This is a genomic window from Massilia sp. BSC265 (assembly GCF_000740675.1).
Classification (GTDB): Bacteria; Pseudomonadota; Gammaproteobacteria; order Burkholderiales; family Burkholderiaceae_D; genus Telluria.
The window spans coordinates 57,672-114,345 of record NZ_JPXI01000039.1 but is presented as its reverse complement, the minus strand read 5'-3'; the positions used below and the strand labels follow the sequence as shown (position 1 = coordinate 114,345).

The 56,674-nt window shown below is 63.0% G+C and carries 52 protein-coding genes and 1 tRNA gene (2 of these 53 only partly in view); 25 read left to right on the top strand and 28 right to left on the bottom strand.

Features of this window, described 5'->3' with window-relative positions:
- The 4 genes from rnr to MA09_RS19380 form a co-directional block, all read left to right on the top strand.
- Positions 1-919 carry the end of a ribonuclease R gene (gene rnr, locus MA09_RS19395; protein ID WP_036252176.1) on the top strand. The gene continues 1,667 nt to the left of window position 1, outside the view, so only the last 919 of its 2,586 coding nucleotides appear in the window; its start codon lies off the left edge, out of view; it ends in the stop codon at positions 917-919.
- Positions 920-922: 3 nt separating this feature from the next.
- Positions 923-1,666, top strand: a complete 744-nt coding sequence (rlmB, locus tag MA09_RS19390; protein WP_036252175.1) for a 23S rRNA (guanosine(2251)-2'-O)-methyltransferase RlmB — start codon at positions 923-925, stop codon at positions 1,664-1,666.
- 153 nt (positions 1,667-1,819) lie between these two features.
- Complete coding sequence (cysE, locus tag MA09_RS19385) at positions 1,820-2,569, top strand: serine O-acetyltransferase (protein WP_036252173.1); 750 nt, start codon at positions 1,820-1,822, stop codon at positions 2,567-2,569.
- An 8-nt stretch (positions 2,570-2,577) separates the two neighbouring features.
- Positions 2,578-3,276 (top strand): YceH family protein, encoded by a 699-nt coding sequence (locus MA09_RS19380; protein ID WP_036252171.1) that lies wholly within the window; start codon positions 2,578-2,580, stop codon positions 3,274-3,276.
- Here the strand turns inward: MA09_RS19380 and MA09_RS19375 are convergent.
- The 4 genes from MA09_RS19375 to MA09_RS19360 are packed head-to-tail and all read right to left on the bottom strand — an operon-like array spanning position 3,236 to position 6,294.
- Complete coding sequence (locus tag MA09_RS19375; RefSeq protein WP_036252170.1) at positions 3,236-4,069, bottom strand: hypothetical protein; 834 nt, start codon at positions 4,067-4,069, stop codon at positions 3,236-3,238. The genes MA09_RS19380 and MA09_RS19375 overlap by 41 nt on opposite strands.
- A 4-nt stretch (positions 4,070-4,073) precedes the next feature.
- Positions 4,074-5,039, bottom strand: coding sequence for a hypothetical protein (locus MA09_RS19370; protein WP_036252167.1), 966 nt, complete (start codon positions 5,037-5,039; stop codon positions 4,074-4,076).
- Positions 5,036-5,908: an ABC transporter ATP-binding protein gene (locus MA09_RS19365; protein WP_036252165.1), complete on the bottom strand. Its 873-nt coding sequence runs from the start codon at positions 5,906-5,908 to the stop codon at positions 5,036-5,038. Before MA09_RS19365 ends, MA09_RS19370 begins: the two co-directional genes overlap by 4 nt.
- Entirely contained in the window at positions 5,905-6,294 is a 390-nt protein-coding gene (locus tag MA09_RS19360) for a GntR family transcriptional regulator (RefSeq protein ID WP_036252163.1), read from the bottom strand. The genes MA09_RS19365 and MA09_RS19360 overlap by 4 nt, the downstream gene beginning before the upstream one ends.
- Before the next feature lie 202 nt (positions 6,295-6,496).
- On the opposite strand from MA09_RS19360, the gene MA09_RS19355 reads away from it, so the two are divergent.
- Positions 6,497-6,889: a type II TA system antitoxin MqsA family protein gene (locus tag MA09_RS19355; protein ID WP_081897697.1), complete on the top strand. Its 393-nt coding sequence runs from the start codon at positions 6,497-6,499 to the stop codon at positions 6,887-6,889.
- A 35-nt stretch (positions 6,890-6,924) separates the two neighbouring features.
- On the opposite strand, the gene MA09_RS19350 is transcribed toward MA09_RS19355, so the two are convergent.
- The 3 genes from MA09_RS19350 to MA09_RS19340 all read right to left on the bottom strand — a co-directional run bounded on the left by MA09_RS19350 (position 6,925) and on the right by MA09_RS19340 (position 8,935).
- The gene (locus tag MA09_RS19350) at positions 6,925-7,680 is read right to left on the bottom strand and encodes a UDP-2,3-diacylglucosamine diphosphatase (protein WP_036252161.1); all 756 of its coding nucleotides are present in this window, start codon (positions 7,678-7,680) and stop codon (positions 6,925-6,927) included.
- Positions 7,681-7,720: 40 nt separating this feature from the next.
- Positions 7,721-8,212, bottom strand: coding sequence for a peptidylprolyl isomerase (locus MA09_RS19345; protein ID WP_036252159.1), 492 nt, complete (start codon positions 8,210-8,212; stop codon positions 7,721-7,723).
- A 63-nt stretch (positions 8,213-8,275) separates the two neighbouring features.
- Entirely contained in the window at positions 8,276-8,935 is a 660-nt protein-coding gene (locus tag MA09_RS19340; protein WP_036252156.1) for a peptidylprolyl isomerase, read from the bottom strand.
- 245 nt (positions 8,936-9,180) lie between these two features.
- Between MA09_RS19340 and cysS the strand changes: the two genes are divergently transcribed.
- From cysS to MA09_RS19305, 7 genes are all read left to right on the top strand, one after another.
- A complete protein-coding gene (gene cysS / locus MA09_RS19335; RefSeq protein ID WP_036252154.1) occupies positions 9,181-10,566 on the top strand; it encodes a cysteine--tRNA ligase in 1,386 nt (461 codons plus the stop codon).
- The gene (locus MA09_RS19330) at positions 10,566-11,246 is read left to right on the top strand and encodes a DNA-3-methyladenine glycosylase (RefSeq protein WP_051933610.1); all 681 of its coding nucleotides are present in this window, start codon (positions 10,566-10,568) and stop codon (positions 11,244-11,246) included. Before cysS ends, MA09_RS19330 begins: the two co-directional genes overlap by 1 nt.
- 131 nt (positions 11,247-11,377) lie before the next feature.
- The gene (locus MA09_RS19325; protein ID WP_036252152.1) at positions 11,378-12,355 is read left to right on the top strand and encodes an acetyl-CoA carboxylase carboxyltransferase subunit alpha; all 978 of its coding nucleotides are present in this window, start codon (positions 11,378-11,380) and stop codon (positions 12,353-12,355) included.
- Entirely contained in the window at positions 12,352-13,761 is a 1,410-nt protein-coding gene (gene tilS, locus MA09_RS19320) for a tRNA lysidine(34) synthetase TilS (RefSeq protein ID WP_036252150.1), read from the top strand. Before MA09_RS19325 ends, tilS begins: the two co-directional genes overlap by 4 nt.
- A gap of 148 nt (positions 13,762-13,909) precedes the next feature.
- Positions 13,910-15,157 (top strand): aspartate kinase, encoded by a 1,248-nt coding sequence (locus MA09_RS19315; protein WP_036252147.1) that lies wholly within the window; start codon positions 13,910-13,912, stop codon positions 15,155-15,157.
- A gap of 100 nt (positions 15,158-15,257) precedes the next feature.
- Positions 15,258-15,350 (top strand) — tRNA-Ser (locus MA09_RS19310).
- A 715-nt stretch (positions 15,351-16,065) separates the two neighbouring features.
- Positions 16,066-16,686 (top strand): TetR/AcrR family transcriptional regulator, encoded by a 621-nt coding sequence (locus tag MA09_RS19305; protein ID WP_229440785.1) that lies wholly within the window; start codon positions 16,066-16,068, stop codon positions 16,684-16,686.
- 69 nt (positions 16,687-16,755) lie between these two features.
- Here MA09_RS19305 and fahA read toward each other — a convergent pair whose 3' ends face one another.
- Both fahA and hmgA read right to left on the bottom strand, forming a co-directional pair.
- Positions 16,756-18,078, bottom strand: coding sequence for a fumarylacetoacetase (fahA, locus tag MA09_RS19300; protein ID WP_036252142.1), 1,323 nt, complete (start codon positions 18,076-18,078; stop codon positions 16,756-16,758).
- Positions 18,075-19,376, bottom strand: coding sequence for a homogentisate 1,2-dioxygenase (hmgA, locus tag MA09_RS19295; protein WP_051933642.1), 1,302 nt, complete (start codon positions 19,374-19,376; stop codon positions 18,075-18,077). Before hmgA ends, fahA begins: the two co-directional genes overlap by 4 nt.
- A 121-nt stretch (positions 19,377-19,497) precedes the next feature.
- Here hmgA and MA09_RS19290 point away from each other — a divergent pair, with 121 nt between their 5' ends.
- The gene (locus MA09_RS19290) at positions 19,498-20,400 is read left to right on the top strand and encodes a LysR family transcriptional regulator (RefSeq protein WP_036252137.1); all 903 of its coding nucleotides are present in this window, start codon (positions 19,498-19,500) and stop codon (positions 20,398-20,400) included.
- 361 nt (positions 20,401-20,761) lie between these two features.
- On the opposite strand, the gene MA09_RS19285 is transcribed toward MA09_RS19290, so the two are convergent.
- Positions 20,762-21,136, bottom strand: coding sequence for a hypothetical protein (locus MA09_RS19285; protein WP_036252135.1), 375 nt, complete (start codon positions 21,134-21,136; stop codon positions 20,762-20,764).
- Positions 21,137-21,244: 108 nt separating this feature from the next.
- On the opposite strand from MA09_RS19285, the gene MA09_RS19280 reads away from it, so the two are divergent.
- Positions 21,245-22,231 (top strand): LysR family transcriptional regulator, encoded by a 987-nt coding sequence (locus MA09_RS19280; RefSeq protein ID WP_036252133.1) that lies wholly within the window; start codon positions 21,245-21,247, stop codon positions 22,229-22,231.
- On the opposite strand, the gene MA09_RS19275 is transcribed toward MA09_RS19280, so the two are convergent.
- The 13 genes from MA09_RS19275 to MA09_RS19215 form a co-directional block, all read right to left on the bottom strand.
- Positions 22,194-23,096 (bottom strand): LysR family transcriptional regulator, encoded by a 903-nt coding sequence (locus MA09_RS19275; RefSeq protein ID WP_036252131.1) that lies wholly within the window; start codon positions 23,094-23,096, stop codon positions 22,194-22,196. The genes MA09_RS19280 and MA09_RS19275 overlap by 38 nt on opposite strands.
- Positions 23,097-23,203: 107 nt before the next feature.
- Complete coding sequence (locus MA09_RS19270; protein ID WP_081897696.1) at positions 23,204-24,535, bottom strand: DUF3138 family protein; 1,332 nt, start codon at positions 24,533-24,535, stop codon at positions 23,204-23,206.
- Positions 24,535-25,494 (bottom strand): ABC transporter permease, encoded by a 960-nt coding sequence (locus MA09_RS19265; RefSeq protein ID WP_081897695.1) that lies wholly within the window; start codon positions 25,492-25,494, stop codon positions 24,535-24,537. Before MA09_RS19265 ends, MA09_RS19270 begins: the two co-directional genes overlap by 1 nt.
- Positions 25,491-26,393: an ABC transporter permease subunit gene (locus MA09_RS19260; RefSeq protein ID WP_036252128.1), complete on the bottom strand. Its 903-nt coding sequence runs from the start codon at positions 26,391-26,393 to the stop codon at positions 25,491-25,493. The genes MA09_RS19265 and MA09_RS19260 overlap by 4 nt, the downstream gene beginning before the upstream one ends.
- A gap of 10 nt (positions 26,394-26,403) precedes the next feature.
- Entirely contained in the window at positions 26,404-27,525 is a 1,122-nt protein-coding gene (locus MA09_RS19255; RefSeq protein ID WP_036252127.1) for an ABC transporter ATP-binding protein, read from the bottom strand.
- A gap of 82 nt (positions 27,526-27,607) precedes the next feature.
- Positions 27,608-28,729, bottom strand: a complete 1,122-nt coding sequence (locus MA09_RS19250) for a polyamine ABC transporter substrate-binding protein (protein WP_036252125.1) — start codon at positions 28,727-28,729, stop codon at positions 27,608-27,610.
- A gap of 129 nt (positions 28,730-28,858) precedes the next feature.
- Positions 28,859-29,197, bottom strand: a complete 339-nt coding sequence (locus MA09_RS19245; RefSeq protein WP_036252122.1) for a cupin domain-containing protein — start codon at positions 29,195-29,197, stop codon at positions 28,859-28,861.
- A gap of 48 nt (positions 29,198-29,245) precedes the next feature.
- Positions 29,246-30,760, bottom strand: a complete 1,515-nt coding sequence (locus MA09_RS19240) for an aldehyde dehydrogenase family protein (RefSeq protein ID WP_081897694.1) — start codon at positions 30,758-30,760, stop codon at positions 29,246-29,248.
- Between the two features lie 108 nt (positions 30,761-30,868).
- Complete coding sequence (speB, locus tag MA09_RS19235; RefSeq protein ID WP_036252121.1) at positions 30,869-31,822, bottom strand: agmatinase; 954 nt, start codon at positions 31,820-31,822, stop codon at positions 30,869-30,871.
- A 134-nt stretch (positions 31,823-31,956) separates the two neighbouring features.
- Complete coding sequence (locus MA09_RS19230; RefSeq protein ID WP_036252119.1) at positions 31,957-33,348, bottom strand: FAD-binding oxidoreductase; 1,392 nt, start codon at positions 33,346-33,348, stop codon at positions 31,957-31,959.
- 120 nt (positions 33,349-33,468) lie between these two features.
- Positions 33,469-34,755 carry a Glu/Leu/Phe/Val dehydrogenase gene (locus MA09_RS19225; RefSeq protein WP_036252116.1) on the bottom strand — a complete coding sequence of 429 codons (1,287 nt, stop codon included), beginning with the start codon at positions 34,753-34,755 and terminating at the stop codon, positions 33,469-33,471.
- 111 nt (positions 34,756-34,866) lie between these two features.
- Positions 34,867-36,321: an NADP-dependent succinate-semialdehyde dehydrogenase gene (gabD, locus tag MA09_RS19220; protein WP_036252113.1), complete on the bottom strand. Its 1,455-nt coding sequence runs from the start codon at positions 36,319-36,321 to the stop codon at positions 34,867-34,869.
- Positions 36,322-36,343: 22 nt separating this feature from the next.
- A complete protein-coding gene (locus tag MA09_RS19215) occupies positions 36,344-37,609 on the bottom strand; it encodes a 4-aminobutyrate--2-oxoglutarate transaminase (RefSeq protein WP_036252111.1) in 1,266 nt (421 codons plus the stop codon).
- A 129-nt stretch (positions 37,610-37,738) separates the two neighbouring features.
- Here MA09_RS19215 and MA09_RS19210 point away from each other — a divergent pair, with 129 nt between their 5' ends.
- On the top strand, positions 37,739-39,226 hold the full coding sequence (locus MA09_RS19210) for a PLP-dependent aminotransferase family protein (protein WP_036252109.1): 1,488 nt from the start codon (positions 37,739-37,741) through the stop codon (positions 39,224-39,226).
- Positions 39,227-39,462: 236 nt separating this feature from the next.
- Here the strand turns inward: MA09_RS19210 and MA09_RS19205 are convergent, their stop codons facing one another.
- Positions 39,463-40,398, bottom strand: a complete 936-nt coding sequence (locus MA09_RS19205; RefSeq protein WP_036252106.1) for a LysR family transcriptional regulator — start codon at positions 40,396-40,398, stop codon at positions 39,463-39,465.
- A 106-nt stretch (positions 40,399-40,504) separates the two neighbouring features.
- Between MA09_RS19205 and MA09_RS19200 the strand changes: the two genes are divergently transcribed.
- From MA09_RS19200 to MA09_RS19190, 3 genes are all read left to right on the top strand, one after another.
- A complete protein-coding gene (locus MA09_RS19200; RefSeq protein ID WP_036252105.1) occupies positions 40,505-41,467 on the top strand; it encodes an MBL fold metallo-hydrolase in 963 nt (320 codons plus the stop codon).
- A gap of 76 nt (positions 41,468-41,543) precedes the next feature.
- Positions 41,544-43,250: an FAD-dependent oxidoreductase gene (locus MA09_RS19195; RefSeq protein ID WP_051933608.1), complete on the top strand. Its 1,707-nt coding sequence runs from the start codon at positions 41,544-41,546 to the stop codon at positions 43,248-43,250.
- On the top strand, positions 43,247-43,459 hold the full coding sequence (locus tag MA09_RS19190; RefSeq protein WP_036252103.1) for a DUF2783 domain-containing protein: 213 nt from the start codon (positions 43,247-43,249) through the stop codon (positions 43,457-43,459). Before MA09_RS19195 ends, MA09_RS19190 begins: the two co-directional genes overlap by 4 nt.
- A 42-nt stretch (positions 43,460-43,501) precedes the next feature.
- On the opposite strand, the gene hpaR is transcribed toward MA09_RS19190, so the two are convergent.
- On the bottom strand, positions 43,502-44,005 hold the full coding sequence (gene hpaR / locus MA09_RS19185) for a homoprotocatechuate degradation operon regulator HpaR (RefSeq protein WP_036252100.1): 504 nt from the start codon (positions 44,003-44,005) through the stop codon (positions 43,502-43,504).
- Positions 44,006-44,113: 108 nt separating this feature from the next.
- Between hpaR and MA09_RS19180 the strand changes: the two genes are divergently transcribed.
- Complete coding sequence (locus tag MA09_RS19180; RefSeq protein ID WP_036252098.1) at positions 44,114-45,340, top strand: multidrug effflux MFS transporter; 1,227 nt, start codon at positions 44,114-44,116, stop codon at positions 45,338-45,340.
- Between the two features lie 173 nt (positions 45,341-45,513).
- Entirely contained in the window at positions 45,514-47,526 is a 2,013-nt protein-coding gene (locus MA09_RS19175; protein WP_081897693.1) for a methyl-accepting chemotaxis protein, read from the top strand.
- Positions 47,527-47,571: 45 nt separating this feature from the next.
- Here the strand turns inward: MA09_RS19175 and tyrS are convergent, their stop codons facing one another.
- On the bottom strand, positions 47,572-48,792 hold the full coding sequence (gene tyrS / locus MA09_RS19170) for a tyrosine--tRNA ligase (RefSeq protein ID WP_036252095.1): 1,221 nt from the start codon (positions 48,790-48,792) through the stop codon (positions 47,572-47,574).
- Between the two features lie 333 nt (positions 48,793-49,125).
- On the opposite strand from tyrS, the gene MA09_RS19165 reads away from it, so the two are divergent.
- From MA09_RS19165 to MA09_RS19155, 3 genes are all read left to right on the top strand, one after another.
- Positions 49,126-50,550 carry an aldehyde dehydrogenase family protein gene (locus tag MA09_RS19165; RefSeq protein ID WP_036252093.1) on the top strand — a complete coding sequence of 475 codons (1,425 nt, stop codon included), beginning with the start codon at positions 49,126-49,128 and terminating at the stop codon, positions 50,548-50,550.
- A 136-nt stretch (positions 50,551-50,686) separates the two neighbouring features.
- Positions 50,687-51,703 (top strand): helix-turn-helix domain-containing protein, encoded by a 1,017-nt coding sequence (locus MA09_RS19160; protein ID WP_036252091.1) that lies wholly within the window; start codon positions 50,687-50,689, stop codon positions 51,701-51,703.
- A 141-nt stretch (positions 51,704-51,844) separates the two neighbouring features.
- Positions 51,845-53,260 (top strand): APC family permease, encoded by a 1,416-nt coding sequence (locus tag MA09_RS19155; protein WP_051933607.1) that lies wholly within the window; start codon positions 51,845-51,847, stop codon positions 53,258-53,260.
- Between the two features lie 145 nt (positions 53,261-53,405).
- On the opposite strand, the gene MA09_RS19150 is transcribed toward MA09_RS19155, so the two are convergent.
- Both MA09_RS19150 and MA09_RS19145 read right to left on the bottom strand, forming a co-directional pair.
- A complete protein-coding gene (locus tag MA09_RS19150; RefSeq protein ID WP_036252089.1) occupies positions 53,406-53,774 on the bottom strand; it encodes a cupin domain-containing protein in 369 nt (122 codons plus the stop codon).
- A 27-nt stretch (positions 53,775-53,801) separates the two neighbouring features.
- Positions 53,802-55,100: an FAD-binding oxidoreductase gene (locus MA09_RS19145; protein ID WP_036252087.1), complete on the bottom strand. Its 1,299-nt coding sequence runs from the start codon at positions 55,098-55,100 to the stop codon at positions 53,802-53,804.
- Positions 55,101-55,398: 298 nt separating this feature from the next.
- Between MA09_RS19145 and MA09_RS19140 the strand changes: the two genes are divergently transcribed.
- Both MA09_RS19140 and MA09_RS19135 read left to right on the top strand, forming a co-directional pair.
- Positions 55,399-56,199 (top strand): TorF family putative porin, encoded by an 801-nt coding sequence (locus tag MA09_RS19140; RefSeq protein ID WP_081897691.1) that lies wholly within the window; start codon positions 55,399-55,401, stop codon positions 56,197-56,199.
- 377 nt (positions 56,200-56,576) lie between these two features.
- On the top strand, positions 56,577-56,674 hold the start of the coding sequence (locus MA09_RS19135; RefSeq protein ID WP_036252085.1) for a multidrug effflux MFS transporter. Its footprint extends 1,111 nt past the window's final position; 98 of the gene's 1,209 nt are visible here — the first part of the coding sequence; its start codon is at positions 56,577-56,579; the stop codon falls past the right edge of the window.

The following is a 56,674-nucleotide window of genomic DNA, read 5'->3' as shown; positions in this document are numbered from 1 at the left end:
GCACTTCACCAGCCCGATCCGCCGTTATCCGGACCTGCTGACCCACCGCGCCATCAAGGCCATCCTGCAAGGGAAGAAGTACGAGCCGAAGGACATCGACCTGGGCAAGCTGAACACGGCCATCTCCAACTCGGCGCGCAAGCAGGCCGCGAAGGACAAGGCTGCGGGCACCCAGAAGAAAGAGCAGGACCTGACCATCTGGGACGCACTGGGCGTGCACTGCTCGGCCAACGAGCGCCGCGCCGACGAAGCCTCGCGCGACGTCGAGAACTGGCTGAAGTGCTACTTCATGCAAGATAAACTGGGCGAGGACTTTACCGGCACCGTGTCCGGCGTGACGCCGTTCGGCATCTTCGTCACGCTCGACCAGCTGTATGTCGAGGGCCTGGTGCACATCAGTGGCCTCGGCACCGACTACTTCCAGTACGACGAGGCGCGCCACGAACTGCGCGGCGAGCGCAGCGGTCAGACCTACAAGCTGACCAGCAAGGTCAATGTCAAGGTGGCGAAGGTCGACCTGGAAGCGCGCAAGATCGACCTGGTGCTGGCGGAGGCGCAGGAGGCCGTGCCGGCGCCGATGGAACGTGCACGCCAGGCCGCCATCGACGCGCTGGAGGGCAAGGCGCCGAAGGGCGCGAAGGGCAAAGGCAAGGGCAAGGCCGCCCCGGCGCCCGCGGAGCCGTCGCGCTTCGCCAGCACGGAAGACGAGGGCGAGGACGAGGATGTCGTTTTCGTACCGCCGCCGCGCGTGCCGCGTAGCGCGCGCAAACCGTCAGCCAAGACCGCCAGCGACATCGCCAGCAAAACCGCGTCCAAGACGCCCACGAAGCGTGCTGCACGCAGCGACAGTGCCAGTGCGCCAAAAACCAAAGCGGTGGCCAAGACCCCCGCTGCCAAAACTAGCAGGAAGAAACAGTAATACATGAAAAATAAAATGTTATTCGGGTTCCACGCGGTGACCTCGCGGCTGCGCCACGAGGCCCAATCGGTGGAAGAGATCTTCGTCGACGCCGAGCGCACGGACGCCCGCATGAAGGCCCTGATCGCCAACGCGAAAGAGGCGGGCGTGCGCGTGATGCCGGTCGACGCGTCGCGTCTCGACAAGATCACCGGCACCCGCCGCCACCAGGGCGTGATCGCCTTCGCCAGCCAGCTGGCGCTGGCGCGCAACCTGGACGAGCTGCTGGATGCGATCGAGGGTCCGCCGCTGCTGCTCATCCTCGACGGCATCACCGACCCGCACAACCTGGGCGCCTGCCTGCGCGTGGCCGACGGCGTCGGCGCGCATGCCGTGATCGTTCCGAAGGATCGCGCGGTCGGCCTGAACGCGACCGCCGCGAAAGTGGCGAGCGGCGCTGCCGAGACCGTGCCCTACATCACGGTCACGAACCTGGCGCGCACCATGCGCGAGCTGAAGGACCGCGGGATCTGGCTGATCGGCACCTCGGACGACGCCGACAAGGGCCTGTACGAAGCCGACTTCACCGGCCCGACCGCGCTGGTGATGGGTTCGGAAGGCGAGGGCATGCGCCGCCTGACCCGCGAGACCTGCGACCTCCTGGTCAGCATCCCGATGTTCGGCTCGGTCGAGAGCCTGAACGTCTCGGTCGCGTCGGGCGTGTGCCTGTACGAGGCGCGCCGCCAGAGGATCGCACGCGAAGGCTGACCTGGCTCCAGCAATATTGGGGGGAACAATGCTGTCGGCATTGTTCCCCCCAATTTCGTTAGGCCGCCATGGAGCCATCCTTTCCCTGCACCGTCACAAGCAAACCCACGCAACATACGCTACCATCATCCTTGGTTTGCGATCATCCTTATTATGTTTTTGAACTTATTTGCCAACCTGCGTGGCGATATCCAGAGCATCATCCAGCGCGACCCCGCCGCCCGTAACGGCTGGGAAGTCCTGACCTGCTATCCCGGCCTGCATGCCGTGATCATGCACCGCTGGGCGCACGCCTGCTGGAAGCTCGGGCTGAAGTGGGTCGGCCGCTTCATCTCCTATGTCGCCCGCATCATCACCGGCATCGAGATCCACCCCGGCGCCACCATCGGGCGGCGGGTCTTCATCGACCACGGCTTCGGCGTGGTCATCGGTGAAACCGCCGTGGTCGGCGACGACTGCACCATCTACCAGGGCGTCACCCTGGGCGGCACTACCCTGGTGGCCGGCACCAAGCGCCACCCGACGCTGCAGCAGGGAGTGATCGTCGGCGCCGGCGCCCAGGTGCTGGGCGCGTTCACGGTCGGCGAATACGCCAAGGTCGGCTCCAACGCCGTGGTCATCAAGCCGGTCCCGGCTGGCGCTACCGCGGTCGGCAACCCGGCCCACATCATCCGCAAGGAAGACCAGGCGCGCAGCGCCCATCTGTTCGCCGCCTACGGCGTCACGCCGAACGGCGACGATCCGCTGTCGAAAGCCCTGCGCGGCCTGATCGACCATGTTGCGCGCCAGGACGAGCAGATCGAACGCCTCACCAACACCATGCGCGAGGCCGGCCTGTGCTGTCCGAAGGTGGCCGAGGGTGATAAACTCGACCAAGAACAACTGAACCGACTGGTCGACTGAGGAATTGCATGACGAATGAAGTGACGGGTACGCCTGCTGTTGCCGCTGCCGCTGCCGATAATGGCGCCGTACTGGACCCGATGGAAATCCGCGTGCTCGCGGTGCTGGCCGAAAAAGAGGCGCTGACGCCCGATAACTACCCGATGTCGGTGAACGCGATCGTCAACGGCTGCAACCAGCTGTCGAGCCGCGACCCGATCATGCAGCTCACCGACGAAGTCGTGCAGGACACCCTGCAGCGCCTGATCGAAAAGAAGCTGGTCAGCGCCATCTCGCAGGCCGGCGCGCGCGTGGTGAAGTACGAACACCGCATGCGCATCAAGTGGACGCTGGAGCAGGACAAGGTGGCCGTGCTCGCCATCCTGATGCTGCGCGGCCTGCAGACCGCCGGCGAGATCCGTACCCGCACCGGGCGCCTGTTCGAATTCAAGAGCGTGCCCGAGGTCGAGGCTGTCCTGCAGTTCCTGATCGATAAATACCCGCCGTTGGTCGCCCGCCTGGATCGTGCGCCCGGCACCAAGGAAGCGCGCTATGGCCACCTGCTGGGCGGCGAGCTTCCTGCCTATGAAGCGCCGGCCGCCGGCGCCGGCCTGGGCGGAGGCGGCGCCAGCCGTGTCGGCCAGCTGGAGCAGGAAGTCGCCGCATTGCGCGGCGAACTCGCCGAACTCAAGGCGCAGTTCGAGGCGTTTCGCCAGCAGTTCCAGTAGGCGCTGCAGCCGCTTCTGCGGGGTTTGCGGGGGCGGCAAAGGTCAGTTCGATCACGGCGTCGTCGCTCCAGGTGGCGTTCCCGATTGGTGCGTGGAACGTCGTCCCCTTGACTTCCAGTTTCGCCGAGCGGCTCCCGTCGACCATGACTGCACCTAGAAGCGGCTGGTCGCTGCGGAAGGGGAAGTGCGCCTTCTTGCTTACACCCTCCCACCGGAAATCCTCGGGGTCGCCGAAGAAGCCGCACCAGTCGGTCCGCAGCAGGAGGGTATTGATGGTCAGGACCCAGAAGGTTGGAATCTCTTCCTTGGCCATCGCCACCGTCACCTTGCACTCCAGCCGCAGGTCGCCCAGACGCCGCTGGTTGGCGCGCAAGCCTGGCGTGCGTATATCGGGGTCGGTGCGGTACGTGCGGCGCTTGCGGTTCAGCTCCAGCTCGCTCTCCGCCTCCTCGGCCGCCTCGCTGCGCGGCACGACGAAACGCCGATCGGCATCGATGGTGATCGGCAGGCTGAATCCACGGTCGCCGACGAGGCGGATTGCCAGCGGCTGCGGCGAATCGTCCCTACCCTGAGTTCTCAGGCGGAAGTGCAAACCTTCGGCCGCGGGCGCCAGCTGACGATGCCTGTCGAAGGCGTCCAGGCCGGCCAGGATGACCTTGTACTTGCGAACCTCCGGGTTGCGCATGGCGTTGACATGCACGGGCTCCAGTTCGCGGACCGGCTTTTCCTCTGCGGCAGCGGCGCTGCCGCAGAGGAGCAGGGTCCCGAACGCGATCGCGCTCAGGGTACGCACCGGATCAGCCTTCGTCGCGCCAGCGGCGCAGGCGCATCGCGGCGTAGATCATCCCGGCGCCGATCGCTGCGGCAATCCAGGTGCTCGGATGCGCCAGCGTGGAGTACGAGAGCTCGAGCAGGGTGGTCGGGTTCAGGCCGTATTGCTGGTTGATGACCTCGATATCGCCGTGCGACAGCCAGATGCCCGGCACCAGGCCGGCCAGGCCGCGCAGCACGACTTCGCCCACGAACCAGTTGACGTCGATGACCGTGTTCGACACGTGGCCGACGATCATGTTGAACCACTTCAGCAGCAGGGCGACGGCCAGCGGCGTGCCGACCGCCCACATGAAGACCCAGGAGCGCGCCCAGCTCGACACCATCAGCAGCCAGCCGACGGTCGGCAGCGCCCAGATGATGTACAGCGGCAGGAAGGCCAGCAGGTACAGGGGGCCGAGGTAGAGGTTCGGTTCCTGCAGCACCAGCCCGAACAGGTTGACGCCCTTGCCGGCGATGCTGATCATGCCGAGCACCAGCAATGCCAGTCCCGTCACCACGCCGATGCCGATCGTGATCAGGGGCGCCACGACCAGGGCGGTGGCCACTTTCGACAGGACGGTGTCGCGGTCCGACAGCGGCAGCGACTTCCAGAACAGGATGCTGCGGTCGCGGCGGTCGTCGTGCAGGGCGGCCAGGCAGTAGAAGAACACCACCACGGCCAGCACGATGAAGAGCGGCGCCGCCAGGCCCAGGTAGCCCGAGGCAGCGGCGAACGCGAGCTTGGCGCGCAGCGCCGCCGGCACGCCCTGGATCGCGACCACGCTATGGCCGTTGAACTGGATGGTGTCGTGCCCGCCGGCAGCCATGGCGTACATGAAGCCGCCGCCGACCAGCAGCAGCATCGCGGCGGCCACCGCGACCGGCGTCCAGAAGAAGGCGCCCTTGTGCTCCCAGAACTCGCGCCGGAGCAGCCATTTCATCGTTTTCATGCGTAGGTTCCTTTCATGGTTGCCACGAACAGGTCGGCAACGCTGGGATTGCGGGTCTCGCCGAGCTGGGCGAGCTGGGCGCGCGACACGCCGCCCGGTGCTGCTGCGTCGAACAGCATCACCGACTTGCCGAATACGGTGCGCCTGTCGATCGGTGCCAGGGCGTTGGCGGCGTTGAGTTTGTCGGCCGGGACCATCACTTCGGTATAGCGCTCGCCGATCTCTTCCATCGAGGCGGACAGTACGATCTTGCCGTCGCGGATGAACATCAGGTCGGTGAGGATGTGCTCGACTTCTTCCACCTGGTGGGTGGTGATGACGATGGTCTTCTGCTCGTCGAAGTAGTCTTCCAGCAGGTTCTGGTAGAACTGCTTGCGGTACATGATGTCGAGGCCGAGCGTGGGCTCATCGAGCACCAGCAGCTTGGCGTCGATGGCCATCACCAGCGCCAGGTGCAGCTGGACGATCATGCCCTTCGACATCTCCTTGACCTTCATGGTCGGCGTTAGCCTGGTATGCGCGATGTAGCGTTCCGCCTTCTCGCGGTTGAAGCGCGGATGCACGCCCGCCACGAAGTCGACCGCATCCTTCACGCGCAGCCAGCGCGGCAGGATGGCGACGTCGGCAATGAAGCAAACTTCCTTCATCAGGTCGTCGCGCTGGGTGCGCGGATCGTAGCCCAGCACCGTCAGCTGGCCCTCGAAGGGAATCAGGCCGAGCGCCGCCTTGAGCGTGGTGGTCTTGCCCGAGCCGTTGGGGCCGATCAGGCCGACGATGCGGCCGGCGGGGATGTCGAAATCGATGCCGTCGACGGCGGTGCGCTTGCCGTAACGCTTGGTCAGGCCGCGTGCGGAGAGTACGGCATTCATGCTGAACCTCCCGGCGCCAGCCCGTTGGCGCCCGGGGTGGTGGCGCGCAGCAGCTGCTCCACGTTCAGGCCGAGGCGGCGGATGCGTTCGACCATGGCCGGCCATTCCTCGCGGATGAAGCGCTCGCGTTCGGTGGCCAGCAGTTTCTCGCTTGCTCCTTCGGTGACGTACATGCCAATTCCCCTTCTTTTTTCCACCAGGTTCTCGTCGACCAGTTCCTGGTAGGCCTTGGAAACGGTGATCGGATTCAGTTGATATTCGGCCGCGATCTGGCGGACCGAGGGCAGGGCGTCGCCGGCTTTCAAAATGCCGTCGAGCATCATTCCCACCACCCGCTCCTTGAGCTGGCGGTAGATGGGGGTGTTGTCATTCCAGCCGACTGTCATGTCCAGTCCTCCTTGGTCTTGGCACTGCATGGTTCATCTAGGTCTCCCTGGGTATGCTGATTGGGTGATTCGTTGAAGTGGTGTTGTAGTGAAGTATAACAGCCAATAAGCAAATGTAAACATACATATCGAACAAAAGTGCGGGCGCGGCCCAGCGCTGCACTTTGGTAGGATGGTGGACGGATCAAGGAAGGAGGGAACGATGCTGAGCTGCCCGAACTGTGGCGTTTCGCCGCTGATGCATGCGATCAGGGAAATGCACTACACCTACAAGGGGCAAAGCACGACGATTCCGGATGTCGTCGTCGAGCACTGCGCGGGCTGCAAGGAAGTCATGTACGCGCAGGGCGAGCACGACCATTATGGCGAGCTGGTCGCGGCTTTCCGTAAGCAGGTCGACGCCCAGGAGCTCAAGACGATCAGGGCGATGCGCAAGCAGCTGGGGCTGACCCAGCGGAAGGCAGATGAGCTGTTTGGAGACGAGGCGGGGGATTTCGCGCGGTTCGAAGCGGGCGAGGCGCATGCGCCGGTGGCGCTGGTCAAGCTATTGCGGCTGCTGGGGAAGCACCCGGAGTTGTTGGATGAGGTTCGGTAGGGTGGGAGGGTCTGCCGCCCACGCGGTGACAGGAATTACCCCGCCCAGCCTACATCGTGGCGCGTCAGCGTGCCGTCCTGGGCCAGTTCGATCCACCCGCCACGCTTCGGCTCGGCATCGAGCTCCCAGTCCGGCAGCACATAACGCAGCTTGCCACCGGTGTCGTGCACCGCCGGCCGGTGCGTATGGCCATGGATGATCACCGTGGCATCGGCTTCATCGAACAGCGCCCCCACGCTTGAGGGCGCCACATCCATGATCTCGTAGGACTTGCCCGCCTGCGCCTCGCGGCTGCCTTCGCGCAGCCCGGCAATGATCGCCTTGCGCTGCGCCAGCGGCATGCCGAGGAATTGCTGCTGCCAGGCGCGGTCACGCACCTGCGCGCGAAAGGCCATGTACTTGAGGTCGGCGGTGCACTGCGCGTCCCCATGGACCAGGGCAATGCGCCTGCCGCCGGCGGTAATGACATGCGGTTCCTCCAGCAGGCTGAGGCCGGCTGCCTCGGCAAAGCCCGGCCCGACGAGGAAATCGCGGTTGCCGGCAAGCCAGTACACTGCCGTGCCGCCGTCACTCACGGCGCGGATGGCGCCAATCACTTGCTGGTGGAAGGGGTCGGCGAGGTCGTCGTCGCCGGCCCAGTATTCGAAGATATCGCCGAGCAGGTAGAGCCGCTCGGCATGGGTCGCACGCTCGGCCAGGAAACCAAAAAAAGCTTCGGCCGTGCGTGGATGGGAGACCTGCAGGTGCAGGTCCGAGATGAAAAGCGCGAACGTGCGCGCGGGCGTGTTCATTGAACCGATGGGGACTGCAGGACCCGGCGCACTGCGATCATCAGATGACTTCGGCCTTCTCGATGATGATCGGATCGACCGGCACATCCGAGTGCATGCCGCTGCGCGAGGTCGGCACGGTGTTGATCTGGTCGACCACGTCCTGGCCTTCGGTAACCTTGCCGAATACGGCGTAGCCCCAGCCGTCCTGGCCCGGGTAGTTCAGGAAGGCATTGTCCTTGGTGTTGATGAAGAACTGGGCCGATGCCGAGTGCGGCGCGGAGGTACGGGCCATGGCGATGGTGTACTTGTCGTTCTTCAGGCCGTTCTTGGCTTCGTTCTCGACGGTCGCGTCGGTCGGTTTCTGCTTCATGCCCGGCTCGAAACCGCCGCCCTGGATCATGAAGTCCTTGATCACGCGGTGGAAGATGGTGTTGGTGAAATGACCCTTGTTGACGTAGTCGATAAAGTTGGCCACGGTCTTCGGCGCCTTTTCGGCGTCCAGTTCGACGGTGATGTTGCCCTTGTTGGTGGTCATGCGAACGGTAGTCATCTGGTGTCCTCTTCGTTGGTTATTGTTGAAAGGTATGGCTTAAAAGCAGAGATTGCCCATCCGCTATTTTACAAGCTTGTCGCCCTTGAGGACGGTCACGGACTTAATGAAGATCGGCGTCACCGGCACGTTCTGCATGCCGCGCACATCGTCCACCACCACGCCCTTGATCTTGTCCACGACCTCCTGCCCCTTCACGACCTTGCCGAAGACGGTATAACCCGAGCCCTTGTAGTTCGGATAGTCGATGCCCGCATTGTCGGCGACGTTGATGAAGAACTGGGAGGTGGCCGAATCCGGGTGGTCTTCGCGCGCCATCGATATGGTGTACGGCTGGTTCGACAGGCCGTTATTCGATTCGTTCTTGACCGGCTTGTTGGTCTTGCGCCCCTCGAATTTCTCGTTCATGCCGCCGGCCTGGATCATGAAGCCGTCGATCACGCGGTGGAAGATGGTGCCCTTGTAGAATCCCTGTTTCACGTACTGCATGAAGTTCGCAACCGTCTTCGGTGCACGTTCTTCGTCGAGCTGGACGACGATGTCGCCCATCGTGGTCTTGATCGACACCTGCGGACCCTTCACCACCGGCGCGGCGGGCGCGGCCTCCGTGGAGGCGTCGGTCGGGGTTTCCTGCGGCGCGCCCAGGGCGGCGCCGGCAAAGAGCAGGGCGCCGGCACCCAGGGCGATGCCCTTGAGCAGCGAACGGCGGAAGGCGGTAATCATTGTCTTGGCTCTCCTCTGGTGGACATCGCGCAAGGTGCTGTCAAGTCTTTTCCCGAAAAATAAAGCTGAACCATATGCGGCCAGCCGGGATTTTAACAATGCTATACTTTGCGCGGAACGTCCCATTCTATCAAAGAAGAACAACCCCCGAGGGTACAGACGATCTCGACGCTATCCGCCGTGCCTGCATTTCGTTTCAGAGCCGCTGTTTCCGTCCCGATCTTCTCCCTCACCAGAAACCACCCATGAGCCAACTCAAGATTTACAACACGCTCGCGCGTGACAAGCAGGTATTTGTCCCGATGGAAGCCGGCAAGGTCGGCATGTATGTGTGCGGCATGACCGTCTACGACTACTGCCACATCGGTCACGCGCGGATGATGATGGCTTTCGACGTGATCTATCGCTGGCTCATGGCCTCGGGCTACGAGGTCAAGTACGTCCGCAACATCACCGACATCGACGACAAGATCATCAAGCGCGCGGTCGAGAACTGCGAGACCATCGGCCAGCTGGTCGAGCGCAACGTGAAGTACATGGACGAAGACATCGGCGCACTCAACATGCTGCCGCCGACCGTCGTGCCGCGCGCCACCGAATACGTGCCGCAGATGCTGTCGATCATCGAACAGCTCGAGTCGAAAGGCCTGGCCTACAAGAGCGAGGACGGCGACGTGAACTATGCCGTGCGCGGCTTCGAAGGCTACGGCAAGCTGTCCGGCAAGTCGCTCGACGACCTGCGCGCCGGCGAGCGCGTCGACGTCAACAGCGGCAAGCGCGATCCGCTCGACTTCGTGCTGTGGAAGGCCGCCAAGGAATCCGAGCCGGCCGAGGCCAAATGGGATTCCAAGTGGGGCAAGGGCCGTCCGGGCTGGCACATCGAGTGCTCGGCCATGTCCTGCGCCACCCTGGGCCAGCATTTCGATATCCACGGCGGCGGCGCCGACCTGCAGTTCCCGCACCACGAGAACGAGATCGCCCAATCCGAGGGGGCGTTCGGCGGCAACATGGTCAACTACTGGATCCACAACGGCTTCGTGCGCGTGGACAACGAGAAGATGTCCAAGTCGCTGGGCAACTTCTTCACCATCCGCGACGTGCTCAAGAAGTACGACGCCGAAGTCATCCGCTTCTTCATCCTGCGCGCCCACTACCGCAGCCCGCTGAACTATTCGGATGCCCACATCGACGACGCCAAGGGCGCGCTGACCCGCCTGTACACCGCGCTGTCGACCGTGGACATCGACAGCGAGCAGCCGGCGGTGAACTGGGACGAAGCCCACGCTCTGCGTTTCCGCGAAGCGATGGACGACGACTTCAATACGCCGCTCGCCGTGGCCGAGTTGTTCGACCTGGCCAGCGAAGTCAATCGCAGCAAGTCCTTGGAAAGCGCACGCCAGCTCAAGGCCCTGGCCGGCGTGCTGGGCATCCTCCAGCGCGCGCCGCAAGCCTTCCTGCAGGGCGGCAGCGAGGAAGGGGACGCGCGCATCGATGACGCGATCGCCCGCCGCGCCGCCGCCAAGAAAGCCCGCAATTTTGCCGAAGCGGACGCGATCCGCGCCGAACTGACTGCCGCCGGGATCATCCTGGAAGACAAGCCGGACGGGACGACGACCTGGCGCCGCGCATAATGGCCGCCGACAAGGACAAGTTCGCGGCTGCAGGAGTGCAGGGCGCGCTGGAAGAGCCGCATTTGGAACTGCGGGTCCCGGTTTACTGGGCGGAAGCGAAGGCTGCCCTCATGGCGCGCGACCGCATCATGGCCAAGCTGATCCCCCAGATCGGCGACCTGCACCTGCGCGGCCAGCCCGACCCCTTCACCACGCTGGCGCGTTCGATCGTGGGCCAGCAGGTGACCCCGAAGGCCGCCGACGCGGCCTGGGCCAAGCTGCTGGCGATCTGTCCGAAGCTGTCGCCCGCCCAGGTGCTCAAGGCCGGCGCCGCCGAGTTGGCGGGCTGTGGTTTGTCCAAGCGCAAGACCGAATACATCCTCGACCTGGCCGACAGTTTCAAGGCCAAGCGCGTCCATGCCGACCTGTGGTCGCAGATGGACGACGAGGCCGTCATCGCCGAACTGGTCCAGATCCGCGGCATCAGCCGCTGGACAGCGGAGATGTTTTTGATATTTAATCTGCTCCGTCCAAACGTGCTGCCGCTCGACGATCCCGGCCTGATCCAGGGAATCAGCCAGAATTATTTCTCTGGCGAACCTGTTTCTCGCAGCGATGCGCGCGAGGTGGCGGCCAACTGGGAGCCCTGGCGTACGGTGGCGACCTGGTATTTATGGCGTAGCCTCGATCCGCTGCCTTGAACGATACGCGGTTCGGGTACGGTAGAATAACGCCCAAAACAGGGCCAGGCAGCGTCACTCGGTGTCGCTGCCGGCCCGGTGCATGCTGCGCGAACGGAAACGCTGCGGCCACGAAATAATCCGGAGGTACAATGACTAAAACAACTTTCCTCAATTTTGAGCAGCCGGTTGCCGAGCTCGAGTCCAAGATTGAAGAGCTGCGCTTCGTGCAGGACGATTCCGCCGTCGACATCTCGGAAGAGATCGACCGCCTGGCCAAGAAGAGCCAGCAGCTCACCAAGGACATCTACGCCAAGCTGACCCCATGGCAGGTGTCCCAGATCGCACGCCACCCGCAACGTCCCTACACGATGGACTACGTGAACGCGATCTTCACCGACTTCCACGAACTGCACGGCGACCGCACCTTCGCCGACGACCAGTCGATCATCGGCGGCCTGGCCCGCTTCAATGGCCAGGCCTGCATGGTCATCGGCCACCAGAAGGGCCGCGACACCAAAGAGCGCGCCATGCGCAACTTCGGCATGCCGAAGCCCGAAGGCTACCGCAAGGCCATGCGCCTGATGAAGCTGGCCGAGAAGTTCAACCTGCCGATCTTCACCTTCGTGGACACCCCGGGCGCCTTCCCGGGTATCGACGCAGAAGAGCGCGGCCAGTCGGAAGCGATCGGCCACAACCTGTACGTCATGGCCGAGCTGAAGGTGCCGCTGATCGCCACCATCATCGGCGAGGGCGGTTCGGGCGGCGCGCTGGCGATCGCCGTCGGCGACGCCGTGCTGATGCTGCAGTACGCCACCTACTCGGTGATCTCGCCGGAAGGCTGCGCCTCGATCCTGTGGAAGACGTCCGAGCGCGCGGCCGACGCCGCCGACGCGCTGGGTCTGACTGCGCACCGCCTGAAGGCCATCGGCCTGATCGACAAGATCGTCAACGAGCCGCTGGGCGGCGCGCACCGCGATCCGAAGCAGATGGCCCAGCTGCTCAAGCGCGCGCTGGCCGACACCCTGCGCCAGTTCCAGGGCATGAAGACCAAGGACCTGCTCGACGCCCGTCACGCGAAGCTGATGGCCTACGGCAAGTTCAAGGAAACGCTGCCGCGCGAAGAGTGAGTTCCACCCGCGCCGGGCAAGTCCCGGCAATCTTTGCGCAGGCCCTGACCGGCCTGCGCGACACCTACTCTCCCAGCTCCATTGCGATAGCTTGCAGCGGCGGCCTCGATTCGATGGCCTTGCTGCGGCTTGCCCATGCCTGGGCGGCGGAGCAAGGCATTGCGCTGCACGCCTTCCACGTCCATCACGGGCTGAGTCCGAATGCCGACGCCTGGCTGGACCACTGCGCGCAAGCCTGCGCGGCGCTCGGGATCGCCTTCGACCAGCGCCGTGTCGAGGTCGCGAGGAGCAAGGACGGCACCGAGGCAGCAGCCCGCAAGCTGCGCTACCGCGCGCTGGGCGAGATGTGCGTCGCCCACGGCGCGCAACTCTTGCTGACCGCCCACCACCTCGACGACCAGGCCGAGACGGTCCTGCTCCAGCTGCTGCGCGGCTCCGGCCCCGCCGGGCTGTCGGGCATGGATGCCGCCAACCGTGCGCCCGGACTGCTGGGCGACCAGGAGCTCGTCATGGCGCGTCCGCTGCTGGCGCTGTCGCGCGCGCAGCTCGAAGACTACGCGCGCGCCGTGGGTCTGGAATGGGTGGAGGACGAATCCAACAGCGATCCGCGTTATGCGCGCAATGCCCTGCGCCACGGGGTGATGCCGGCGCTGGCGGCCAGCTTCCCGGGTTACCCGCAACGGCTCGCACGCGGTGCCGCCCATGTCCAGGCCGCCCAGCGCATCCTTGACGAGGTCGCGGAGCAGGACCTGGCTGCCTGCCTCGACGGCGATGCCGTGGACCTGGCGCGGGTGCAGAAGCTCAGCCGCGATCGCATCGACAACATGCTGCGTCACCTGTTTTCGAGTCGCGGCCTGGCGATGCCCTCGACCGCCTGGCTGGGCGAGATGGTGTCCCAGCTGTTCTCGGCGCGCGAGGATGCCCAGCTGAAGGTGACGCACCCAAGCTGCCATATCCGCCGCCACCGCGGCAAGCTCTACCTAACGCCGAAGCTGCCGGATCTTGCCGGCATGCGCGACCCCGACGATGTCGGCGTACTGGTCAAGGAAGGCGAACACTTCCGCTGGAACGGGGAAGCTTCCCTCGCTTTCCCTGCATATGGCGGTGTGCTCCATTTCGACATCTCGGAGCAGGGCTTTGACCCGGCCTGGCTGCGCAGCCAGCTCCTGACCATCGACTTCCGCAAGGGTGGCGAGCGCCTCAAGCCGGCCGCCAACCGGCCTACCCGGGGCCTGAAGGCGCATTACCAGGCGCTGGGCGTGCCTGCCTGGGAGCGCGAGCGTGCGCCGCTGGTCTGGGCCGACCGCGACCTGCTGTTTGCCGCCGGCATCGGCATGGATTGCCGTCACATGCGTGAGGGGCAGGGCGGGCGCATCGCAGTGCGCTGGGTGCCAGAACCTGTCTAGACTTGTCTTAGTTTCTATACGAAAACAGTATTACTTTATTTTCTTTTCGTATAGCTTTTTCTCCCTGTCCGGCTTGTGATACTGCGCTGCAGCATGCTAGAGTAAAGGTCCCCTTTTGATCTTTCAACAAGCTGGAACCCTTCCTGATATGGCTTTAATTGTCCACAAATACGGCGGGACGTCGATGGGCTCGACGGACCGTATCAAGAATGTCGCGGCCCGCGTGGCGAAGTGGCATGATGCCGGCCACCAGATCGTGGTCGTGCCTTCCGCGATGTCCGGTGAAACCAACCGCCTGATCGCGCTGGCCAAGGAAATCATGCCGCAGCCGGATCCGCGCGAACTGGACATGATTGCCTCGACCGGCGAGCAGGTCTCGGTCGGCCTGCTGGCGATGGCGTTGCTGGCCATCGGCAAGGACGCGGTCTCGTACACCGGTTGGCAGGCGGGCATCCGCACCGACTCCTCCTTCACCAAGGCGCGCATCCAGTCGATCGACGACACCCGCGTGCGCGCCGACCTGGAAGCCGGCAAGATCGTCATCATCACGGGTTTCCAGGGCATGGACGAAGATGGCAACATCTCGACCCTGGGCCGCGGCGGTTCGGATACCTCGGCAGTGGCGATCGCCGCCGCGCTCAAGGCCGACGAATGCCTGATCTACACCGACGTGGACGGCGTGTACACGACCGACCCGCGCGTGGTGCACGAGGCGCGCCGCCTCGAGAAGATCACCTTCGAGGAAATGCTGGAACTGGCGTCGCTGGGCTCGAAAGTCCTGCAGACGCGTTCGGTCGAATTCGCAGGTAATTACCAGGTCCCGACGCGCGTGCTGTCGTCGCTGACCGATCCCCTGATGCCGCTGGACGAAGAAGCGAAGTCCGGCACCCTGATTTCGTTTGAGGAAGAAAGCAACATGGAACAAGCCGTCATCTCCGGTATCGCCTTCAATCGCGATGAAGCCAAGATCACCGTCCTGGGCGTGCCGGACAAGCCGGGCGTCGCCTTCCACATTCTCGGCCCGGTGGCCGATGCCAACATCGAAGTGGACATGATCATCCAGAACCAGTCGGTCGAAGGCAAGACCGACTTCACCTTTACCGTGTCGCGCAACGACTACGTGAAGGCGATGGGCATCCTGGAAGCGCAGCGCGAAGCGCTGGGCGCAGCCAAGGTGCTGGGCGACGCCAAGGTGTCGAAGGTATCGGCGGTGGGCGTCGGCATGCGCAGTCACGTGGGCGTGGCCTCGCAGATGTTCCGTACGCTCTCGGAAGAGGGCATCAACATCCTGATGATCTCGACCTCGGAGATCAAGATTTCGGTGCTGATCGACGAGAAATACATGGAGCTGGCCGTGCGCGCCCTGCACAAAGCGTTTAACCTCGAGCAAGCTTAACAATTTTCAAAATTTTTGGGCGTGCGTCCTTGACGCAACGAACACCAGCCCTTAAGATGCGTGCACTCAGCGCTGACGAACAAAGTAGTTGGCTCTGATTGGAGACGTGGCCGAGTGGCCGAAGGCACTTCCCTGCTAAGGAAGCATACGGCTTATACCCGTATCGTGGGTTCGAATCCCACCGTCTCCGCCAGGAAACTTTGTTAAAGAAACTTTCTTTAACAATCAGAAAACCCGCTAGCCCTTTGGCTGCGGGTTTTTTGTTTCTTAAGCTTCTGATTGTGAAGCGAGTACGAGTCCGCCATGCTTCGATATGGTAAGCAACTGCATGAAGTAAGGCGGGAGCATCCTAAGAGCGCGCTTCGTTGCAGTCAAATTACCCCTAGACGCCCACCAGGCAATGTTGTTCTGTTAGCCTGCCCCGAAGCCGAGTTGAAGTGCTAAATCAGCGTCGAATTCGGCCGAGTATTCAAATGCGACATTATGGGAATAATGTCCCGCCCAGCTTTTAACTAACGCATGAGCAATCTGAGCGGGATCCTGTTTGTCGGCAGACGTCCAGCGAAGTAAGCGTCGCCTCAGAAGTCAAAATGTGCCACAGCAGATGAACCATCACTAGGGGCAGTAGCAGTTGAGAAGTTCGCTATCGCCAGCACCTTTAATGTCGAGGTGCCGTAGTGATGTCTTCGTTCGGAACGTTGAAGCGAACTGGATGCTCGCCCAAGCCCGCAAGATCGCAGCTGCTCCGGTGGCCCACTTACCGAATTTATAGTGCCTGGACAAACCGCGTGACACCCGTACTCTGTCACGCGTCAACCGCTTTTGTTGGCAACTGCATCACGCGCGGCCAGCCGCCAAAGCGTCACAGCTTGGCGGAACACTGAAGCTCCGTGCATAATGGCCATTCGATGAATTACCCGGCAAAAATTTTGATGAAAAACCGGTCGCCGTCAGTGGAACGGATCTGCGCTGCAGCCGTGGCCCATTTTGCGGAGTTCGGCTATGACGGATCGTCGCTTAACGACATCGCTGAGCAGGTGGGTATCCGCAAGGCTTCGCTGTACGCGCATTTTTCCGGCAAGGACGCGCTGTTCCTCGAAGTCTACTCGGATGCCTTGGAAAAAGAGACCGAGTTCGTCCATGCCTGCTTCGCGATCGAGGGCGCGTACGGCACCGGGGAACAGTATTGCCGCATGATCGCGCGCCGCTATGCCGACTCGGTCTACCTGCGCTACCTGTTGCGTACCGCCTTCCTTCCACCCGCGGTCCTACGCGACGCCGTCGTGCAGGGCTACGAGGGGTTCATGCAGGTGTTGCGCGACCTGTTCTGCACCGGCCTGGCGCACCGTTTTATGCTTGAAGCGAAAGAGGTCAGCGTGTATGCCGACGCCTACCTGGGCATCGTCGACAGCCTGCACGTGGAGCTGGTGTATGCCAGTGAGGCGGCGTTCGAACGCAGGCGTGCTGCCTTGTGGCGCATCCTCTCCGATTCGTTGGCACAGGCGCCGGTAGCGAGGCAGGGCGCTTAGGCGCGTATCTGGCAACGCTGCAGCGAATAAAAGGCCCGCGCCGATGCGTGGGCCTTGTCGCAATGAGCCTCAGCGCGCCGCCAGCACCGTCCCGGCAACCTCGCCGAAGCCGATGCGCGGACGACCCGTCTGCTTGGCCCATCCGCGCATGACGATACGGTCACCATCCTCCAGGAACACGCGCTGTTCGCCATTTGGCAGAGTCAAAGGCTGCTTGCCGCCCACGGTCAGTTCCAGTAGCGAACCTGCTTCCTCGGCTTCAGGACCGGACTGGGTTCCCGAGCCGAGCAGGTCGCCCGGGCGCATCGCGCAGCCATTGATGGTGTGATGCGCCAGTAGCTGGGCCACCGTCCAGTAGGAGTGCCGGAAGTTCGATTGCGACAGCCGTGCCGGCGCCATGCCCTCGCGGCGCATGGTCTCGGTCTCGAGCAGCACTTCGAGCTCGATGTCGAAGCCGCCGGCGCCGCGCAGGTCAGCGTAGTCGAGGTAGGGCAGCGGCTGCGGATCGGCGGCGTCACGCTGCCAGGGCGCGCGGTAAGGCGCCAGCGCCTCCAGAGTCACGATCCACGGCGAGATCGTCGATGCAAAATTCTTCGACAGAAAGGGGCCGAGCGGCTGGTACTCCCAGGCCTGCAGGTCGCGCGCCGACCAGTCGTTCAGCAGGCACAGGCCGAACACGTGGCGCTCGGCGTCGGCTGCGGCGATCGGCTCGCCCTGGGCGTTGCCGCCGCCGACGAAGATGCCGACTTCGAGCTCGTAGTCGAGGCGACGGCTTGGCCCGAAGGACGGTTCGGCGTCAGAGCCTGAACGGACCTGGCCGCGCGGCCGGCGGAACGAATCGCCCGAGATGCCGATCGTGGACGAACGGCCGTGGTAGCCGATCGGTACCCATTTGTAGTTGGGCAGCAGCGGGTTATCTGGACGGAACAGCTTGCCGACCGCGGTCGCATGATGGATCGAGGTGTAGAAGTCGGTGTAATCGCCAATCTGTGCCGGCACGGCGTACTCGGCCTCGACCTGCGGCACCAGGAGTTCCGGACGCGGCGCGGCATCGAGGCGCAGCAGGCGCGAGAGCGCAAGGCGCAGTGCGGACCAGGCCTGCGGGCCGGCGTCCATCAGGGCATTGAGCTTGTCGCGCGCACCCAGGCTGGCGGCGGAGCGCGCCGCGTCGTCCGCGCCATCCAGCGCGTTCTCGAACAGCGCGAGATCGACGATCTGGTCGCCGATCGCCACGCCGCCCCGGAACGCCTGGGCGCTGCCGCGTCGGCGGAACACGCAGAGCGGCAGATTCTGTATCGGGAAGTCGGTGGTCCCGGTGTTGGCCGAGGCGACCCAGCTGGTCAGCAGCGGGTCGTGGGTTTCGTTCAATTGCGCGTTTTTATTCGGGTTCATTCCTGCTTCCCATCAAAGAATTTTTTGAAACCCTGCCAGCACTGGTAGTAGTCCGGCTGCAGTTGCTGCGAACCGAGCGCGTAGGCGGTCGGCGCAATGACGTCGCGCGTCTCGAACATGAAGGCCATGGTGTTGTCGACCTTCTGCGGCGAGCTGGTGTCGATCCCGCTCGCCTTCTCGAAAGTAGGCGCATCCGGCCCGTGGCCGCTCATGCAGTTGTGCAGGCTGGCGCCACCTGGACGGAAGCCGGTCGACTTGGCGTCGTACTGGCCGTCGATCAGGCCCATGAATTCGCTGGCCACGTTGCGGTGGAACCAGGGCGGACGGAAGGTGTCTTCGGCGGCGAGCCAGCGCGGCGGGAAGATCACGAAGTCGAGCGTATCGACGCCGGGGGTGTCGGACGGTGCCTGCAGCACCAGGAAGATCGACGGGTCCGGATGGTCGTAGCTGATCGAGCCGATAGTGTTGAAGTGGCGCAGGTCGTACTTGTAAGGCGCATAGTTGCCGTGCCAAGCGACGACGTCGAGCGGCGAATGTCCAATTTCCGCGGCCCACAGGTTGCCGCCAAATTTTGCCACGAGCTCGAAGTCGCCTTCACGGTCCTCGTAGCGTGCCACCGGGGTCAGGAAGTCGCGCGGGTTGGCTAGGCCATTCGAGCCGATCGGACCCATGTCGGGCAGGCGGAGCAGGGCGCCGTAGTTCTCGCAGATGTAGCCGCGCGCTTCGCCATCAGGCAGCGATACCTGGAAGCGCACACCGCGCGGGATCACCGCGATCTCTTGCGGCTCGAGGTCGATCACGCCCATCTCGGTTGCGATGCGTAGACGGCCCTGCTGCGGCACTACCAGCAGCTCGCCGTCGGCGTTGTAGAAGTAACGGTATTCCATCGGGCGGTTCGCTGCGTACAGGTGGATCGCGCAGCCGCTCTGCCGGGCTGGGGAGCCGTTGCCGGCCATGGTCACCCAGCCATCGATGAAGTCGGTCGGCACCTGCGGCATTGGCAGCGGGTCCCAGCGCAGCTGGTTCGGCGGAACGGCGACTTCATCGAAACGGCTCACGATGCGGACGTTCCCGATCTGGCGGAAGGGCTTGTGCATTGCAGCCGGTCGGATGCGGTACAGCCAACTGCGGCGGTTGCAGGCGCGCGGTGCGGTGAAGGCGGTGCCCGAGAGCTGTTCGGCATACAGGCCGAAGGGCGCGCGCTGGGGCGAGTTCTGGTGGGCGGGCAGGGCGCCGGGCAGGGCTTCGGTGGCGAATTCGTTGCCGAAGCCGGACTGATAACCGGTATGCGTGCTCAAGGCTTTCACGGGATCTCCTCAGGTTTTGGATGGCATTGATGGAGACAATGTAGTGCAGCGGCCGGACTTTTACGATATAAATAGAAAAATTATGACTATTTACGTTGGAAATGGGTGACTGATGAACCTGCGCGATCTCGATCTCAACTTGCTTATCGTGTTCCACGAAGTGTTTCGCGAACGCCAGATATCGGCCGCTGCCAAGCGCCTGAAAGTGACGCAGTCCGCTGTCAGCAATGCGCTGGCACGACTGCGCCGTACCGCGGGTGACGAACTGTTTGTTCGCACGACGGAAGGCATGCAACCGACGCCGTTCGCCGAGCGGATGGCGGAACCGGTGGCAGCGGCACTGGGGCACCTGGAGGAGGCCTTCAAACCCGCGCAGGCCTTCGATGCTGCGACGACCGGGCGGCATTTCACGATTGCGATGACCGACGTGGGCGAGACCTATTTCATGCCGAGGCTGATCGAGGCCTGCGCCGAGCAGGCGCCTCAGGTGGATATCGCGTCTGTGCGTGCGGGCCTGATCGATCTCAGGACGGAAATGGCGGCCGGCAGGGTTGACCTGGCAATCGGTGCCTTCGAGGACGCACCAAGCGTGTTCTACCAGAAGCGGCTGTTTCGCCAGTCTTACGTCAGCATGGTGCGTCAAGGGCATCCCCTCGGAGAGGATCTGGCGAGCCTGCAGCACTTCCGCGCCGCCCGGCACTTGGTAGTAACCTCGATGGAAAGCCCGTATGACTGCATCAACGAGGCCATGGCAAAGGCCGGGATCGTGCTGGCGTCGTCATTCAGCGTGCCGCACTTTGCAGCTGTGCCCTACGTCGTCAGCACCACCGATCTGGTCGCAACCGTGCCGCAAAAACTGGCCAAACGTGCGGCAGAGCCATTCGGGTTAACGATCCTGCCGTCGCCACTCCATCTGCCTGCCTTGCAGACCAATATGTTCTGGCACCGCCGCTACAATCAGGATGAGGGCAACCGCTGGCTGCGCGGCTTGGTCGGTGAGCTGTTCGGCGAATAGGCCGGACGACTCAGCCGAATAATGAACAAAACTCATAACCGATGCGAGGGAGCTGCGATTGACGTATATCCCCTGTGAACTCTAGGATGGTCACGCGTGATGGCCGCATCCGCTGCACAACGAGAGAACCGACACCTCCGGGCAGAGGTGAACGAACTCCACGAAGACAATCCCTGTATGCCGGAACCGCCGGGACGGCTTCCAGAAGTGAGTCGGAGCGCTGTCGACCAGGATCACGCACCGGGAGGGACTGCATGTCCGTACCAGATGCGTCGCCAGGTCCAATCCTGCCACGCGCGCGCCTGCAATCACGATAGTTTCCAGGTCTGTCCTCCGAAGATGATCGGCGCAGCGGCCGTTACTAGGCGACGGTCGGCACCCGTGTGCGCACTTGCAAGCGCACACGCCTGGCCGCCTGCACCGCGTCCTTAGAGCCGGCGATGACAAGTGCTTCATCCGGGCCCAGCTCGAGGGTTCGCAAGACTACCGAGTAGGGCGCCTTGTGGCCGCGCGCGCCGAAATCCGCTCCTGTAAGCACGACGGAAAAGATGTGGTGGGCGGTATCGCCAAAGCGCTCGCGCAGGCGCAGGCCGGCTTCCTTGTGCGGCAGATCGGTGACAAGGGCGCAGTGACAGCCCCTAGCGACCGCTTCATCAAGCAGTTTGCCCGCTTCGAGCGGCGCCGCCGTGTTGGTGTCGAATGCCGACAGGTCGAAGATGATCGCTTGTGCTGCCATGAGTCTCTCCTTGACTGTGAATGCTGCGTGTAGTTGACAGTTTCACTATAGGGTCAATCAAGATAAAATAAAAATCAGATTTTTCTAGAAATTGATAAGGAAACGCTTATGTATCCAGCGAGTTTCAAACAGCTCCAAGCACTGGTGCAGGTAGCCCGGCACGGCAGCGTGTCACGTGCCGCTGAAGCAATCCACGTGACCCAGCCGGCAGTATCGCTGCATCTGAAGCTGCTGGAAGAGGCTGCCGGCACGCCATTGACGCGCAAGCAGGGGCGGAATATCCAGATGACGGCGGCGGGCGAACTGCTGGTCGACTATGCGGAGCGCATCTTGAGACTATGGGAGGAAGCGGGCGACGAGATTGCCGCTTTCAAGGGCGTCACCAGCGGCACCTTGCGCATCGGGGCAGTGATGACGGCGGAGCACCTGCTACCGCCAATGCTGGTGCGCTTTACTACCGGCCGGCCGCACGTGCGAATCCGGCTGCAGGTGGGCTCGCGCCCTGAAGTGATCGGCATGCTGAGCCGGGACGAGATCGACCTAGCAATCATGGGCACGCCACCGCGCGAGTTTCCTACCAGTGCCAGCCGATTCGCGCGTCACCCGATGGCTTTCTATGCAGCGCCCGGTCATCCACTGGCATCCGCGCTGAAGCTTAGGTTGTCAGAGCTTACCGACCACAACCTCCTGGTGCGCGAACGCGGGTCGGGCACCCGTGCCGCCATCGAGAAGCTCTATCAGGATGCGGGCGCGCCACTGTCGATCGGGTCCGAGTTGTCGAGCAATGAAGCCATCAAGCAAATGACGGCGGCGGGCCTGGGCATCGGATTTCTGTCCGTGCATGCGTGCACGCTCGAGGTGCGCAACCGCCTGCTGGCGCCCTTGCCCGTTGCAGGTACGCCGGTATCGGCCGACTGGCACGTGATGCATAAGGCCGACCATGCGATTCCGACCGTGGCCGCCGCCTTCCATGAATTCATCGTCGAGCACGGGCAGCAGCTCATTCATGACGAGCTGGAACGCGAACGCCGGCCTGTGCGGCGCGTTGGAGGGCGACCTATAGCGGCTGCATCGCCGCGCGCAGGTCGCTCATGAAGGCCTCGATCACGTCGCTGCGCCTGCTCGCCTTGCGCGAGCAGGTGTGGATGGTCACCCGATAGGAGAGCTCGTCCGTGTTCAAGGGCTGGAGCAGCCCCAGCGCGACATACGGGGCGGCGAAATGGGCAGGCAGGAAACCGCAATAGCGTCCTGACATGATCAGCACCGCCACCGCCTCCATGTTGTCGGCGCGTGCGCTGTAGTTCTGCTGGCCAAACTGACTTTCGAATTCCGGCACCGGGTAGCTGCGTCCGATCCATTCGTAGTTGCCGACATCGACCGTCCCGATACGTTCGAGCGACCCGAAAAGCGCATGCCCGCGTCCGCAGTACGCGACCTGGGTCTCGACATAGAGCGATACGTACTCGAGCTCAGGCAGCTGGTGCCAGAAATAGCCGATGCCCATGTCGAGCTCGCCCGCCAGCATCTGTTCCTCAATCTCGTTCGGCGAGCGGTTGAAAATGTGGAAGCGCACTGCCTCGTCGCGCTCGCGGAAGCTTGAGATGGCCAGTCCCAGCTTCGCGTTCTGGACCGGATCGGTATGGCCAATCAAGCCGATTCGCAGCGAGCCGCTCAGCTTCTTCTCGATGTTGCGGGCTTCTTCGCAGAAGTCATTCACCACGTCGAGCATGCGCCGTGCAGCCTGGGCGAAACGGTCACCCTTCGGGGTGAGGCGAAAGCCGCTGCGGCCACGGTCGCACAGGCGAAAGCCTAGCCTGGCCTCCAAGGTGGACAGCTGGGTGCTGATGGTCGACTGGTTGACGTTCAACATGGCCTGAGCCAGGGACAGGCCACCTGCGTCTACCACCGCCAGGAAAACACGGATCAGGCGCAGGTCGAGGTCGGAAAGATTGGTGAGCATGGGAGAAGCGGCATGAGCCTGGACTGGATAGCAAATACATTTTCCAACAGGCATGGCGACGGCGTCAAATCGGCATTCTCCCGAATCGACACCGTCGCTTGGTCACGTCAGAAAGTCACCACGAGCGAGGTGGCTGCCAGCGTGTTGTGTTTGCGGTAGGCGCCCGTGGACTCGGCAAGAAAGGCCGCCTGGTCGGCACGGTCATAACGTACCTCGAACTTGAGGACGGCATTGTCCTTGATCGTGTAGTTGCCGCCGAGCGTCAGCGCCGCACGGTTGGCACCTTGCACCATGCCCGGCGTACCACGTGAAAGTGCAGCGGCCAGTGCGTCGGGGGTAGGGCCGAAACCGTTGCGTGCATCGCCTGCGCCCGGATTGATGACTGCAGGGTCCGTACAGCCCACGGCTTCACCGAACGCGTCGGCGCAGCCGGCGAACACGGTGCCGATGGTGCCGCCGCCGTTCTTGTCGTTCTTCAGGTAGTCGGCGCGCGCAACCAGTTCCAGGCGCGGCGTCAGTTTGAAGGCGCCCTGCAACGATACGCCGGCCCACTGCGCATCGCCGCCGTTGAAGGCCATGTTCTTCCAGCGCCCGACGTTGATCTGACCGTTCAGGGCCCAGTCGCCGCGCATGAAGAACACGTCGGTTGAAAGCATGCCGATGCGCTGGTCGAAGTACTTGCCGAACTGGCCGGTCACGCCGACGCCGCTGAACTCGTCGTTGGCGAAGTCGGTTCGGAACACTATAACGGGATTGCGGTCGCGCTCACGATGGCTCGCACGGTTCATGTTGGCGAGCAGGATCTTGGTCGTCCACGAACCGTGTTCCAGATCTACGCCGGCACCTGCATAGTAGCTCGCCTGGGTAAAGTCGAACAGCAGGTTGTGGGTCACCAGCTTGGTCTGGTGCGCCAGGAAGTATTCGTAGCCGGTAAAGTCGGCGAACTGGCCCGCAACAATCCGTGTGCCTTCGGCCTTCAGAGGAATCGAGACGGTTGCCTCGTGGACAATGGAACCGATGTTGAAGGTCGAGCTGGAGCCCTTATGCGGCACCAGCTGCAGGTGCCAGCGTGTACCATTCTGCATCTCTTTCTTAAACTCGAGCATGGCCATGCCGAAGAAGGAATTATCAAAGGCATAATCTGAATCCTGGCCGGCAGCACCGCGGTCGACTGCGTCGAAGTTGTTCAAGAAGTTGAACCCGGCGCTACGCCGGTTACTGCTGGCGATATAGGTTGGATCCATCATGCCGCTGATCTTGAGGCCATCCTGGCCGGACTCATCGCGGGCATCTTCCAGCGCGTCGAGCTTGAGTTGTAACTTGCGCACATCAGCGCGCAGCTGCTCCACCTCGTTGCCATTAGCCCAAGCAGGGCTAGCAACCAACAGGCATGGCAGTACGCACGAGAACATCAGGCCAATTCGCTTCTTGTCTCTCATTACTTCTCCTTGAGTGCTTCTTGTTGTGGTTGGAATGAAACCGGTGTCCTGACCAAGGGCATTGGTGTCCGAGGCAGACCTGCAGACGGGGTGGACGCAGCACCTGAGATAAGGGCGCCGTGTGTTGCGGCTACCTGCGCGGTTGCCACAGAAAGTTTTTCCTGAAGGCGCTTGCGGCGGGCCCGGGCTTCGGCCAGTGCCGACAGAATCACGCAGACCGTGACGACGAGGATCGTGACCGCTGCGACCGCGTTGACGGTCGGGTTCACGCCAAATTTGGCGCGCGAGAAGATCACAACCGGCATGGTGGTGGCGCCCGGGCCGGCGAGGAAGGCTGAGATCACCACGTCGTCGAAGGAGAGAGTAAAGGTCAGCAGGAAACTCGACAGCAGGGCAGGTGCGATCAATGGCAGGGTAACCAGGAAGAACACCTGCACCGGACGAGCCCCTAGATCCTGAGCAGCCTCCTCAAGCGAGATGTCAAGCTCGCGCAGGCGAGAAGCAACGACCACGGCGGCATAAGCCATGCCCAGCATAGTGTGACCGATCATGATCGTGAACCAGTCGCGCTGGCCAACGCCGAACCAGTCCTGCACTGAAACCAGAAGCAGCAACACTGACAAGCCGAGGATAACTTCCGGCATCACCAGCGGCATGTTCAACATACTGCTGAATAATACGCGGCCGCGGAAGCGTCCAAAGCGCACCAATGCATAAGCGCCGAGCGTGCCCAGCACTACTGACAACAGGCCGCAGAAGAAGGCGATTCTGAGCGACAGGTAGAAGCCGCTCAGCAGCTCGTCGTCGCGCAGCAGGGCTTCATACCACTTTAGCGAAAACCCACCCCATATGGTGCCCAGCGGAGACTCGTTGAACGAGAACACCACTAGCGAAAGGATGGGGATGTAGAGGAAGATCAGGACGGCGGCCATCCATGCGCGGGGGAACCATTTGTTCATCGCTGACCTCCTGTATCACGTTCCTGTACCTGGTTGAAAAGCGCCATCGGTATGAGGATCAGAAGGATCATGACCACCGCGACAGCCGATGCCATGGTCCAGTCGTTATTGCCGAAGAATTCATCCCACAACACGCGGCCGATCATCAGGGTTTCTGGGCCGCCCAGCAGCTCAGGGATGACGTATTCGCCGACGGACGGAATGAACACCAGCATGGAGCCAGCCAGGATGCCGTTCTTCGACAGCGGCACCGTCACCAGCCAGAACGCCTTCCAGGGCGGAGCACCCAGGTCGGCGGCGGCTTCGAGTAGGCGTACATCGAGCTTCTGAAGGTTGGCGTAGAGCGGCAGGATCATGAAGGGCAAGTAGGTATAGACCATGCCGAGGGTCAGCGAGAATGGCGTATGCAGCATGGCTATCGGTTCCTGGATGATGCCAAGGCCAATCATCAGATTGTTAAACACTCCGTTGTTGGCTAGCAGCCCCTTCCACGAATAAATCCGGATCAGGAAGGATGTCCAGAATGGCAACATGACCGCCATGAGCAGAAGCGGACGCATGTGTTCCGGCGAGCGCGCCATGAACCAGGCAAAGGGATAGCCGAGCAACAGGCAGCACATCGTGCTGATCAAGGCATATTTGACTGAGGACAGGTAGGCTGAGATGTACAGAGGGTCACTGAACAGGAACAGGTACTTGCTGAAGTCGATCCGCAGGTTCAGTACGCCGTCGGCGAAGGACCAGGGGCGCGCGACGCTGACGGCTTCCATCTGCGAAATGCTGAACTGCAGGATGATCAAGGCCGGAATGGCGGTCAAGGCGAGAAGCCAAAGCATGGGAGGCGCCAGCACGAGGCGCCGGCCGCCATGGTGGTGCAGGGAAGATCGAAGGGCGGTCATGCATGCTCTCCTATTGGGCAACGATGACCATGGCGTCCTCGCTCCAATGCAAGTGGACCTTGTCGCCCGGATTGAATCCGAGGTCGTCGTGGCGGTAATGGTTCAGGTGGGTAACCTTGACGCGCTGGCCGTCGCCCAGGCGCACATGGAAGGTCGTCAGGTTGCCGTAGTACGACAGTTCCTCGACCGTACCTGGCACGGTATTATGGGATTGCCCGACCGGATGCTGCGAGATCGAGATCTTTTCTGGGCGCAGGGCCACGCCTGTGGCAGCACCCCGGGTCCCACCGACATTGCGGCCGACGCGGATCGTGCAGTTGCCGGCGTGGATCAGCGTATGGTCCGACTGGACGTCGGCAACGTTGCCTTCGAATAGGTTGACGCTGCCGATGAAGTCGGCCACGAAGCGGCAATTTGGCGATTCATAGATGTCCTCTGGCGTGCCGACCTGTATGAAATGGCCCTGACTCATGATGGCAATGCGCGAGGCCATCGTCATCGCTTCTTCCTGGTCATGCGTAACCATTACGCAGGTCACGCCTACCTTCTGGATAATGTTCACCAGCTCTAGCTGGGTCTGTTCGCGCAGCTTCTTATCCAACGCGCCGAGTGGCTCGTCGAGCAGGAGGAGCTGTGGGCGCTTGGCCAGTGAACGGGCCAGTGCGACGCGCTGCTGCTGGCCGCCAGAGAGCTGGTGTGGCTTGCGCCGCGCATACTGTTCGAGCTGCACCAGGCGCAGGTTCTGCTCTACACGCTCGGAGATCTCGCGTTTTGGCAGGCCGTCACGGCGCAGGCCGAAGGCAATGTTCTCCCACACCGTCAGGTGCGGGAACAAGGCGTACGACTGGAACATCATGTTGATCGGCCGCTCGTAGGGCGGCAGAGCGGCAATGTCGCGCCCGGCCAGCATGATGCGACCTGAGGTGGGCGTCTCAAAGCCGGCCAGCATGCGCAGCAGCGTCGACTTGCCGCATCCGGAACTGCCGAGCAGTGCGAAGATTTCGCCTTTGCGCACACTCAGGTGAATATTGTCGACCGCCGTCACGGCACCGTCGAAGGTCTTGGTCAAGCCTTCTATCGACAGGAATTTTTCGTTGTCGGGCAAAGCGTTGCCCTGGCTGTGTTCCGCCATGTCTGTCTCCTCTACTTCTGTGTATTCATGGTGCGCCGGCGGGGACGCTCGCGCGCCCCCGCGCAGTTCGACTTCCCGGCTTTTACATCCCGGTCTTGAAACGGGTGTACAGGCGTGTCATCAAACGCCGGGTATTCGAATCGACGGTATCGGGTGGGACCATCTTCTTCATGTCTTCCGGCGTCAGGAACACCGCCTTGTTCTGGGCGATTGCCGGCTTAACGTGCTTCAGTGACTCCTTATTCGCGTTCGCGTACAGCACCTTGTTGGTAATCGACGCGTGGACTTCCGGACGCAGAATGTAGTTCATCCACAGGTGCGCGTTCTTCGGATGCGGGGCATCAGCCGGGATCGCCATCGACTCAAAGGTCAGCAGGCCGCCGTTGGGCGGTACCATCGCTTCAATCTTCTGTCCGGTACGGTTGTCGATGGCACGTTGGCGCGCGGCGTTGATGTCACCCGACCAGCCCAGGGCAAGGCAGATAGAGCCGTTTGCCATGTCGTTGATGTAGCCGGTGGTCGAGAACAAGGTCACGTAGGGGCGGATCTTCTGCAGTGCCGCGAACGCGGCCTGGTAGTCAGCCGGATTCCTGCTGTAGGGATCCTTGCCGATCGCGTGCAGGGCTGAAGGCAAGACTTCGGATGCAGCGTCGAGCATCGACACGCCGCAGGACTTCAGCTTCGAGACGTACTCTGGCTTGAACAGCAAGTCCCAGGGATTGGCCGGCATTGGCAGGTTGCCGAGTGCCGCCTTGACCTTGTCGACGTTGATGCCGACCGTTGTGTAGCCCCACAGCCAGCTGACCAGATACTGGTTGCCTGGGTCGACCTTGGCGATCTGGGCCTGGATGGCAGGATCAAGGTTGTCCAGGTTGCTCAGCTGGCGCTTGTCCAGCTTCTGGAACAAGCCGGCCTCGATCTGCATCTTGGCCCAGACCGAGTTTGGTACAACGATATCGTAACCTGTGCGGCCGCCCACCAGCTTAGCGTGCAGGATTTCATTGGTGTCGTAGATGTCGTAACGTACCTTGATGCCAGTCTCTTTTTCAAAATTGGCGACCGTTTCAGGGGCGATGTATTCGGCCCAGTTGTAGATGTTGAGGACTTTTTCCTCTTGGGCGGAGGCGCTGGAACAGGTCAGTGCGGTGGCGATGGCGGCAAGTGCGGTGCAACGGTGGAACAGGGATCGTGTCGTTTTAATCATGTCAATTCTCCTGGTCGTTGGGAAGGGGGCAAAACGGCCGGCAAGACGATCCCTGTCCGCCTGCAGCTGGCATGCCGCAGGCGGGCGTTCGGTGTCTCCTGGGATGTCCGGCCCGGACTGCCGCGGAACTTACTCGAGCACGACGTAGAACTTCTGCGCGGCCTCGAGCGTGATCCAGCGGCCGGCGAAGCCCTTGGGCAGCAAGTAGCCTTGGCCGGCGCCGAACTCGCGCCGTCCGCCCTGTTCGTCGACCAGGGCAATGCGGCCGGTGGTGATCCAGCAGGCTTCGTCATAGGGCATGGCGGGGAAGTCGACTTCGCCCGGCTGACCCTCCCACAGGCCTACCGCATAGCCGGCGTTCTTGCCGCTGGCGGCACGCCAGTCACTTTCGTCCATGCCATAGTCGAGTTTCTGGAACTGGGCGAGCCCGGCTTCGAGCGCGATGATGTCGCTGACGGTTTTGCTCATATTGATCTCGTGGGTGTAGTTATCGGTTGTGATGGATTATTTGGTGCTTTAGGTGGTGCGCAACACCTGCTTCATTTCCTGGAAGGCGCGCATGCCGGCAACGCCGAGTTCGCGTCCGAGACTGCTGCGCTTGAATCCGCCCCAAGACGTGCCTGGGAAGATGACTTGTGGAGTATTAATCCAGACCAGCCCAGCCTGTAGTCCCTGCGACATGATCTGGGCCGCCTGCGCGTCTTCGGTCACCACGGTGGCGACCAACCCGTACTGGCTGTCGTTGGCGATGCTGACCGCTTCGTCGTTGCTCGAGAAGCGGCGCAGGCAGGCGACTGGGCCGAAGATTTCCTCGGTCCACAAGGCATGCGTCGGTGGCACGTCGGCATAGACGCGCGGTGCCACGAAGTAGCCGCCCTCGACGTCCGCGGGAATGGCACCTTCCGCCACGAGTGGGATGCGGTCGGCGCGGGCGGCGGCAATGTAGCGTTCGACGCGCTCCTTCTGGCGCGCGCTGATCAAGGGCCCCATGTTGGCCTCCGGGTGCAGGCGGCCGCCGACTTTGATGGCGCCAACGCCGGCTTGCAGACGCTCGATGAATTCACCGTACACGCTGTCGTGCACCAGGATGCGCGAGGTGGCAGAGCACATCTGTCCGGCATTGCAGAAGGCGCCGCCCAGGGCCAGTTCCGCGGCCAGCGCGAGGTTGGCGTCGGCGCACACGATCAGCGCTGATTTGCCGCCCAGTTCCAAGCTGACCCGGGCGGTACGTTCGGCGCATTCGCGCATGACGGCCGCGCCGACCTCGGTGCTGCCAGTGAAGGATACCTTGGCGATGTCCGGATGGCGTACAAGCGCGCGCCCGGTCTCGGGACCGCCGAACACAAGGTTCAGGACTCCCGACGGCAGGCCGGCGTCATGCACCAGGCTCGCCAGGGCCAGCTCAACGACGGGAGTCAGTTCGCTAGGCTTGAGCACCACGGTGCAGCCCGCGGCGAGGGCGGCAGCCAGCTTCCAGGCAGTGGTCACCATGGGGAAGTTCCACGGCACTACCAGGCCCACCACGCCGCAGGGTTCATAGTGCATCTGGGCGCTATAGCTGCCGACACCAAGGTCTAAGTCCTCGACCTGCAGGTTTTTCATGCCGGCGCACAAGTCGCCGTAGTATCGGAAGGTGTTGATCGCGTCCAGCACGTCTACCTCGGCTTCGCCCGCAGGCTTGCCGTTGCCATGGACTTGTAGGGCGGCCAGGACATCGTGCGCCTGCTCGATGCGGTCAGCAATGGCGCGCAGCACACGCGCCCGTTCCAGGCGGTTGCGGCCGCGCCAGGCGGGCAGGGCCAGTTTCGCCGCCTCGACCGCGCGATCGACCTGGGACGGCTGGGCGGCGTTGAATTCGCCGATCGCCGCGCCTGTCGACGGATCGAGCACCAGGTGCTGGGCTCCGGCGCCAGCTTCACAGGCGCCGTGGATCAGGAGGCCGGGCAGGGGCAGGGCGGCGCCGCCCCGCAGTTGCTCCGCCAGCTCGGCCGGCGCGGTCGGGAAACGCTGGCGTGATTCGGTGAAGGTCATGGATGCTGGTTCCAATAGGTTGGTTGAAGAATGATCAAGCACTTGCTGGAAAGTATTGGCGAGAAACCTGAACCGACAAATACCGGTGTGGCGAAGTAAACATCAGCCTTATCGATATTTCACGCCGGGCAGCACGCACAGCATTTCGAAGGCCAGGTTGGCGGCCAGCAGCGAGGTCACGCCGGCGTGGTCGTACGCCGGTGCGACCTCCACCACGTCGGCCCCGACGATGTTCAGGCCGCGCATGCCCCGCACGATTTCAAGCCCCTGGCTGACTGTGAGCCCACCGATCTCGGGCGTGCCGGTGCCTGGCGCGAAGGCCGGATCGATCCCGTCCACGTCGAAGCTCAAGTACACGGGGCGGTCGCCCACACGCTGGCGCACTTCTTCCATCAGCGGAGCCAGCGAGCGGTTCCAGCACTCCTCGACCTGCACTACGCGGAAACCCTGGCGCCGACACCAGTCGAAGTCCTCGGCTTCGTAGCCGGTGCCGCGCAGGCCGATCTGGGTCACGTACTCGCACTGGAGCAGCCCTTCCTCGACCGCGCGGCGGAACGGCGTGCCGTGCGCAATCTTCTCGCCGAACATGGTGTCGTTGACGTCTGCATGGGCGTCGATGTGCACGAGAGCCACGGGGCCGTGCTTGCGCGCGATAGCGCGCAGGATCGGTAAGGTGATGGTGTGATCCCCGCCAAGCGAAATCGGGGTGCAACCGTGGGCAAGGATGACGTCGTAGGATTCCTCAATACGGCGAATCGAGTCGAGCAGGTTGTAGGGATTGATCGCCACGTCGCCGATGTCGGCGACCTGCAGCGAATCGAAGGGTGCGGCGCGGGTCGCCATGTTATACGGACGCAGCAGCACCGACTCGCTGCGTACCTGACGCGGGCCAAGGCGCGCGCCGCTGCGGTTGGAGGTGCCGAGGTCGAAGGGCACGCCAACGAAGCAGACGTCCAGGTCCTGCGCAGTAGCCACGTGAGGCAGGCGCATCATGGTGGCGATGCCCCCGCTGCGGGGCATGACATTGCCGCCCAGCGGCTGGTTGAGTTCTTGTGTGAGCATGTGGAGAGGTCCTTTTTTGTCGGGCATAGGCGTGTCGATGCCGGAAGTCTAATTTTCCAATGCGACACGAACAATCATGAGATAAAGATGTAAACATTGGGCCGGCCGATGAAAGCGGGCCCGAAGAGGGAGGCTTACATGGGAAAGCCGAGGCGCTTGATCCCGCTGATCCACATGCGCTTCCAGCCCCCTTGCTCGTCGGCGCCATCGAAGGCGTGGAAGGTGATCTTGGCACCGGCCCAACGCAGCGGCTCGGGCGGAATCCACGACGGGCCTTGGGTCGAGATGTCGAGCTTGCGCTCCGGCGTGTCGCGATCGAACAGAATGTTCAGGCCCATCAGGGCGCCGAAGCGGCTGCCGGCGACGCCGAAGCCGGTATAGCCCGCCACGTACACGACTTTTTCGCCGAAATAGCGCCGCGCAAAGACGGCGCCGCGCGAGCAGTAGTCGATCGGGCCGCCCCATGCGTGCGAGAAACCCAGGTCGCGCAGTTGCGGGAAGGTCTTATAGAAGGCTTCGCCCAGCTTGAAATAGGTGGCTTCGTTCCGGTCGGCTGCCGGGTTGTCGTGGCCGTCAAAATGGTAACTCACCAGCCCACCGAAGATAATGCGGTTGTCCTTGGTCAGGCGGTAGTAGTTCAGCTGGGTACGGGTGTCGTAGACGCCCTGGCGGTTCTTCCAGCCGATCCGGTCCATCTGCTCGGGGCTCAAGGGGCGCGTTGCCAGGACATGATCGCGCACCTGCATGACGCGGCTGCGGATGTCCTTGATCCCGACCTGCGCGGTACCGGTTCCCAGCAGCACGCGCGGCGTGCGCACGCGGCCTGCCTGGGTGTGGATCAGCATGGTGGTGCCACAGTCTTCCATGCGGGTAAGCGGCGACATTTCGTACAAGCGCACACCGAGGCTAAGGGCGGCGGCCTTCAAGCCCCAGGCCATCTTGGCCGGATGGACGATCCCGCTGCGGTTGCGCGACCACATCGCTCCGGCGTACACCGGCGAGGCCAGCTGCGCCTGGGCCTGCTCGCGATCGAGCAGGACCACATCGTGCCCGTGGCGGCGGTGCAGTTCATAGTCTTCGCGCAGGTGAGGCAGGTGCTTCTCGTCGACTGCTACCGTCATTTCGCCGTTCCATTCGAGGTCGGCATCGATCCCGTAGCGTGTGACGCTGGCCTTGAAACCGTCCAGGTTCTCGTGCCCGAACTGCTCGAGGATGTCGAGGTCTTTCGGAAATACCCGGGTGGCGTTCGGCAGGCCGTGCATGACCGAGGTGGAGATGATGCCGCCGGCGCGGCCCGAGGCACCGTAGGCCACCTTGCCGGCCTCGATCAGCACCACGTCCAGGTGCGGCATCAGTTCCTTGGCCTGGATCGCGGTCCACAGCCCGGTGAAGCCGCCGCCGACGATCACCAGGTCGGCCTCGGTCTGGCCGATCAGCTCGCGCTCTACCTGGGGAGCGGCCGGATTGTCCAGCCAGTATGGGAACAGCTTGACGTCTTCAAAACTTTTTTTAACGGCGTTCGTCATTCAGGTCTCCTGCTTGCAGCGCTATGATGAGGAAAGTCTATCCTTGCTGCTACTAATGAAAAATATCTGGTTTTCTAACTGAACATCGAAAAAGCCCGAGGTGTCGGGCTTGCCCGACTGTCAGGGGTAGAGTCCGCGCAGTTCGCGGGCCTGCAGTACACGTGTACAGGCGACGATGAAGGCGGCAGTGCGGAGCGACACCCCTCGTTCCTCCGCAATCTTCGATACAGAGCGGAAGGCCTCCTGCATGATGCGGGTCAGGCGTTGATTGATCTCGTCTTCGCTCCAGAAGAAGCTGGAAAAATCTTGGACCCACTCGAAATAGCTTACCGTTACTCCGCCGGCATTGGCGATTACGTCTGGCACTACGAGCACACCCTTGTCATGCAGGATGTCGTCGGCAGCCGGCGTGGTGGGGCCATTCGCGCCTTCCAGGATGATCTTTGCACGGATCACGCCAGCGTTGTCCTTGGTGATCTGCTGTTCGAGGGCCGCGGGAATCAGGATGTCGCACGCCGTCTCCCAGAACTGGTCGCGGTCGGTAATGAACTCGGCATTGCGGTAGCCCGCGACACTGCCATGTTCGGCCACATGCCATTCCAGTTCGTTGACGTCTATGCCGGACTCGCGCATTAATGTCCCCGCATGGTCCTGGATCGCAACGATGCGGGCGCCCGCCTCTGCGAACAGTCGGGCCGCCACGCCGCCGACGTTGCCGAAGCCCTGGACCGCCACCCTGGCGCCGCGTATATCGATGCCACGCCGGGCTGCTGCTTCGCAGCCGACTACGAACACGCCGCGCCCGGTCGCCTCGTGGCGGCCCAGGCTACCGCCGAGCGAGATTGGCTTGCCGGTGACGACGCCGGTTGCGGTGCTGCCCTGGTTCATGGAATACGTGTCCATCATCCATGCCATGATTCGTTCATTGGTATTGACGTCAGGAGCTGGAATGTCCTTGTTCGGTCCGATGATGATGTTGATCTCGCTGGTGTAGCGGCGCGTGACGCGCTGCAGTTCGCCCTGTGAGAGAGTGCGTGGGTCGACGCGGATGCCGCCCTTGGCGCCACCATAGGGGACGTTGACGGCAGCGTTTTTGACCGTCATCCATGCCGACAGCGCCATTACCTCGGATAGCGTGACGTCCTGGTGGAATCGCACGCCGCCCTTTCCGGGCCCACGAGAGGTATTGTGCTGGACCCGGTAGCCTTCGAAGTGTGCGATTGTGCCGTCGTCGCGCTCGATCGGCACGTCGACCACCAGAATACGCTTGGGACGTTTCAGGGTTTCGATCCAGCGACTCAGGGAGCCGAGGAAGGGAGCGACCCGATCGACCTGTTCCAGGTAGTCGCCCCATGGGCCGATTTCTGTCTGGGTAAGGTAGGAAACCACTTCGTGCTTTTGTCTCATGTTGTAATCCGTTTTGCTTTTTCGCTGGATGAAGGGATAAAAAAGGGCCGCGTCCGGCTTAACACCGGCCGCAGCCCGTCAACCGCCAGAGGCGGGGAGGAAGGTCGGGCCTTAGTTGACAGCCATGCAGAGGTACTTGATGACGAGGTAGTCATCGATGCCGTATTTCGACCCTTCCCGGCCTAGACCGGACTGCTTGACGCCGCCGAAGGGTGCCACTTCGTTCGAGATCAGGCCGGTGTTAATGCCGACCATTCCTGACTCCAGGCCTTCGGCCACCCTCCAGACCCGGCCGATGTCGCGGGCATAGAAGTAGCTGGCCAGGCCGAATTCGGTAGCGTTTGCCAGCTTCAGGACCTCGTCCTCGGTATGAAAGCGGAACAGGGGAGCGACTGGGCCGAAGGTTTCCTCGCGCGCCACCAGCATGTCGTCCGTAACGCCGGCTAGTACGGTCGGCTGGAAGAAAGTAGCGCCCAATTCATGGCGCTGCCCGCCAGTTAGCACACGTGCCCCCTTGGCGAGTGCATCGGCCACATGCTGCTCGACCTTCTCGAGCGACTGCGCGTCGATCAGCGGGCCTTGGTCGACGCCGGGCTCCACGCCGTGGCCGACTTTCAGGCGAGAGACAGCAGCTGCCAGCTTCTCGGCAAAGACGTCGTAGACCGCATCCTGTACATAGATGCGATTGGCGCATACGCAGGTTTGGCCAGCGTTGCGGAACTTGGAGGCGATAGCCCCTTCGACCGCCGCGTCGAGGTCGGCGTCGTCGAACACGATGAAGGGGGCGTTCCCGCCCAGCTCCAGCGAGAGCTTCTTGATGGTGGCCGCCGATTGCTGCATCAGGATGCGGCCCACTTCGGTCGAGCCGGTAAAGCTAAGTTTGCGCACGACCGGGTTGGCGCACAGTTCGGCGCCGATCAAGCGCGCATTGCCGGTGACGACGTTGAACAGCCCGGCCGGTAGGCCGGCGCGCTGGGCCAGTAGCGCCAGCGCCAGTGCGGAATAAGGCGTGGCTTCGGCCGGCTTGAGCACGATCGGGCAGCCCGCCGCAAGCGCTGGCCCCACCTTACGAGTAATCATCGCGGCCGGGAAGTTCCAGGGAGTGATGGCAGCGCACACGCCGATTGGCTCCTTCGTGACCAGAAGACGCCGGTCTTCCCAAGGCGAGGGCAGGGTATCGCCAGCGACGCGCTTGGCTTCTTCCGCGAACCACTCGATGAAGGAGGCTGCATAGGCGATCTCGCCCTGGGCTTCCTTGAGCGGCTTGCCCTGCTCGAGCGTCATGATCAGCGCCAGGTCGTCGGCGTTGGCCATGATCATGTCGTACCAGGCGCGCAGCAGGCTGGCGCGCGCCTTGGCAGTCCTGGCGCGCCAGCCGGCCCAGGCTGCGTCGGCCGCGGAGATCGCGCGGGACGTCTCGGCAGCGCCCATGTTCGGCACTGTGCCGAGCACTTCGCCGTTGGCTGGATTGGTGACCTGCACCACGCGGCCGTCGTCGGCGTCGCAGAATACGCCGTTGATGAAGGCCTGCTGCTTGAACAGGCTCGGATCTTTCAGGAGTAGCATGTCGTCGTTCTCCGTTAGGGGGTCAGGCGCGGATCGCCGCAGTGAGAATAGCGAGCGCCTCTTCCATCACGTTGTGCTGGATCGTGAGCGGGAACAGGAAGCGGATCACGTTGCCGTGCACGCCGCAGCTCAGCAGCAGCAAGCCCTTGGCGAGCGCCTCCTGCTGGACCTTCTTGGTGAAGTCCGGATCCGGCTCGTTGCTGCCGGGCTTGTTGAACTCAACCGCAACCATGGAGCCCAGCCCACGTACGTCGGCGATCTGGGGTACGGTTTCGCGCAGCCCATTAAGTAAGCGTTTTAAGCGCGCACCCAATTCCACTGCACGCTCGTTCAGGCTTTCGTCGGCAATGACGTCAAGCACTGCGTGGGCCGACGCGACCGCCAGCGGGTTGCCAGCGTAGGTACCACCCAAGCCACCGGGCGCCGGCGCGTCCATGATCTCGGCGCGGCCACACACGGCCGACAGTGGCATGCCTCCGGCCAGGCTCTTGGCCATGGTGGTCAGATCGGGCGCGACATCGTAATGCTGCATGGCGAAGGTCTTGCCGGTACGGGCGAACCCGGTCTGAACTTCGTCTGCGATCAGGAGAATGCCGTGCTCATCGCACAGGCGGCGCAGGGCCTGCATCAGCTCGGGCGGGGCGAGGTAGAAGCCGCCTTCGCCCTGGATTGGCTCGATGATGATGGCGGCGACGCGCTTCGGGTCGATGTCGGCGCGGAACAAGGCCTGGATCGCTGCCATCGAATCCTGCACGCTCACGCCATGCAGGGCGACCGGGAAAGGCACGTGATAGGTTTCGCCGGGGAAGGGGCCGAAGCCTGCCTTGTACGGGAACACCTTGCCGGTCAGGGCCATGCCCATCATGGTACGGCCGTGGAAGCCGCCGCTGAAGGCGATCACGCCGCTACGGCCGGTATAGGCGCGAGCGATCTTGATCGCGTTCTCCACCGCTTCCGCGCCGGTGGAGAACAGCGCGGTCTTCTTGACGAAGTCGCCCGGGGCCAGCGCGTTGATGCGCTCGGCCAAGCTCACGTAGCTCTCGTAGGGCACGATTTGATACGCGGTGTGAGTGAACTTCTCGAGCTGCTCCTTCATTGCAGCGATCAGGCGCGGATGGCGATGCCCCGTATTGAGTACGGCGATGCCGCTTGCGAAGTCGATGAAGCGGCGGCCTTCTACGTCCCACAACTCGGAGTTCAGAGCGCGCTCAGCGTAGAAATTGCACATGACCCCAACACCGCGCGGGGTGGCAGCTGCCTTGCGTTCTGCCAGATCGGCGTTTTTCATGTTGTCTCCTAAAGAAAAAGTTCTCGGTGAAAACATCGTAGGGTATGATGGACTTATGAGGTAGGGCCATTGGACACTAATTAATGGTGCCAATGAGCGAGGAGCGAAGGAACCAATAAGAAAGCCAATATGAGCGAGGTATCGATTTCGGATTACCTGCAGACGCATCTGAAGCGCGGAGATGGGCAGCCGATGAATCGGCAGATCTACCAGCTGCTGCGCGACGGAATCCTCGGCGGGGCGATCGGGGCGGGCCTGCGGGTGCCGCCATCCCGCGCGCTGGCGGCAGACCTGGCGGTGTCACGGAATACCGTGACCTACGCCTATGAGCAACTAGGCGCCGAAGGTTACCTTGAAGCGCGTACAGGCGACGGCACTTACGTCGCCAACACCGAGCCTGACATGGCACGCTTGCCCGCTGAGCGGGAGGCCGCAGGAACGGATGGACAGGCGGTGCTGAGCGGGCGAGGCAGCCGGCTACTGTCCGGCATCGGCGCCAGTGCGATGCAGTGGGGCGCCTTCATGCCGGGTATCCCGGACCTGACCCGTTTCCCCCATGAGGCCTGGAGCAAGCTGCAGCAACGGCACTGGCGCCGCGCCGATCCGCGTTTGCTGACCTACGGCGACGGCGCCGGCTACCGACCGCTTCGCGAAGCCATCGCCAATCACCTGCGTACGGCGCGTTCGGTGAACTGCAGCCCGGACCAGGTCATCATCACCACCGGCACCCACCAGTCGATCCAGCTGGTGTCCACGCTGCTGGGCGAGCGCGGCGATGCGGCCTGGATCGAGGATCCCTGCTACTGGGGCACACGTAACGTGATCCGCTCGAGTGGACTGGAGCCGCAGGCCATTCCAGTCGATGGCGAAGGCATGCGGCTGGAGGAGGAAGCGATGCGCACGCCGCCGCGCTTCATCTTCGTGACCCCGTCGCACCAGTACCCGCTTGGCCCGGTGATGAGCCTTGCGCGGCGCCGCCTGCTGCTGGAGTATGCGGCGCGTCACCAAGTATGGATCATCGAGGATGACTACGACAGCGAATTTCGGTACACGGGCCCGCCCCTGGCCTCGTTGCAGGGCCTGGACCAGGCCGATCGCGTGATTTACCTCGGAACCTTCAGCAAAACCTTATTCCCGGGCCTGCGGATCGGATTCATGGTGGTGCCCGCGGGTCTGGCGCCTAGCTTCGTGCGTGCAAATTCCGAAATGTACCGCGATGGACAGGGCTTCCTCCACGCCGTCCTGGCCGATTTCATCCAGGAAGGACATTTTTCTTCGCACGTGCGGCGCATGCGCCAGCTGTATGCACAGCGACTGCGTTGCCTGCAGGGGGCAATCCGTCACCATCTCGGTGGCGATGCTGTGACCAGCGGTGGCGACGCAGGGCTGCACCTGGTCCTGGGCTTGGACGACGGGGCCGACGATGTCCGGATTAGCGAAGCTGCAGCCGCCGAACAGATCCTGACCCGGCCCCTGTCGGCCTATTACGCGGATCCCGGAACAGCGAGGAAGGGTTTGATGCTTGGCTACGCAGCTGTTCCTGAGGAACAGATTGACACGTTGTTTAAAGCACTCGCCAGGGTCATCCGAAGGGGCGGTGGATTGGCAACGGCTTGAGGAAGTGTCGACGGGGGCGGCATGATCGCGTCCTTAATCGCCACATTCTTGTGCCAGCTGAGCTAGACGAAACTCCGCACGGTAGCGGCAATCCTAAAGAGGATGCATTGCGGCTCCTTGCTTAATGACCGCTCCTGGCTGTTGGTAAGCGGCCCGGACGTCTCTTGTATAGGGTGATGTTGCGTTGCAAGGAAGTAATGAAGGTCTGCTTGACTCTTATGAAGAATTTGAGCTGGCTACTCCGGATGCGTATCAAAGACGTCTTTTACCTGCTTGCGTAACCAGCTATTGGCCGCATCATGCTGGAACCGCGGATGCCAGTGCTGCCGAATAGCAAAGGGCGGCACGTCTACCGGCGTTTCAACCGCCTTGATACTGTTGTATCGCGCAAATCGGGTCGCCAGCTCTCGCGGCACGGTCGCGATAAGCTCCGGATTCTGCTCGATGATCATGGGCACAGTAAGGAAGTGCGGCGTGGTCAGGTAGATCCGCCGTGGCCCCGCCAGTTGGTCAACGATGCTGTCGTAGGCGTCTTCCAGCCTGCCCGACATCGACACGACGATGTGCTCCATCTCGAAGAACTGTTTGCGCGAGATCGTGTCGCCGATACGGCGGTTGCGCCGGTTGACGATGGTGATGAAAGAGCGCATGAACAGCTGCTGCTGGAACAGGCCCTCCGGCACCGTATGGAGTGACCCCAGCGCGAGGTCGGCATCGCCGCGTTCGAGCACATCCTCGATCTGGTTCATTGGTACCTGCAGGGTGCGCAGCGTGCAGCCGGGGGCTGCCTGGCGCAGGCGTTCGATTAGCTTCGGCAGGAAGATCAGTTCACCCATGTCGGTCAGACAAAGGCTGAACACGCGCCGCGCAGTGGCCGCGTCGAAGCCTTCGCGCACCAGTAGTTCCCCCCGCACCGTTCCCATCACCGTCAGCACCGGCTCTAGCAGCTCGAGCGCACGCGGCGTGGGCTGCATGCCGCTGCCCGTCTTCAGGAACAGCTGGTCGCCGAAGAACAGGCGCAGACGCTTGAGGGCATGGCTGACCGCACTCTGCGACATATCGAGCTCTTCCGCGGCGCGGCTGACATTGCGTACCCGGATCAAGGCGTCGAACACGGGCAGCAGATTAAGGTCGAGGTCGCCAGCGTGGGCTGCGTTATGTATGGTATTCATAGTTCTAATCGACGTGGCCTGATTTACAAATAATACGTCAGCTCGCATGATCTGCCTACCGACATTGAGCGCGATATCGCGTGCAAAACTGAGAGGAGATTGCATCATGGCAGAGAAAAAATTTGCGTCACAAGCCGACGTGGAAGAGAAGAAAACCAGCTTTATCAAGCTTTCTGAAAACGCCTATGCGTACACCGCAGAAGGCGACCCGAACTCGGGCGTCATCATCGGCGACGATGGCGTGATGGTGATCGACACTACCGCGACCCCGATCATGGCCCAAGCCCTGATCAAGCATATCCGCAGCGTGACCGACCTGCCGATCAAGTATGTCGTGCTGTCGCACTACCACGCTGTGCGCGTGCTGGGCGCATCGGCCTACTTCAAGGAAGGCGCCGAACAGATCATCGCTTCGCGCGGTACCTACGAACTGATCGTCGAACGCGGCGAGCAGGACATGAAATCCGAGATCGAGCGCTTCCCGCGCCTGTTCGCCGGCGTCGAGTCGGTTCCAGGCCTGTCCTGGCCGACCATGGTCTTCGAGAAAGAGATGACCATCTTCATGGGCAAGCTCGAAGTGAAGCTGGCCCACATCGGCATGGGCCACACCAAGGGCGACACCATCGCCTATATCCCATCGCAGAAGATCTGCTTCTCGGGCGACCTGGTCGAAGCCGACGCCGCCGCCTATACCGGCGACGCCCAGCTGGAAGAATGGCCGGCCACCCTGGAAGCGCTACGCGCCATGGGCTTCGAACAGCTGGTTCCGGGCCGCGGCCCTGCCCTGGTCAACCCGGAACAGGTCAATGCCGGCATCGACTACACCAAGGATTTCGTCACCACGCTGCTCGACAGCGCCAAGGAAGCCGTGGCGGCGCAGATGTCGCTGAAGGAGGCCATGGTCCACGTGCGCAGCAAGATGGATCCGAAGTTCAGCCACGTGTTCATCTACGAACACTGCCTGCCGTTCGATGTCACCCGCGCCTACGACGAAGCCAAGGGCATCAAGCATCCGCGCATCTGGACCGCGGAGCGCGACAAGGAAATGTGGCACTCGCTGCAGAACTGACCTGAGTCACGGCCTGCGCGGCCCTTGGGGCCGCGCATTTCAAGAATCTGCTAACAACGCATTTCCTGGAACTGACATGGACATCGATTATCAACGCTGCGTATTCGATTACGCACCGCGCGATCACGCAGCGCGCGGCGGGCAGCAGGCCCGCCATCCTGTGGTCGTGGTCGGCGCGGGCCCGGTGGGACTCGCGACCGCCATCGACCTCGCCCAGCAGGGCGTCCCGGTCGTGCTGCTGGACGACGACAACAAGCTGTCGGCAGGCTCGCGCGCGATCTGCTTCTCCAAGCGCACGCTCGAAATCCTCGACCGCCTGCAGTGCGGCGAGCGCGTGGCGTCCAAGGGCGTGAGCTGGAACGTCGGCCGCGTCTTCAACCGCGACGAAGAGGTCTACGAATTCAACCTGCTGCCGGAGGAAGGGCACCAGCGCCCGGCCTTCGTCAACCTGCAGCAGTACTATCTTGAAGGCTACCTGCACGAACGCGCGCAGGAGCTCAAAGGACTCGACCTGCGCTGGTGCAGCCGCGTCACCGCCTTGGTCCAGCATGCCGATCACGTCGAGCTGACCGTGGGCACGCCCGACGGCGAATACACGCTGGAAGCTGCCTATGTGGTGGCCGCCGACGGCGGCAAGAGCACGGTCCGCAACCTGATGGGGCTGGAAAGCAAGGGCCGGATCTTCCGCGACCGCTTCCTCATCGCCGACGTCAAGATGACGGCCGACTTCCCGACCGAGCGCTGGTTCTGGTTCGATCCGCCGTTCCACCCGGGCCAGTCGGTGCTGCTGCACCGCGAGCCGGACAACATCTGGCGCATCGACTTCCAGCTGGGCTGGGATGCCGATCCGGTTGCGGAGAGGGAACCGGAACGCGTCATCCCGCGTATCCAGGCACTGCTCGGCAAGGATGCACAGTTCGAGCTCGAGTGGGTCAGCATCTACACCTTCTGCTGCCTGCGCATGGACAGCTTCCGCCACGGCCGCGTCCTGTTCGCGGGTGACTCGGCACACGGCGTGTCGCCCTTCGGCGCCCGCGGCGCCAACAGCGGCGTGCAGGATGCCGACAACCTCGCATGGAAGCTGCGCCTGGTGGTCGAGGGCAGGGCGCCCGACGCGCTGCTCGATAGCTATGGCCGGGAACGTGAATACGCTGCCGACGAGAATATCTTGAACTCGACGCGCGCCACCGACTTCATTACGCCGAAGAGCGAAGTCAGCCGCCTGTTCCGCGACGCGGTGCTGCAGCTGGCCAAGGAGCAGCCGTTTGCCCGCAAGCTGGTCAACAGCGGCCGCCTGTCGACACCGTCGACCTACGCCGAATCCAGCCTGAATACGCCCGACACGGACACGTTCAAGCAGGGCATGCGTCCGGGATCGCCGGCGGCCGACGCGCCAGTGACGGTCCAGGGAGACGCCGACTGGCTGCTGCGCCATACCGGCAACGAGTTCACGGGGATCTATTTTGCCGGCACTGCGCATGATGACCAGGTATTTGCCCAGGCTGAAGCGATGGCCCGCGACACCGTTCCGGTCCAGACCTTGGTAGTTGCAGCCAAGGGCAAGGCAGGGCCGGGCATGTTCGAGGACAGCGAAGGCCTGTTTGCGGCGCGTTACGATGCGACGCCGGGCAGCTTCTACCTGCTGCGACCCGACCAGCATGTCTGCGCGCGCTGGCGCAATTTCGACCAGCACGCGGTGCGAACCGCCGTGGCACGTGCAACCGGCAACAGCGACGTGGAAACGGTTGAACTGGAAACCGAACACCAGATGGAGCTCGCATGAACGCACGATTGAACGTCGAACCGAACGTGGCTGACCACGACGCCTTCTACGAGATGTTGGTCGACACCCACCAGGACTTGAACGACGAGCAAAGCAAGATGCTCAACGCCCAGCTGATCCTGCTGCTGTCTAACCATATCGGTGACCTCGGCGTCCTGCGCGAAGCATTCCACATCGCGCGCAGGAACGTCGACTCCCCGGCAGCCTGAAACTCTACCGCGTGCTGCCCAACCCGGGCAGTGCGCGGCGACTCATTTGCGCAGACGTGCCAGATCCGCATCCAGCGTGGCGGGGTCGGGCAGGACAACCTGCCGTACCAGGCCATGCTCGGCCGCGGCCCCGATGAACCGGTCCATCACGCCGAATACCTCGGCGATCAGCTCCGGCCCGAGCGCCTTTTCGACATTACGGTACTGGGCGATGATCAGCGGACCCAAGGCCTCGACCACCTTCTCGCCCAGCGCCGTCATTCGCACGGTGACGCGACGCTGGTCGTCCTCCATCCGCGTGCGCGCGATGAGGCCGGTGTCCTCCATGCGTGACAGCACCCCGGTGAGACTAGGAGCGGCGATCAGGCAGGCTTCGGCCACCTGGCGCTGCTCGAGCTCGCCCATGTCGCTGAGGGTGCGCAGGATGCGCCACTGCTGTTCCGTCAGCCCGAAATGCGAGATGATCGGCCGGAACTGGGCGAGCATGATTTCCCTTGCGTTCAGCAGCAGGGTCGGCAGGTTGCGGTACGCGATCTTCTTGGACATGGCGGAAAGCGGCTGCAAGCGCCGCGTATCGAAATGCGGTATTGTAATCGATCACATCTGAATGAATTTGCCAGGCCGCGTCCCGGCCGACCATGAGCGAGGGCAGGCATGAGCATCCACCAACCCGTGACGGCGTCCGTCGACCGGCCGAGCGAGGGCCGCATGACGGTCTTGCTGGGCATGCTTGCCGCATTCGGGGCGCTCGCCATCGACCTGTATCTGCCCGCACTGCCGACGATCGGGGCCGAGCTCGGCGCCACCCCATCCGCGGTGCAGCTGTCGGTGACGCTTTTCCTGGCCGGCTTCACGATCGGCATGCTGTTTTGCGGGCCATTGTCCGACCGCCTCGGCCGGCGGCCGGTGCTGCTGGGCGGCGTCGCCTTGTTCGCGCTATCGAGCCTGGGTTGCATGATGGCAGGCTCGGTCGAGCAACTGATTGCGGCCCGTCTGTTGCAGGCCCTCGGTGGTGGCGCCGCATTCGTGCTGTCGCGTGTCGTGGTGCGGGACCTGTTTCCCGGAGTCGCGGCGATCCGGATGCTGTCGCTCCTGGCGATGGTGAGCGCGCTTGCGCCCCTGCTTGCGCCACTGGCCGGCAGCGGCCTGATGACGCTGTTTGGATGGCGCGGCACCTTCGCTGCCCTGGTAGCATGGGCCTTGCTCGCTTTCGCCGTGGTCTGGACGATGTTGCCCGAGTCGCTGCCGCCGCAACGGCGCGTTCAGGTCTCGCCCATGAAGCTTTTTGGCGTCTACCGCAGCTTGCTTGGCGACCGGGCGGTGGTCGGGCTGCTGCTGGCCGGCGGCATGTCGTTTGCCGCAATGTTCGCTTACATCACGGCCGGCCCGTTCTACTTCATCGAATTACATGGATTCACGCCGGTCCAGTACAGCCTGGTATTCGCGGCGAATGCCTTTGGTATCTTCCTCGCCAACTTCGTGAACCGGCGCTGTGCGACCCATCCAGGACCTGAAGCGATGATGCGTATCGGCTGCGTGCTTGCCCTGGCCGGTGCCATGCTGCTGCTCGCAGCCGTCCTGGGCAGAGCATCAGTTTGGGTGGCGATGATCGGATTGTTCGCCGTGGTCAGCATGACCGGCCTCCTCGGCGCCAATGGAATCGGTCTACTGATGGCGCGTTTTCCCAACCAGTCCGGTGCGGCTGCGGGACTGTTCGGCGCAGCCCAGTTCGGACTTGGTGCGCTTGCGAGTGTCGCGGTCAGCCTCCTGCACGATGAACGAGGGCTGGCCATGGCCGGCGTGATCCTGAGCGTCAGCACCTTCTCGCTGCTGGGTCTTGCACTGCATCGCAGGCAGACACGTTCCAGTAGCGCCCCTTAGCGCAATCCAGCACATCATCAACTCGTTGCAGTCAGGCAACAGGACCGCAGCGAATAGTTGGTTTTGCCAAAACTCGATAATCTTCCGGTAGACGTGCGTGATCCACTCGGGGTGGACTTGCGCCCGCACCGGAGGACATGTCCGACCCGTTAATCGAATAACTCTGGGATGACATGAAAGCACTCGACAATCTATCGCTTAACGTCCGGATCTGCGCTGCCGCCAGCGCATTGCTGATCGGATGCCTGGCGATCACCGCCGCCGTAACCGGTATGAAAACCCACGACAGTGCCGAAGAAGCGGCACTCGAGCTCGGGCGCGCTTCGGCCGAGGCAGCCGCGAAAACGCTGCACAGCCGCCTGAACGGCGATCTGGAGGCTGTCGCGACGATCGCCGGCACCGTCGGTGCAACATTGGCGTCGGATCAAGCCTTGAGCCGCAGCCAGGCGGACGCGGTCAGCAAGGCGGCGCTGCAGCGGATGCACGACCTGATCGGCATTGCGATCGTGATGGAGCCCGATGCGCTCGACGGAAAGGACAACGAATTTGCCGGCCAGGGCCCGGCTTACGACGCCACTGGCCGCTACATGCCTTACCACACGCGTAACCCGGCAGGCGGATTCAATGTCGCCCCGATCGAGTTCGCATCGACCGCTGGCGTGAACGATTGGTATGACGTTCCGCTCAGGACGGGGAAGCGCTATTTCAGCGAGCCCAACTCGTTTCCATTGAACGGCAAGCAGGTGCTGATGGCGTCCCTTGTCGTGCCGATTGTCGTCCATGGCCAGGCCAGGGGCGTGGTCACCGGAGACTTCATGCTGTCCGAGCTGGCTGCCATGCTCGCCAACATGCACACGACCGAAGGTGGCGAATTGGCGCTGATTTCGAACCAGGGCCTGTACGTCGGACATCCGGACGCCGCGCGCAACGGACTGGCGGCAGGTGACCTGCCGCCAGCGGCGCGCGCCGCTGTCCGTGACGGCAGCGCCTACACGTATGAGGCGCAGGGCAAGGTGCATCTCCTGCAGCCCGTGCGCCTGCACGACGACATGCTGCCCTGGGCGGTACGCTTGTCCTTCCCGAAGGCGCTGGCATTGGCGCCGGCGCGCAGTCTCTTGATCGATACGCTGCTTACGTCCACGCTATGTGCGGTTCTCGCCGCGGTCGCGATGGTGTTCGTGCTGCGCCACATGATGGCGCCACTGCGCGACCTGGCTGCCGCAATGCAGCAGCTGGCCGGGGGCAATGCCGACCTGACCAGGCGGCTGGGCGTGAAAGGAAAAGATGAACTGGCTGCCATCAGCGATGGCTTCAACCGCTTCGTCTCCAGGATCGAGCAGTTGCTGTCCCGCGTGCGCGATAGTTCGGCCAGTGTCGCGATGTCGAGCAGTGAAATCAGCCAAGGCAATGCGGACCTGTCGGCCCGCACCGAGCAGCAGGCAAGCGCGCTGGAGAAGACGGCCGCATCAATGGAAGAGTTGGCCAGTACGGTCAGGCAGAATTCCGACAGCGCGGCCCAGGCAAGCATGCTGGCCACCGGTGCCTCGGCGGTGGCGCGGCGTGGCGGCGCGGTGGTGGCGGAAGTCGCGCAGACGATGGCCTCGATCAGTACGGCATCGGACAAGGTTGCGGAAATCACCTCCGTGATCGATAGCATCGCATTCCAGACCAACATCCTGGCGCTGAATGCCGCCGTCGAAGCGGCACGCGCGGGTGAACAGGGGCGCGGCTTTGCCGTCGTTGCCAGCGAGGTACGCAACCTAGCCCAGCGTAGCGCCGGCGCGGCGAAGGAGATCAAGAGCCTGATCCTCGCTTCCGCTGAAGAGGTGGCGCGCGGCGACAAGCTGGTACGGAGCGCCGCCGGAACAATGGATGAAGTCGTCTGCAGCGTCGGTAAGGTTGCCGATCTCATCGCCGAGATAGCCGCCGCCAGTGCGGAGCAAAGCAGCGGTATCGGACAGGTCACCATGGCAGTGGGCCAGATGGATGGCGTGACACAGCAAAACGCGGCGCTCGTCGAAGAGGCAGCCGCCGCGGCCGAAAGCCTGAAAGAGCAGGCCGCGACCCTGGTTCGCCTGGTGAACGCCTTCCAGATCGCCTCGGTGCCTGGCGAAGTTGCTGGCACGTCGGCGACTTCCAATGCACAGGGCTATTCGCTGACTCATGCAGCGGCGGCACTGCCATGATGGACAATTCGCCCCGGGTACGGTGCGAGTGACGCCCGCCTGGATCTACCCCTCCACGACGATCCGGGCATGACGCTTGCGACCCGCAGACAGTTGCCACTGGCCGGCGCCCGATGGCAGCGTCTGCTCGGCGTCTGCCACTGCCTGACCATCGAGGCGCAAGCCGCCGCCTGCGGCGAGGCGCCGTGCCTCGCTGCGCGATGCAGCCAGCCCGGCTTCCACCGCCAGTTCGGCCAGCGTGACGCCGGCAGCATGACGCGCTGGCGCCAACTGCAGCGTCGGGATGTCCTCGTTCAGTGCCCCTTGTCCGAACAGGCTGGCGGCTCCGCTACGGGCGGACTGGGCCGCGTCGCTGCCATGTGCCAGGCGCGTCGCTTCGGTGGCCAGTATGATCTTGGCCTCGTTCAGTTCCGCACCCTCCAGCGCACCCAGTCGGCGGACTTCGTCCATCGGCAACTCCGTGAACAGCGCCAGGAAGCGTCCCACATCGCGGTCGTCGCAATTGCGCCAGAATTGCCAGAAATCGAAAGGCGCCAGCCGGTCGGCATTGAGCCACACCGCGCCGCTGGCTGACTTGCCCATCTTGCGCCCATCCGCGGTGGCAAGCAGAGGCATGGTCAGGCCGAACAGCTCCAGGCCCTGGCGTCGGCCCAGGTCCACGCCATTGATGATGTTTGCCCACTGGTCTGCGCCGCCGATCTGCAGGGTGCAACCATGGCGCCGAGCAAGTTCCGTGAAGTCGTGCGCCTGCAGCAGGGTGTAGCCGAACTCCAGGAAGGACAGCGAGTGTTCCAGGCGGGTGCGGATCGCGTCGAACGTCAGCATGCGGTTGACGCTGAAGTGCCGGCCGACCTGGGACAGGAAATCGAGGTAGCCCAGTCCATCTAGCCAGTCGGCGTTGTCGACCAGCGGAACGTCTGCGCCGAGATAGCGTTCGAAAGCACTCTTGATGCCGAGTATGTTGGCCTGGATACTGGCTTCGTCGAGGACCGGGCGGGAGGTGTCACGGAAGCTCGGGTCGCCGATCCGGGTGGTGGCCCCGCCGATCAGGAGCAGCGGCTTGTGGCCGGCCTGCTTGAGCCAGCGCATCAGCATCAGGCCCTGCAGGTGACCGACGTGGAGGCTGTCGGCAGTGGCGTCGAAGCCGAGGTAGGCGGTGACCGGGCCGGCTGCCAGCTTGGCGCGCAAGCCATCCTGGTCGGTACCCTGGTGAATGAAGCCTCGCTCTTCGAGCAGGTGGAGAAGGTCGTGGGACTGGGTATGCATGTCTGGTTCCTAGGTAGGTGGGACTGCCAGGGAACCTCGAATGCGCCAACCCGTTCCCTGAAGCGGTCCGGGTTGCGTACAAGCCCCTACCGCTGGATGCGGTAGGCGTAATAGCTGGCAGGGGACAGGGGGGTGAAGTTCATGGCGCCATCCTACCCAGCGCATCGGCACCGCGTCAATCCGTAAATCCCGCAGCGGCGCCACATTTGCCAGTTTTCGATATTGCACATGCGGTTCCGGGGGATACGATCTGGCCATCCTGTCCATGGCCCGATCCGAAGGACAACGACACCATCATGGCTTTGCAGGCAGAGCCGACAAAGGAGACACGCAATGAAGACCTATCCCATGCATATCGGCGGTGTGCCGGTGGAAACCGGCCGTTACCTCGACATCGTCGATCCAGCGCTGGAAGAACCGTTCGCGCGTGTCGCCGCCGCAGGCCCGGAACACGTGAATGCCGCCGTGGCCGCGGCGCGCGCCGCGTTCCCGGGCTGGGCCGCGACGCCGGCTGCCGAGCGCGCGGCCATGCTGCACGCGCTGGCCGGGGCACTAGACGCCAACATGTCCGAGCTGATGGAGCTGGTGACGCGCGAGACTGGCAAGCCGCTGCAGGGCCTCAACAATGTCGGCGCAGGGATGGAGCTCGGCGGCGCCATCGCCTGGACGCATGTGACGGCCGACCTGCCCTTGGCCCCGGAAGTTATCCAGGACAATGCACAGGCGCGGGTGGAGGTGCATCGCAAGCCGCTCGGCGTTGTCGCTTCGATTACGCCGTGGAACTGGCCGCTCATGATCGCCATCTGGCACCTCATTCCCGCGTTGCGCGCCGGGAATACCGTCGTCATCAAGCCGTCGGAGTTCACGCCGGTCGCCACTAGCCGCTTCGTGGAGCTCGCCAATGCAATCCTCCCGCCGGGCGTGCTCAACATGGTGGCTGGCGGCGGGGAGGTCGGCGCGGCGCTCACCGCCCATCCCGACGTCAACAAGATCGTGTTCACCGGCTCGACCCGCACCGGCAAGCGCATCATGGAAGGCGCCGCGGTCAGCCTCAAGCGCCTCACGCTCGAGCTCGGCGGCAACGACGCCGGCATCGTGCTGCCCGGCGCCGACGTCCAGGCGCTGGCGCCAAAGCTGTTCGGTGCGGGCTTCCACAACAATGGCCAGACCTGCGCCTGCCTCAAGCGCCTGTACGTGCACGAATCCCAGGTTGAGGAACTGGCTGCCGAGCTGGCCAGCCTGGCAAGCCGGGCAAAGGTTGGCAACGGCATGGAGCCGGGTATCGAACTCGGTCCGCTGCAGAACCGCGGTCAGCTCGACATCGTCACGGCGCTGGCACGCGATGCACGCGAGCAGGGCGGCCGCTTCCTCAGCGGTGGCGCGGCACGGGACGGAAAGGGCTACTTCTTTGAGCCTGCCATCGTGACCGGCCTGAGCAACGGCACGCGCCTGGTCGACGAGGAGCAGTTCGGTCCGATCCTGCCGGTGATTGCCTATCGCGACGTGGAGGAGGCGATCCGCCTGGCGAACGACAACCCGAACGGGCTGGGCGGATCGGTCTGGTCGTCCGATCTTGCGCTTGCGGCCCAGGTGGCTGGCCGGCTCGAATGCGGCACCGTGTGGATCAACGAACACGGGGCCGTCCAGCCGGATGCGCCGTTCGGCGGCGTGAAGCAGTCGGGCCTCGGCGTCGGCTTCGGTCGCCAGGGCCTGGAAGAGTTCACCAGCATCCAGACAGTCAAGATCATGAAAGGCTGAACGGACCTGGTTAACCCGTAGACAACAGCTCGCGGAGGATTTTGTAACACCGCTGACATACTTGGCTGGATTTGTTAATATCTGAATGAATTGGCCGCAAGAGCCATCTCATGCAAATCCATCTTGGAGCGGAGACATGATCTTCAGCGAGCAACACACCGGCGCCGCGCTTGCCGCACCGCAGGACGCGAATGCGTCCGGAGCCTTTCGCAAGACCGTCCAGACGTCCAACCTGTGGCAGCACGAGCGGGTGCTCACCGGGTGGAGCCAGACCTACGACCAGTTGTCGAAAGGCCGCTTCAGCGGCCAGATTACCGAAGCCCTGGTCGGCGATATCCAGCTGTTCGAGGAAAAGACCTCGCAGGCGGTGTTCGAAGTAGGCCCGGGCCGTTCTGGTGTCATTGCACTTGGCGTCTTTGCTGGGTTGGAAGGCGAGGCGCGCTGGCGCGGCCACAGCGTGGGTATGGATCACGTGACCGCGCTCAGCGATCACGCCAGTCTTGAATTGAGCACGCCGCCGAACTGCACCCTGATGAGCGTGACGGTGCCGCTCTCGATGATTCCAGCGGGAGACGGTAGGACCTTCCTCGACGGCCACCGGCTGCTCGCCGGCGCCGCCAACCATGTGCACAGCCCGGTGCTGGCCGCAACGCTGCGCCAGCGCCTCGGCATGGCCTTGCAGACCATGTCGGATACGCCTTGCCTGCTGGCGCCCAGGGAGGCGCGCAACCAGCTGGTGAGTGAACTGGTAGGGCTGGTCGACGAATACCTTGGTCTGGCTACCGCAGGGCCTGGCGAACCCGAGGCACGCAAGGCACGCAAGGTGGTCAGCCTGGCCCGCAACTATATCGAAGCCAATCCAGACCGCCCGCTGACGGTACTCGACCTGTGCAAGCAGACCTTTACCTGCCGCCGCACGCTCCAGTACTGCTTCACTCAGGTGATCGGCATGAGCCCAGCGGCTTACCTGAAGGTGGTGCGCCTGAATGGACTGCACCGCGACCTGCTCAACGCACGCGGCGCCGGGACCATCGGCGACATGGCGGCGCGCTGGGGTTTCTGGCACCTGTCCCAGCTGTCGAGCGACTACAAGCGGCTGTTCGGCGAGCTTCCATCAGAGACCTTGCGCGCTGGCGGGCGCATCGTGCAGTAAGCACCTTCGGCGAGGCTGGCGAAGATTGCCAGTTTTCGCTATCGCAGCGGATCGTCTCCTCGTTAGGATCGAATCAGCCTGTCAAGACGCTTGCCAAGCATGCAATCGTCGGCAGCCAGATAAATCCAACAGGAGACACCGATGAACACACCCCACCGCGGCCCTGGCTGCGCGGCGCCACCAGTACGGCGCACACTAGGTTTTTTTGCACTCTTTTCGATTGCGATCGGCGTTGTCGTCAGCCAGACCAGCACCGTATCGCTGCTGCAGGGCTTGGCCCTGGGCGGCCCGGTCTTTGTGTATGCGTTTGCGGCGGCGCTTGTGCTGTCGCTGTGTAATGCCTGCACCTTCGCGGAGCTGTCGCTGTCCTTGCCGCAGGCGGGCAGCATCAGTACCTATGCCGAAGTGACCGTCGGCCACTTTCCGGCGATCCTCGCCGTCTTTGCCGGCTATGTCGTGCCGGCCATTTTCGGCTTCTCGGCCGAACTGATGCTGTTTGATAGCGTGATCAGCCAGCTCTTCCCGAGCATCATGCCGAGCATGGGCTGGGCGCTGCTCCTCCTGGGCACGCTCGTCATTCTGCACCTGGCGGGGACGGACGTCTTCGCGACCGTCCAGCAGGCGCTGACCTTCATCATCATCGCCTTCTTCCTTATCGTCGGACTGTACGTGGCCTTCGGCCTGCATGCTTCCGCGCCGGTGACGGCCCCGTCCAGTGCCGCCTTGCCGGGCGAGCTTGCGATCGCACCAGTGATCGTGTTGTGCTTCTGGACCCTGATCGGCTGTGAGTTCGTCACGCCGATGGTGGAGGAGGCAAAGCGTCCCGAGCGCGACCTTCCGCGCGCGATGGTCATCGGGCTGCTGGTGATATCAAGCGCGGCCCTGCTCTTCGCCTATGGCGTGAGCCATGTCTTGCCGCGCGAGACGCTGCTGACGGCCGTGACGCCGCACCTGGACGCCGTATCTGCCGTGTTTGGCCATACCGGGCGCATCTTGTTCGCGCTGATCGCCGTGACTGCCAGCGCCTGTCTGGCAAATACCGTGCTCGCCGCGGTGCCACGAATGCTGCACGGCATGGCGCTCAACGGCCAGGTATTCCCGGTCTTCAAGCGCGTTTCAAGGGGCAAGGGCGTGCCAGTGCCGGCCCTGCTGTTCGTCGCCGCCTGCCCTGTTGTGGGACTGGTATGGGCGGGAGGCGACCCGGGCAAGATCCTTCCCCTGACGATCGCTGCCGCCGTGTGCTGGATGTTCGTGTACCTGCTGGCGCATATCGTCCTGCTGGTGCTGCGCCGCCGCCGGCCGGACCTGCCGCGTCCGTTCCGTACGCCGTTCTATCCGCTTCCCCAGATCGGTGCGATTGCGGGCCTGGTCTTCGTGGTGTCCAACAGCTCGCCTGCGCCCGAGCTGACCGGCCCGATCGTGATGTACAGCGGTGGCGTACTCGCGGTGTTCGGCATCGTGGCAGCAGTGTGGGTGAAATACTTCATGCGCCAGCCCTTGTTCAAGGCTGTGCCGGTCAGCTCCTGCGGAGTTCCCGGAAGCGCTCCCGTCGCCTGATTTTCACTAGTGCCCTCCGAGGGCGTTCGTTTTGTAGCACGCTTTGCGGCGAAGGGAGAGGGCAGAGGGGGCGACGGGTACAAGCGGCGCCCAAAAGAAAACGGGACGGGCTTACGCCTCGTCCCGTCTGGGTATGGTTCGCCGCTTACTTGACGACGGCGAAGAAGTGCTTGATGAAGAAGTCGCTCTCGATTTCCCACAGGACTTCGGTGCCCTGGGTGACGAACCAGCTGTCGCCAGCGCGGTAGGTAACCGAGGTCCCGGCGGCGACATCGGTCAGCTTGACCACGCCGTGGACCACGGTAGCTTGCTCGTTGAACGGATAGGTCATGCGGAACACGCCGCGGGTAACACCGAAGTAGCCGGCTGACACCGGATCGGTCGGGGCGCCGAAGGTGCCCAGTGCGTAAGCCTGCACGTCGCCCGATTCGATGATGGCCCCGAGATTGGTCACAGGACCGATGGCCTGCATATCCTGCTGGCGCAGGGAGGTAGAGAGTTGGGTGATGCTCATTGTTTTCCTTTCAGGTCTTGCTTTGCGTTAGCGACGTCCGGTCCAATAACCGGAAACTTGGTGCCAGGTTTTACCGGCGGTACAGATGAGTGGGCGGAACTGGTCCTTGCCGACCACCGTGGCGCGGCGGATCGAGCTGAGCAGGTCGTAGCGCGGCGAACCTTCGGCCATGCCTTCTGCCAGGATCTTGCAGATGATGTGGCTGGGCGTGACGCCGAAACCCGAGTAACCCTGGACGTAGAAGGCATTCGGCCTGCCCGGCAGTGAGCCGATCTGCGGGAACAGGTTGGGGCTGCACGCCATCGGCCCGCCCCAGGCTAGGTCGATCTTCACGTCCTTCAGGTAGGGGAAGACCTTCAGCAGGAGCTGGCGGTTCCAGGCTTTCAGGTCCGACGGGATATGGTCGAGCAGGGGCGTTGCCGAGCCGAACAGCAGACGGTTCTCCTTGGTGACACGGTAGTAGTCGATGATCGGCCGGATATCGCTATAGGCGCCGCGGATCGGGCTGATGCGCTCGATCATGTCGTCCGAGAGAGGCTCGGTCATGCACTGGAAGGCGTAGGTATTGATGGTGGAACGATGCAGCTCCGGCTCCATTCGGTTCAGGAAGCTGTCGCAGGCCCACAGCAGTTTGTTGGCGGTGACGCTGCCCTTGGCGGTGCGTACCTTGATCCTGTCGCCATAGATGACATCGACTGCCGGCGAGTACTCGAAGATGCGCGCGCCGTGGTTCGACAGCGCGAGTGCTTCGCCGAGCAGCAGGTTCAGGGAATGCACATGGCCGCCGCCCATGTGGAGCAGGGCGCTGCTGTAAACCTCCGAGCCGATGATGGTCCGCACGTCGCTGCCTTCCAGGTAGCGAATCTCGTGTGACGTGCCCAAGGACTTGAAGTCCTTTTCCCATTGGCGCAGCGTTTTGGCCTGACGGGCGTTGTAGCCCATGTAGCCGTAACCGTGGCAGAAGTCCGCCATGATGCCGTACTTGTCGATGCGCGCCTGGATGATGTCGGCGCCCGTCTCGCTGAGCTCGAGGATCGCGCGGATGCCGTCTTCGCCCACGTCCTTCTTGATCTTGTCGAGGTCGTGCCCGATGCCCGCCATGATCTGGCCACCGTTGCGGCCGGTGCCACCGAAGCCCAGGTAACGGGCTTCCAGCAGGGCGATGTTCTCGAATCCTTTTTCCGCCAGCTCGAGTGCGGTGTTCACGCCGCTGAAGCCGCCGCCGATCACGACGACGTCGACATCGATGTCGTCCTCCAGGCTGGGAAAGTTGAGTTCGTACTTCTTCGTGGCCGTGTAATAGGTCGCGTTTTCAAGCGTGTTCATGGCGTCTCCTCCAGTTATTGGGGTGCCGGAACCGTCTTGTGGACGGTTGAGAGCCGCCATAGCGAGTACGGCACCAGCACGCCGTTGCACAAAGTATCTGCGCTCTGTCGCAAGTGCCGTTATCGAAAATTGGCAGATCCGGCGGGCAGGCTGCCCCGAGTTGCCCCATGCCCTTCATCCCAGGCAGATTTGCCAATTTTGGATAACGCCGGCAGTGGGTGCTCCGTGACACTTCCTTCACCGGCGTGCGCCGGACGACCCGCCAAGGACGCGGAGCGGACCACAACGAAAGGAGACCATGAACAAGCTTTTTCTTGCAATGACGCTGGCGATGTTGGCGCCAGGCGCGCTAGCCGACGAGGTGGCGCAATCGCCGCACCAGTTCACCGGGACCGCGGCGATCGTGTCGGATTACATTTTCCGCGGGGTGACCCAGACCTGGCACCGACCGGCCATCCAGGGCAGCGTCGACTACGCACACACTTCGGGCATATTTGCCAGCCTATGGGCATCGACGATCAGCGACAAGGTCGTTGCGGGATCGAAGGCCGAGGTCGACCTGGTACTCGGCTTCAAGAAGGCGCTCAACGATGACTGGAACTATGGCGCCGGCGTCATCACCGTGTACTACCTTGGTGGCAACTGGAACAAGATGACATGGGGCCCGCGCCCGGACCAGCGCTATGACTTCACGGAAGCGAACGTTTCGCTCGGCTACAATTGGCTCAGCGTGAAGTACTCGCGCACGCTGACCGACCTTCTGGGGTTCAACGAGAAGACGGGGTTCAGCGGCAGTACCAAGGGTGCCGACTATGTCGAACTCAATGCCGACATACCGCTTGCGGACACCGGACTGGTGCTCGGCCTGCACGCCGGACGCCAGGACTTCAAAGCCTCGCTTGGCGATATCGAGCCGACAGCGAAGGACTACCGGGTCTCGCTCAGCAAAACCTTCGACGGCGGCTGGATCGGGGCAGCGCAGTGGTCGAGGAACGGCAACACGGCATTTTTCAGTGGCACCAGGTCGAACCTGAATGAGAACGATACCCGTGACGTCGGCAAGGGCAGGGTTTCGCTATCGCTAACAAAGTCGTTTTAAAGTCTACAATTGGAACTGCGTTTCGATCAGCAAGAGAAACGCTGCCATGGCTGGCTATCGTTTCGACCACCCCAGGTTTATCCCATATTGACGCAGACGTCAGGAACGGCGATGTCATACCTCAGATAGTCCAGCCATGGGCTCCTTTGAAAGGCTTCTTCAATGCGGTCTCGCACCGTCAGCCGAAGCAGAGCACATGATCCACCACTTCGCATGTGTGCAAGCGGTAGTTCTGCTGAGTCCTATGACCGGACGATAAGATTGTCGGGCATCCAGCGCCGAAAGATGTCTGAGCAGAGTACTACACTGCTCTTGCTACCTACCGGCCGGTAGGTATAATGAGTGCTCTTATCTATTCATCTTGAAGGAGTTCGCTCATGACTAGCCCCAAGGCTGGCCTGACGCTGGCGGCATCGCTGGCATTGATCACCATACTCGGCCCTGCCGGTATCGACATGTATCTGGCGTCGATGCC

Bases quoted from the DNA above. Each gene is read 5' to 3' on its own strand.
- MA09_RS19365 (WP_036252165.1), bottom strand. From the start codon at position 5,908: ATGAATGCCGTACTCTCCGCACGCGGCCTGACCAAGCGTTACGGCAAG.
- MA09_RS19155 (WP_051933607.1), top strand. From the start codon at position 51,845: ATGAACACACCCCACCGCGGCCCTGGCTGCGCGGCGCCACCAGTACGG.
- MA09_RS19240 (WP_081897694.1), bottom strand. From the start codon at position 30,760: ATGACCTTCACCGAATCACGCCAGCGTTTCCCGACCGCGCCGGCCGAG.
- MA09_RS19275 (WP_036252131.1), bottom strand. From the start codon at position 23,096: ATGCTCACCAATCTTTCCGACCTCGACCTGCGCCTGATCCGTGTTTTC.
- MA09_RS19285 (WP_036252135.1), bottom strand. From the start codon at position 21,136: ATGGCAGCACAAGCGATCATCTTCGACCTGTCGGCATTCGACACCAAC.
- tyrS (WP_036252095.1), bottom strand. From the start codon at position 48,792: ATGCATACCCAGTCCCACGACCTTCTCCACCTGCTCGAAGAGCGAGGC.
- fahA (WP_036252142.1), bottom strand. From the start codon at position 18,078: ATGAACCCGAATAAAAACGCGCAATTGAACGAAACCCACGACCCGCTG.
- MA09_RS19280 (WP_036252133.1), top strand. From the start codon at position 21,245: ATGTATCCAGCGAGTTTCAAACAGCTCCAAGCACTGGTGCAGGTAGCC.
- MA09_RS19205 (WP_036252106.1), bottom strand. From the start codon at position 40,398: ATGAATACCATACATAACGCAGCCCACGCTGGCGACCTCGACCTTAAT.
- MA09_RS19175 (WP_081897693.1), top strand. From the start codon at position 45,514: ATGAAAGCACTCGACAATCTATCGCTTAACGTCCGGATCTGCGCTGCC.
- MA09_RS19225 (WP_036252116.1), bottom strand. From the start codon at position 34,755: ATGAGACAAAAGCACGAAGTGGTTTCCTACCTTACCCAGACAGAAATC.
- MA09_RS19360 (WP_036252163.1), bottom strand. From the start codon at position 6,294: ATGACAGTCGGCTGGAATGACAACACCCCCATCTACCGCCAGCTCAAG.
- MA09_RS19270 (WP_081897696.1), bottom strand. From the start codon at position 24,535: ATGAGAGACAAGAAGCGAATTGGCCTGATGTTCTCGTGCGTACTGCCA.
- MA09_RS19230 (WP_036252119.1), bottom strand. From the start codon at position 33,348: ATGACGAACGCCGTTAAAAAAAGTTTTGAAGACGTCAAGCTGTTCCCA.
- MA09_RS19215 (WP_036252111.1), bottom strand. From the start codon at position 37,609: ATGAAAAACGCCGATCTGGCAGAACGCAAGGCAGCTGCCACCCCGCGC.
- MA09_RS19355 (WP_081897697.1), top strand. From the start codon at position 6,497: ATGCTGAGCTGCCCGAACTGTGGCGTTTCGCCGCTGATGCATGCGATC.
- MA09_RS19350 (WP_036252161.1), bottom strand. From the start codon at position 7,680: ATGAACACGCCCGCGCGCACGTTCGCGCTTTTCATCTCGGACCTGCAC.
- speB (WP_036252121.1), bottom strand. From the start codon at position 31,822: ATGCTCACACAAGAACTCAACCAGCCGCTGGGCGGCAATGTCATGCCC.
- MA09_RS19305 (WP_229440785.1), top strand. From the start codon at position 16,066: ATGAATTACCCGGCAAAAATTTTGATGAAAAACCGGTCGCCGTCAGTG.
- MA09_RS19370 (WP_036252167.1), bottom strand. From the start codon at position 5,039: ATGAAAACGATGAAATGGCTGCTCCGGCGCGAGTTCTGGGAGCACAAG.
- MA09_RS19290 (WP_036252137.1), top strand. From the start codon at position 19,498: ATGAACCTGCGCGATCTCGATCTCAACTTGCTTATCGTGTTCCACGAA.
- cysS (WP_036252154.1), top strand. From the start codon at position 9,181: ATGAGCCAACTCAAGATTTACAACACGCTCGCGCGTGACAAGCAGGTA.
- cysE (WP_036252173.1), top strand. From the start codon at position 1,820: ATGTTTTTGAACTTATTTGCCAACCTGCGTGGCGATATCCAGAGCATC.
- MA09_RS19210 (WP_036252109.1), top strand. From the start codon at position 37,739: ATGAGCGAGGTATCGATTTCGGATTACCTGCAGACGCATCTGAAGCGC.
- rlmB (WP_036252175.1), top strand. From the start codon at position 923: ATGAAAAATAAAATGTTATTCGGGTTCCACGCGGTGACCTCGCGGCTG.
- MA09_RS19345 (WP_036252159.1), bottom strand. From the start codon at position 8,212: ATGACTACCGTTCGCATGACCACCAACAAGGGCAACATCACCGTCGAA.
- MA09_RS19330 (WP_051933610.1), top strand. From the start codon at position 10,566: ATGGCCGCCGACAAGGACAAGTTCGCGGCTGCAGGAGTGCAGGGCGCG.
- MA09_RS19325 (WP_036252152.1), top strand. From the start codon at position 11,378: ATGACTAAAACAACTTTCCTCAATTTTGAGCAGCCGGTTGCCGAGCTC.
- MA09_RS19195 (WP_051933608.1), top strand. From the start codon at position 41,544: ATGGACATCGATTATCAACGCTGCGTATTCGATTACGCACCGCGCGAT.
- gabD (WP_036252113.1), bottom strand. From the start codon at position 36,321: ATGCTACTCCTGAAAGATCCGAGCCTGTTCAAGCAGCAGGCCTTCATC.
- MA09_RS19165 (WP_036252093.1), top strand. From the start codon at position 49,126: ATGAAGACCTATCCCATGCATATCGGCGGTGTGCCGGTGGAAACCGGC.
- MA09_RS19140 (WP_081897691.1), top strand. From the start codon at position 55,399: ATGAACAAGCTTTTTCTTGCAATGACGCTGGCGATGTTGGCGCCAGGC.
- hpaR (WP_036252100.1), bottom strand. From the start codon at position 44,005: ATGTCCAAGAAGATCGCGTACCGCAACCTGCCGACCCTGCTGCTGAAC.
- MA09_RS19145 (WP_036252087.1), bottom strand. From the start codon at position 55,100: ATGAACACGCTTGAAAACGCGACCTATTACACGGCCACGAAGAAGTAC.
- MA09_RS19315 (WP_036252147.1), top strand. From the start codon at position 13,910: ATGGCTTTAATTGTCCACAAATACGGCGGGACGTCGATGGGCTCGACG.
- MA09_RS19190 (WP_036252103.1), top strand. From the start codon at position 43,247: ATGAACGCACGATTGAACGTCGAACCGAACGTGGCTGACCACGACGCC.
- MA09_RS19245 (WP_036252122.1), bottom strand. From the start codon at position 29,197: ATGAGCAAAACCGTCAGCGACATCATCGCGCTCGAAGCCGGGCTCGCC.
- MA09_RS19265 (WP_081897695.1), bottom strand. From the start codon at position 25,494: ATGAACAAATGGTTCCCCCGCGCATGGATGGCCGCCGTCCTGATCTTC.
- MA09_RS19255 (WP_036252127.1), bottom strand. From the start codon at position 27,525: ATGGCGGAACACAGCCAGGGCAACGCTTTGCCCGACAACGAAAAATTC.
- MA09_RS19260 (WP_036252128.1), bottom strand. From the start codon at position 26,393: ATGACCGCCCTTCGATCTTCCCTGCACCACCATGGCGGCCGGCGCCTC.
- MA09_RS19200 (WP_036252105.1), top strand. From the start codon at position 40,505: ATGGCAGAGAAAAAATTTGCGTCACAAGCCGACGTGGAAGAGAAGAAA.
- MA09_RS19340 (WP_036252156.1), bottom strand. From the start codon at position 8,935: ATGATTACCGCCTTCCGCCGTTCGCTGCTCAAGGGCATCGCCCTGGGT.
- MA09_RS19250 (WP_036252125.1), bottom strand. From the start codon at position 28,729: ATGATTAAAACGACACGATCCCTGTTCCACCGTTGCACCGCACTTGCC.
- MA09_RS19180 (WP_036252098.1), top strand. From the start codon at position 44,114: ATGAGCATCCACCAACCCGTGACGGCGTCCGTCGACCGGCCGAGCGAG.
- MA09_RS19150 (WP_036252089.1), bottom strand. From the start codon at position 53,774: ATGAGCATCACCCAACTCTCTACCTCCCTGCGCCAGCAGGATATGCAG.
- MA09_RS19160 (WP_036252091.1), top strand. From the start codon at position 50,687: ATGATCTTCAGCGAGCAACACACCGGCGCCGCGCTTGCCGCACCGCAG.
- MA09_RS19380 (WP_036252171.1), top strand. From the start codon at position 2,578: ATGACGAATGAAGTGACGGGTACGCCTGCTGTTGCCGCTGCCGCTGCC.